This is a genomic window from Nonomuraea sp. NPDC050783, from assembly GCF_040802095.1.
Classification (GTDB): Bacteria; Actinomycetota; Actinomycetes; order Streptosporangiales; family Streptosporangiaceae; genus Nonomuraea.
Genome location: NZ_JBFAHK010000001.1, coordinates 110,243 through 167,190, shown reverse-complemented (window position 1 = coordinate 167,190; position 56,948 = coordinate 110,243). Strand labels below are relative to the sequence as shown.

At 73.1% G+C, this 56,948-nt stretch carries 49 protein-coding genes (2 of these 49 running past the window's edge); 29 read left to right on the top strand and 20 right to left on the bottom strand.

Annotated features, from left to right (window positions below; genetic code table 11):
• A protein-coding gene (locus AB0H75_RS00820) for an FHA domain-containing protein (protein ID WP_242378990.1) crosses the window boundary here: on the top strand, positions 1-279 show its end. Its footprint begins 369 nt before the window's first position; only the last 279 of its 648 coding nucleotides appear in the window; the start codon falls outside the window, past its left edge; its stop codon occupies positions 277-279.
• A gap of 433 nt (positions 280-712) precedes the next feature.
• On the opposite strand, the gene AB0H75_RS00815 is transcribed toward AB0H75_RS00820, so the two are convergent.
• Entirely contained in the window at positions 713-2,251 is a 1,539-nt protein-coding gene (locus AB0H75_RS00815) for a glycoside hydrolase family 10 protein (protein ID WP_367787899.1), read from the bottom strand.
• 87 nt (positions 2,252-2,338) lie between these two features.
• Here AB0H75_RS00815 and AB0H75_RS00810 point away from each other — a divergent pair, with 87 nt between their 5' ends.
• The 3 genes from AB0H75_RS00810 (at position 2,339) to AB0H75_RS00800 (ending at position 6,603) form a co-directional block, all read left to right on the top strand.
• On the top strand, positions 2,339-3,772 hold the full coding sequence (locus tag AB0H75_RS00810; RefSeq protein ID WP_367787898.1) for a glycoside hydrolase family 3 protein: 1,434 nt from the start codon (positions 2,339-2,341) through the stop codon (positions 3,770-3,772).
• On the top strand, positions 3,757-4,632 hold the full coding sequence (locus AB0H75_RS00805) for a MurR/RpiR family transcriptional regulator (RefSeq protein ID WP_367787896.1): 876 nt from the start codon (positions 3,757-3,759) through the stop codon (positions 4,630-4,632). The genes AB0H75_RS00810 and AB0H75_RS00805 overlap by 16 nt, the downstream gene beginning before the upstream one ends.
• 180 nt (positions 4,633-4,812) lie before the next feature.
• Positions 4,813-6,603, top strand: a complete 1,791-nt coding sequence (locus AB0H75_RS00800; protein ID WP_367787894.1) for a thiamine pyrophosphate-dependent enzyme — start codon at positions 4,813-4,815, stop codon at positions 6,601-6,603.
• Positions 6,604-6,657: 54 nt separating this feature from the next.
• Here AB0H75_RS00800 and AB0H75_RS00795 read toward each other — a convergent pair whose 3' ends face one another.
• Positions 6,658-7,506, bottom strand: a complete 849-nt coding sequence (locus AB0H75_RS00795) for a bifunctional methylenetetrahydrofolate dehydrogenase/methenyltetrahydrofolate cyclohydrolase (RefSeq protein ID WP_367787892.1) — start codon at positions 7,504-7,506, stop codon at positions 6,658-6,660.
• A gap of 259 nt (positions 7,507-7,765) precedes the next feature.
• Here AB0H75_RS00795 and AB0H75_RS00790 point away from each other — a divergent pair, with 259 nt between their 5' ends.
• The 3 genes from AB0H75_RS00790 to AB0H75_RS00780 are packed head-to-tail and all read left to right on the top strand — an operon-like array spanning position 7,766 to position 13,640.
• Entirely contained in the window at positions 7,766-11,941 is a 4,176-nt protein-coding gene (locus AB0H75_RS00790; protein ID WP_367787890.1) for an NEW3 domain-containing protein, read from the top strand.
• Entirely contained in the window at positions 11,938-12,732 is a 795-nt protein-coding gene (locus AB0H75_RS00785; RefSeq protein ID WP_367787889.1) for a peptidylprolyl isomerase, read from the top strand. The genes AB0H75_RS00790 and AB0H75_RS00785 overlap by 4 nt, the downstream gene beginning before the upstream one ends.
• A complete protein-coding gene (locus tag AB0H75_RS00780; RefSeq protein ID WP_367787887.1) occupies positions 12,732-13,640 on the top strand; it encodes an ROK family protein in 909 nt (302 codons plus the stop codon). Before AB0H75_RS00785 ends, AB0H75_RS00780 begins: the two co-directional genes overlap by 1 nt.
• Before the next feature lie 30 nt (positions 13,641-13,670).
• Here the strand turns inward: AB0H75_RS00780 and AB0H75_RS00775 are convergent, their stop codons facing one another.
• The 3 genes from AB0H75_RS00775 to purN form a co-directional block, all read right to left on the bottom strand.
• Positions 13,671-13,838, bottom strand: coding sequence for a hypothetical protein (locus AB0H75_RS00775; protein WP_367787885.1), 168 nt, complete (start codon positions 13,836-13,838; stop codon positions 13,671-13,673).
• Between the two features lie 149 nt (positions 13,839-13,987).
• Positions 13,988-15,526 (bottom strand): bifunctional phosphoribosylaminoimidazolecarboxamide formyltransferase/IMP cyclohydrolase, encoded by a 1,539-nt coding sequence (gene purH, locus AB0H75_RS00770; RefSeq protein ID WP_367787884.1) that lies wholly within the window; start codon positions 15,524-15,526, stop codon positions 13,988-13,990.
• Positions 15,523-16,152: a phosphoribosylglycinamide formyltransferase gene (gene purN / locus AB0H75_RS00765; RefSeq protein ID WP_367787882.1), complete on the bottom strand. Its 630-nt coding sequence runs from the start codon at positions 16,150-16,152 to the stop codon at positions 15,523-15,525. The genes purH and purN overlap by 4 nt, the downstream gene beginning before the upstream one ends.
• 75 nt (positions 16,153-16,227) lie before the next feature.
• On the opposite strand from purN, the gene AB0H75_RS00760 reads away from it, so the two are divergent.
• Positions 16,228-16,647, top strand: a complete 420-nt coding sequence (locus AB0H75_RS00760; protein WP_367787880.1) for a hypothetical protein — start codon at positions 16,228-16,230, stop codon at positions 16,645-16,647.
• Positions 16,648-16,657: 10 nt separating this feature from the next.
• Here the strand turns inward: AB0H75_RS00760 and AB0H75_RS00755 are convergent, their stop codons facing one another.
• The 3 genes from AB0H75_RS00755 to sucC all read right to left on the bottom strand — a co-directional run bounded on the left by AB0H75_RS00755 (position 16,658) and on the right by sucC (position 20,650).
• Positions 16,658-18,274 (bottom strand): DUF6350 family protein, encoded by a 1,617-nt coding sequence (locus AB0H75_RS00755; RefSeq protein WP_367787879.1) that lies wholly within the window; start codon positions 18,272-18,274, stop codon positions 16,658-16,660.
• Positions 18,275-18,589: 315 nt separating this feature from the next.
• Complete coding sequence (sucD, locus tag AB0H75_RS00750; protein ID WP_367787878.1) at positions 18,590-19,465, bottom strand: succinate--CoA ligase subunit alpha; 876 nt, start codon at positions 19,463-19,465, stop codon at positions 18,590-18,592.
• 3 nt (positions 19,466-19,468) lie between these two features.
• Complete coding sequence (sucC, locus tag AB0H75_RS00745; protein WP_367787877.1) at positions 19,469-20,650, bottom strand: ADP-forming succinate--CoA ligase subunit beta; 1,182 nt, start codon at positions 20,648-20,650, stop codon at positions 19,469-19,471.
• A 290-nt stretch (positions 20,651-20,940) separates the two neighbouring features.
• Here sucC and AB0H75_RS00740 point away from each other — a divergent pair, with 290 nt between their 5' ends.
• The 7 genes from AB0H75_RS00740 to AB0H75_RS00710 all read left to right on the top strand — a co-directional run bounded on the left by AB0H75_RS00740 (position 20,941) and on the right by AB0H75_RS00710 (position 25,955).
• On the top strand, positions 20,941-21,735 hold the full coding sequence (locus AB0H75_RS00740) for a hypothetical protein (RefSeq protein ID WP_367787875.1): 795 nt from the start codon (positions 20,941-20,943) through the stop codon (positions 21,733-21,735).
• 158 nt (positions 21,736-21,893) lie between these two features.
• Positions 21,894-23,360 (top strand): glutamate--cysteine ligase, encoded by a 1,467-nt coding sequence (locus AB0H75_RS00735; RefSeq protein WP_367787873.1) that lies wholly within the window; start codon positions 21,894-21,896, stop codon positions 23,358-23,360.
• A 4-nt stretch (positions 23,361-23,364) separates the two neighbouring features.
• Entirely contained in the window at positions 23,365-24,027 is a 663-nt protein-coding gene (locus AB0H75_RS00730) for a neutral zinc metallopeptidase (RefSeq protein WP_367787871.1), read from the top strand.
• Between the two features lie 115 nt (positions 24,028-24,142).
• Positions 24,143-24,400: a WhiB family transcriptional regulator gene (locus AB0H75_RS00725; RefSeq protein WP_367787869.1), complete on the top strand. Its 258-nt coding sequence runs from the start codon at positions 24,143-24,145 to the stop codon at positions 24,398-24,400.
• Positions 24,401-24,428: 28 nt separating this feature from the next.
• The gene (locus tag AB0H75_RS00720; protein WP_367787867.1) at positions 24,429-25,112 is read left to right on the top strand and encodes a CPBP family glutamic-type intramembrane protease; all 684 of its coding nucleotides are present in this window, start codon (positions 24,429-24,431) and stop codon (positions 25,110-25,112) included.
• A 217-nt stretch (positions 25,113-25,329) separates the two neighbouring features.
• A complete protein-coding gene (locus AB0H75_RS00715; protein WP_367787865.1) occupies positions 25,330-25,530 on the top strand; it encodes a type II toxin-antitoxin system VapB family antitoxin in 201 nt (66 codons plus the stop codon).
• Entirely contained in the window at positions 25,524-25,955 is a 432-nt protein-coding gene (locus tag AB0H75_RS00710; protein WP_367787864.1) for a PIN domain nuclease, read from the top strand. The genes AB0H75_RS00715 and AB0H75_RS00710 overlap by 7 nt, the downstream gene beginning before the upstream one ends.
• A gap of 9 nt (positions 25,956-25,964) precedes the next feature.
• Here AB0H75_RS00710 and AB0H75_RS00705 read toward each other — a convergent pair whose 3' ends face one another.
• Positions 25,965-26,684 (bottom strand): PIG-L deacetylase family protein, encoded by a 720-nt coding sequence (locus tag AB0H75_RS00705; protein ID WP_367787861.1) that lies wholly within the window; start codon positions 26,682-26,684, stop codon positions 25,965-25,967.
• A gap of 129 nt (positions 26,685-26,813) precedes the next feature.
• On the opposite strand from AB0H75_RS00705, the gene pcrA reads away from it, so the two are divergent.
• On the top strand, positions 26,814-29,045 hold the full coding sequence (pcrA, locus tag AB0H75_RS00700) for a DNA helicase PcrA (RefSeq protein WP_367790446.1): 2,232 nt from the start codon (positions 26,814-26,816) through the stop codon (positions 29,043-29,045).
• A 65-nt stretch (positions 29,046-29,110) separates the two neighbouring features.
• Here the strand turns inward: pcrA and AB0H75_RS00695 are convergent, their stop codons facing one another.
• The 3 genes from AB0H75_RS00695 to AB0H75_RS00685 all read right to left on the bottom strand — a co-directional run bounded on the left by AB0H75_RS00695 (position 29,111) and on the right by AB0H75_RS00685 (position 32,060).
• On the bottom strand, positions 29,111-30,067 hold the full coding sequence (locus AB0H75_RS00695; RefSeq protein ID WP_367787857.1) for a L,D-transpeptidase: 957 nt from the start codon (positions 30,065-30,067) through the stop codon (positions 29,111-29,113).
• A 149-nt stretch (positions 30,068-30,216) separates the two neighbouring features.
• The gene (locus AB0H75_RS00690) at positions 30,217-30,849 is read right to left on the bottom strand and encodes a response regulator (RefSeq protein ID WP_367787855.1); all 633 of its coding nucleotides are present in this window, start codon (positions 30,847-30,849) and stop codon (positions 30,217-30,219) included.
• The gene (locus AB0H75_RS00685; RefSeq protein WP_367787852.1) at positions 30,846-32,060 is read right to left on the bottom strand and encodes a PspC domain-containing protein; all 1,215 of its coding nucleotides are present in this window, start codon (positions 32,058-32,060) and stop codon (positions 30,846-30,848) included. Before AB0H75_RS00685 ends, AB0H75_RS00690 begins: the two co-directional genes overlap by 4 nt.
• A 114-nt stretch (positions 32,061-32,174) precedes the next feature.
• Between AB0H75_RS00685 and AB0H75_RS00680 the strand changes: the two genes are divergently transcribed.
• The 8 genes from AB0H75_RS00680 to AB0H75_RS00645 all read left to right on the top strand — a co-directional run bounded on the left by AB0H75_RS00680 (position 32,175) and on the right by AB0H75_RS00645 (position 42,530).
• Positions 32,175-33,842, top strand: coding sequence for a PspC domain-containing protein (locus AB0H75_RS00680; protein WP_367787849.1), 1,668 nt, complete (start codon positions 32,175-32,177; stop codon positions 33,840-33,842).
• Positions 33,832-34,035, top strand: a complete 204-nt coding sequence (locus AB0H75_RS00675) for a hypothetical protein (protein ID WP_367787846.1) — start codon at positions 33,832-33,834, stop codon at positions 34,033-34,035. The genes AB0H75_RS00680 and AB0H75_RS00675 overlap by 11 nt, the downstream gene beginning before the upstream one ends.
• A 73-nt stretch (positions 34,036-34,108) precedes the next feature.
• Positions 34,109-34,591, top strand: a complete 483-nt coding sequence (locus AB0H75_RS00670; protein ID WP_367787843.1) for a (2Fe-2S)-binding protein — start codon at positions 34,109-34,111, stop codon at positions 34,589-34,591.
• Positions 34,588-36,921, top strand: a complete 2,334-nt coding sequence (locus AB0H75_RS00665; RefSeq protein WP_367787841.1) for a xanthine dehydrogenase family protein molybdopterin-binding subunit — start codon at positions 34,588-34,590, stop codon at positions 36,919-36,921. The genes AB0H75_RS00670 and AB0H75_RS00665 overlap by 4 nt, the downstream gene beginning before the upstream one ends.
• The gene (locus AB0H75_RS00660) at positions 36,918-37,772 is read left to right on the top strand and encodes a xanthine dehydrogenase family protein subunit M (protein WP_367787838.1); all 855 of its coding nucleotides are present in this window, start codon (positions 36,918-36,920) and stop codon (positions 37,770-37,772) included. The genes AB0H75_RS00665 and AB0H75_RS00660 overlap by 4 nt, the downstream gene beginning before the upstream one ends.
• A 91-nt stretch (positions 37,773-37,863) precedes the next feature.
• Positions 37,864-38,667, top strand: a complete 804-nt coding sequence (locus AB0H75_RS00655; protein WP_367787836.1) for an SRPBCC family protein — start codon at positions 37,864-37,866, stop codon at positions 38,665-38,667.
• A 93-nt stretch (positions 38,668-38,760) separates the two neighbouring features.
• Positions 38,761-41,475, top strand: a complete 2,715-nt coding sequence (locus tag AB0H75_RS00650) for a CDP-glycerol glycerophosphotransferase family protein (RefSeq protein WP_367787833.1) — start codon at positions 38,761-38,763, stop codon at positions 41,473-41,475.
• On the top strand, positions 41,472-42,530 hold the full coding sequence (locus AB0H75_RS00645; protein ID WP_367787830.1) for a glycosyltransferase: 1,059 nt from the start codon (positions 41,472-41,474) through the stop codon (positions 42,528-42,530). The genes AB0H75_RS00650 and AB0H75_RS00645 overlap by 4 nt, the downstream gene beginning before the upstream one ends.
• Before the next feature lie 91 nt (positions 42,531-42,621).
• Here AB0H75_RS00645 and AB0H75_RS00640 read toward each other — a convergent pair whose 3' ends face one another.
• From AB0H75_RS00640 to AB0H75_RS00630, 3 genes are read right to left on the bottom strand one after another with little or no spacing between them, the layout of a single operon-like run.
• Positions 42,622-43,662 carry a sulfotransferase gene (locus AB0H75_RS00640; RefSeq protein ID WP_367787828.1) on the bottom strand — a complete coding sequence of 347 codons (1,041 nt, stop codon included), beginning with the start codon at positions 43,660-43,662 and terminating at the stop codon, positions 42,622-42,624.
• 21 nt (positions 43,663-43,683) lie between these two features.
• Positions 43,684-44,511: a CDP-alcohol phosphatidyltransferase family protein gene (locus tag AB0H75_RS00635; RefSeq protein WP_367787825.1), complete on the bottom strand. Its 828-nt coding sequence runs from the start codon at positions 44,509-44,511 to the stop codon at positions 43,684-43,686.
• Between the two features lie 48 nt (positions 44,512-44,559).
• The gene (locus AB0H75_RS00630; RefSeq protein WP_367787822.1) at positions 44,560-46,005 is read right to left on the bottom strand and encodes a glycosyltransferase family 2 protein; all 1,446 of its coding nucleotides are present in this window, start codon (positions 46,003-46,005) and stop codon (positions 44,560-44,562) included.
• 135 nt (positions 46,006-46,140) lie between these two features.
• Between AB0H75_RS00630 and AB0H75_RS00625 the strand changes: the two genes are divergently transcribed.
• Positions 46,141-46,647: a GNAT family N-acetyltransferase gene (locus AB0H75_RS00625; protein WP_367787819.1), complete on the top strand. Its 507-nt coding sequence runs from the start codon at positions 46,141-46,143 to the stop codon at positions 46,645-46,647.
• Entirely contained in the window at positions 46,644-47,687 is a 1,044-nt protein-coding gene (gene pseI, locus AB0H75_RS00620) for a pseudaminic acid synthase (protein WP_367787817.1), read from the top strand. The genes AB0H75_RS00625 and pseI overlap by 4 nt, the downstream gene beginning before the upstream one ends.
• A 153-nt stretch (positions 47,688-47,840) precedes the next feature.
• On the opposite strand, the gene AB0H75_RS00615 is transcribed toward pseI, so the two are convergent.
• Positions 47,841-48,932 carry a PseG/SpsG family protein gene (locus AB0H75_RS00615; RefSeq protein WP_367787815.1) on the bottom strand — a complete coding sequence of 364 codons (1,092 nt, stop codon included), beginning with the start codon at positions 48,930-48,932 and terminating at the stop codon, positions 47,841-47,843.
• The gene (locus AB0H75_RS00610; RefSeq protein ID WP_367787811.1) at positions 48,929-49,666 is read right to left on the bottom strand and encodes an acylneuraminate cytidylyltransferase; all 738 of its coding nucleotides are present in this window, start codon (positions 49,664-49,666) and stop codon (positions 48,929-48,931) included. Before AB0H75_RS00610 ends, AB0H75_RS00615 begins: the two co-directional genes overlap by 4 nt.
• A gap of 107 nt (positions 49,667-49,773) precedes the next feature.
• On the opposite strand from AB0H75_RS00610, the gene pseB reads away from it, so the two are divergent.
• Both pseB and AB0H75_RS00600 read left to right on the top strand, forming a co-directional pair.
• Positions 49,774-50,727, top strand: a complete 954-nt coding sequence (pseB, locus tag AB0H75_RS00605; protein WP_367787809.1) for a UDP-N-acetylglucosamine 4,6-dehydratase (inverting) — start codon at positions 49,774-49,776, stop codon at positions 50,725-50,727.
• Complete coding sequence (locus AB0H75_RS00600; protein ID WP_367787807.1) at positions 50,727-51,872, top strand: DegT/DnrJ/EryC1/StrS family aminotransferase; 1,146 nt, start codon at positions 50,727-50,729, stop codon at positions 51,870-51,872. Before pseB ends, AB0H75_RS00600 begins: the two co-directional genes overlap by 1 nt.
• Before the next feature lie 16 nt (positions 51,873-51,888).
• On the opposite strand, the gene AB0H75_RS00595 is transcribed toward AB0H75_RS00600, so the two are convergent.
• The 3 genes from AB0H75_RS00595 to AB0H75_RS00585 form a co-directional block, all read right to left on the bottom strand.
• Positions 51,889-53,775: a glycosyltransferase family 2 protein gene (locus AB0H75_RS00595; protein ID WP_367787804.1), complete on the bottom strand. Its 1,887-nt coding sequence runs from the start codon at positions 53,773-53,775 to the stop codon at positions 51,889-51,891.
• Positions 53,776-53,880: 105 nt separating this feature from the next.
• Positions 53,881-55,815, bottom strand: coding sequence for a hypothetical protein (locus AB0H75_RS00590; RefSeq protein WP_367787802.1), 1,935 nt, complete (start codon positions 55,813-55,815; stop codon positions 53,881-53,883).
• Positions 55,812-56,576 carry a hypothetical protein gene (locus tag AB0H75_RS00585; protein WP_367787799.1) on the bottom strand — a complete coding sequence of 255 codons (765 nt, stop codon included), beginning with the start codon at positions 56,574-56,576 and terminating at the stop codon, positions 55,812-55,814. Before AB0H75_RS00585 ends, AB0H75_RS00590 begins: the two co-directional genes overlap by 4 nt.
• A 237-nt stretch (positions 56,577-56,813) precedes the next feature.
• Here AB0H75_RS00585 and AB0H75_RS00580 point away from each other — a divergent pair, with 237 nt between their 5' ends.
• Positions 56,814-56,948: the 5' portion of an acyl carrier protein gene (locus tag AB0H75_RS00580; RefSeq protein WP_367787797.1), read on the top strand. Its footprint extends 111 nt past the window's final position; the window shows 135 of its 246 coding nt (coding positions 1-135); the start codon lies at positions 56,814-56,816; the stop codon falls past the right edge of the window.

Genomic DNA, 56,948 nt, shown 5'->3' with positions numbered 1-56,948 from the left:
TCGCTGTGCCGGCCGGCGCTGTCGGACGAGGCGTTCGTCGCCCCGGCCACGGCGCGCGAGATCGCCGACGACCTGGTCGTCACGGAGGCCGCGGTGAAGCAGCATCTGCTGCGGCTCTACCAGAAGTTCCGGATTCCGGAGGGCACCAACCGGCGCACCCGCCTCGCCAACGAGGTCGTCGCGCTCGGGCTGGTGCGCCCCACCCCCGTGGTCCCCCCGCAGCGGTCTTCGGGAGCCCCGGCCGAGCAGCCTTCGGCGGCTGGGCGCAGGGCCTCGTAAGCACTGGATCGCGACCGGGGCTACGGCGAGGGGTTCCGGCAGCACAGCAGAGCCGGGACGACCCGGAGCCCGGACGACTCGGAGTCTCGACGACTCGGAGCCTGGACAACACCGTGCGGAACAGCGCGGGCCAGAGCAGCGGCGAGCATCGCCCGCCGGATCTCCCCGAGATCCGGAGACGGTGACCCGCCGGGCTCGTCGCAGGTCAGGGATCGGCCGGCGACGCGCGTGGGCGTAGCACGCCCACCTCACGAACGCGCCGCCGGCGCGACTCCCTGACCGCCGCGATCCCTGACCGCCGCGATCCCTGACCGGCGCGATCCCTGACCGGCGCGATCCCTGACCGGCGCGATCCCTGACCGGCGCGATCCCTGACCGGCGCGATGCGGACGGCCGCGGCTCTCCCCGCGGTTCGGCGGTTCTCCCCCGCGGGTCAGATGACCCGGAAGCCGTTGCTGGGCCGGCTGGTCCTGTTGGCCCGGTCCACCGCCACGACGTAGTAGTAGTGGCCGCGCTTGCCCTCCGGGTCGGTCCACCGGACCTGGCGGTCCCCCGGCACGACCGCGACCAGGTTGCCGGCGTCGTCGAAGGCCCCCTCGCCGGCGCGCCGGTCGAAGCGGAAGATCGCGAACAGGAACGGCTCGTCCTTGCCGGTGGCCACGGCGCGCACCTCGACGCCGCCGTGCGGGCGGCGCAGCGCGTAGGCCACCAGCGGCGGCCACGGCGCCCTGCCGCCGGCCAGCCTGGGCAGCACGGGCGCGAGCGCGGGCCGCTGGTAGTGGTCCTTGACCGCGGTCGAGATCGAGGCGATCCGGTCCACCTTGACGTCGTTGGCGTTGTACCAGATGTCGCCGCTGATCTCGGGGTGCTCCCGGTTGAGGGTCAGATGCCTGGACAGCTCGCCGGGCACCTGCCACTCGGCGGCCTGCGCGGGGTCGCCCGCCTTGTACGCGGCCTGCCCGATCCACAGCAGCGTCTTCGTGCCGCTCGCCACGTCCGACCACCACGGGACGAGCTTGGAGTAGTCGGCCGGCGGCTGCCCGATGTACCAGTAGAGCTGCGGCGCGATGTAGTCGAGCCAGCCCTTCTTGACCCAGCCGCGGGTGTCGGCGTGCAGGTTGTCGTAGGACTGTCCGCCGTTGGTCTCCGAGCCGAGCGGGTCGGCGGCCTTGTTGCGCCAGATCCCGGACGGGCTGATGCCCCAGGCGATCTCCGGCTTGGCCGCCAGGACGCGCTGCTGCATCTCCTGCACCATGAGGTCGACGTTGTTGCGCCGCCAGGCGGCCAGGTCGGGGAAGCCGGCGCCGTACTGGGCGAAGGCGGCGCTGTCGTCGAAGGCCGTGGTGTTGGTCGGGTAGAAGTAGTCGTCGAAGTGCAGGCCGTCGATGTCGTAGCGGGTGACCGCGTCCATCATCGCGTCCTGGCAGAACTTCCGGACCTCCGGCAGGCCGGGGTTGTAGTAGAGCTTGCCGCCGAAGGGCACGATCCAGTCGGGATGCTTGCGGCCGGGGTGGTCGGGGTGGAGCTTGGCCGGGTCGGCCTGCATCGACACCCGGTACGGGTTGAACCAGGCGTGGAAGGCCAGGCCGCGCTTGTGGGTCTCCGCCACCGCGAAGCCGAGGGGGTCGTAGCCCGGGTCCTGGCCCTGGGTGCCGGTGAGGTACTGCGACCACGGCTCGTACGGGGACGGCCAGAAGGCGTCGGCGGTGGGCCTGATCTGCACGAACACCGAGTTCAGCCCGCGCTGCACGGCCACGTCCAGCCAGGCCAGGTACTCGGCCTTCTGCTGGTCGGCGGTGAGGCCGGGCTTGGAGGGCCAGTTGATGTTGACGACGGACGCGATCCACATGCCGCGCATCTGGTGCAGCGGGGGGACGTAGGCCGTCTCGGTGTCGGCGAACGCGGGCAGCGGCGCCGCCGTGGCGGCGGCCGCGAGGGCGAGACCCTTCAGGAGAGTCCTTCTGCTGGGCATGGGGGGTGGCCTCTCGGATGTGGTTGTATCCAGGGCGACGATGACAGAAAATTACCTTCAGATCAACAACTGTGAAGGAAAATGCCGATGAGCCGTGACCTGTACAGACTGGCGATGGCGGTGCTGCATCCGGGGTTCGAGGGAACCTCCGCCCCCGACTGGCTGCGCCGCGCGCTGGGCGAGGGTCTCGGCGGGGTGGTGCTGTTCGCCCGCAACGCCATCGGCGCGCCCCTCGTCCGGGAGCTGCGTGCCGAGAACCCGGACGTCGTCGTCGCGATCGACGAGGAGGGCGGCACGGTGACCCGGCTGGAGGTCCGCTCCGGCAGCTCCTTCCCCGGCAACAGGGCGCTCGGCGTGATCGACGACGACGGCCTCACCGAGCGGGTGGGCCGGCAGATCGGCAGGATGCTCGCGGAGCTGGACATCACCCTCGACTACGCGCCCTCCGCCGACGTCAACGCCAACCCCGCCAACCCGGTCATCGGCGTGCGCTCCTTCGGCCCCGATCCCGAGCTGGTGGCCCGCCACACGGCCGCGTTCGTCCGGGGTGTGCAGGGAGTGGGCGTCGCCGCCTGCGCCAAGCACTTCCCCGGCCACGGCGACACCGTCACCGACTCCCACCTGGCGCTGCCCACCGTGCACGCCTCCCTCGCGGAGCTGCGCGCCCGCGACCTGCCGCCGTTCCTGGCCGCGATCGACGCCGGGGTGCGGGCCGTCATGACCGGCCACCTGCTGGTGCCCGCGCTCGACCCCGACGCGCCCGCGACGCTCAGCCGTGCCGCGCTGACCGAGCTGCTCAGGGGCGAGCTCGGCTTCGACGGCATGATCGTCACCGACGCCATCGAGATGCGGGCGGTGGCCGCGATGGCCTCCCCCGGCGAGATCGCGGTGCGGGCGCTCGCCGCCGGCGCCGACGCGATCTGCGCCGGGCTCGTCACCGAGGACGGCCTGCGCGAGCTCCGCGACGCCGTCGTGGCCGCCGTCCGGGAGGGCGTCCTGCCCGAGGAGCGGCTGGCCGAGGCCGCCGGGCGGGTGCGGGCGCTGTCCGAGTGGTACGCCGCCCGCGCCGCCCCGCGCGAGCGGGCCCGCGCCGACCTCGACCCCGGCGTCGGCCTGGCCGCCGCCCGCGCCGCGCTCACCACGACCGGGGCCGCCGTGCTCGACCGGGCACCGCTGGTCGTCGAGGTCAACACCCGCCTCAGCCAGGCGGTGGACCCGGCCACGCCCACCGGCGTCGCGGCCGCCCTGGCCGCGCGGCTGCCCAACACGGCCGTGGTGCGCATGGAGCCGGACGGCGAGCCGCCCGCCGTCGCCGTGGACCGGCCGCTGGTGCTGGTCGTCCACGACGCGGCCCGGCACGCCTGGGTGCGGGACGCGGTGGCCAAGGCGGTCGCGGCCCGGCCGGACACGATCGTCGTGGACACCGGCGTGCCGGGGCCGCCCGCCGGGGCCGCGCACGTCGCCACCCACGGCATCTCCCGCGTCTCCGCGCAGGCGGCGGCCGAATGGCTGACCCGGTGAGCGCCGTCGAGCCGGCCAACCCCGTCGCCACCGTCCGGGCCGTGCTGCCCTCGCTCACCCCGGCCGCGCAGGCCATCGCGCGCCTCATCCTCGACGATCCCGGGCTGGTCGTGCGGAGCACGATCACCGAGTTCAGCGCGGTGTCGGGCACCAGCGAGGCCACGATCGTGCGTACGGCGCGGGCGCTCGGCTTCTCCGGCTACTCCCAGATGCGCTTCGCCCTCGCCGCCGCCGTCGCCAAGGAGCCGGAACGGCTGGTGCCCGGGGACCTCGCGCCCGACGACCCGCTGACCGACGTGATCGCCAAGGTCGCGCGGGCCGAGGCGGAGGCGCTGTCCGACACCGCCGCCCAGCTCGACCCCGACCGGCTCGGCGCGGTGGTGACGGCGATCGCGGCGGCGCGGCGGGTGGACGTGTACGGGGTCGCGGCCTCGGGGCTGGTGGCCGCCGACCTGTCGCAGAAGCTGCTGCGCATCGGGCTGTCCAGCCACCCCTTCAGCGACGCCCACCTGGCGCTGACCAGCGCCGCCCTGCTGCGGGAAGGGGACGTGGTGGTGGCGATCAGTTGCAGCGGCGAGACGCCCGACGTGCTGGTGCCCGCCGGGACCGCGGCGGAGGCGGGGGCGCTGGTCGTCGGGATCACCAACAACCCGCGCTCGTCGCTCGCCGGGCTGGCCGATCACACGCTGGTGTCGGCCGGGCGCGAGACGGCCTTCCGCCCGGGGGCGCTGGCCAGCAGGATCAGCCAGCTGCTCATCGTGGACTGCATCTTCGTGGGGCTGGCGCAGCGCACGTACGACAGGGCGGACGCCGCCATCCGCGCCACCCGCGACGCCACGGACCGCTACCGGGCCCGCTGAGCGCGGCGCGACGCCCCAGCCGGAGGCGGGCGCGGGCGGGCAGGCGGCGCGGCTCGGGCGCGGGCCGGCGACCGCACGCGGCCGGCCAGGATGATCCGCTTGACAGCGGCCTGGAGAGGCGTAATTTCCGCGATACGGGATTGTTCGGTCAGAGAATACCGGTGCGCGTAGCGAACAACAGTGGACGAGCCGTTCGCGGCCGTGGACGCGCGGACCAGGGCCGACCTGGAGGACCTGATCCTGCGGCTGTGGCGCGACCTCGGCGCGACCAGCTCACCACCCGGTCGCCGGCCCGCTTCGGCGAGCTGCGCGGGCACGTCTACCGGCAGATCCAGCGGACGAGGGGGCGCGGTGACCACCGTCAGGGAGGCCACGTTCGACGTGCTCAGGCGGTACGGCCTGACCACGCTCTTCGCCAACCCCGGCTCCACCGAGGTGCCGCTGCTGACCGGGCTCCCGGACGACCTGCGGTTCGTGCTGGCCCTGCACGAGGGGTCGGTGGCCGGGATGGCGACCGGCTGGGCGCTCGGCCGCGACGCGCCCGCGCTGGCCGTGCTGCACACCACGGCCGGGCTCGGCAACGCGGTCGGGGCGCTCGCCACCGCCCGGGTCAACCGGGCGCCACTGGTGGTCCTGGTCGGTCAGCAGGACCGGCGGCACCTGGCGCTGGAGCCGTTCCTGGCGGGGCGGCTCGGCGGGCTGGCCGGCGACTACCCGGTACGGGTGGACCAGCCGGTACGCGCCCAGGACGTGCCCGGCGCCGTCGCGCGGGCCTGCCACGAGGCGGTCACCTGGCGCGGGCCCGCGCTGGTCGTGGTGCCGATGGACGACTGGGAGGCGGACTGGGCCGAGGACGTCGTGGCCGCGCCCGCGCGGATGGTGCGGCCGTCCGGCGTGGCCGACGCCGACCTGGCGCCGCTGGTGTCGTTGTTGTCCCGCGCGCGCTCGCCGGCGATCGTGGCGGGGGCCGGGGCGGATTGGGCGTCGCTGGTGGCGCTGGCGGAGCGGCTGGCGTGCCCGGTGTTCCAGGAGTCGTTCGGCGGGCGGGCCGGGTTCCCGCAGGACCATCCGCTCTACGCCGGGGTGGTGCCGGCGGACCGGGCGCGGCTGCGGGAGGCGCTGGGGGCGTACGACGTGGTGCTGGCGGTGGGGGCGCCGGTGTTCCGGCAGTACCCGTACGTGCCGGGGCCGCTGGTCCAGCCGGGGACGGCGGTCGCGGTGATCACCGACGACCCGGCGGAGGCGCACCGCAGCGCGGCCGACCTGGCGTACCTGGCGGCGCCGTCCGCCGTGTGCACCCGCCTGTCAACCCTGCTCCCGACCCGCCGTCCCCCCGCACCACCCCCTGCCGGGCCCGCCGCCCCCGCGCCCACACCCACTGGGCCCGCCGCCCCCGCGTCCCCGACCGCCGTTGGGCGGCCGTTGCGGGCCGCGCACGTGTTGCGCGAGCTGGCCGCCCGGCTGCCCGCCGACACGGTGCTCGTCGAGGAGACCCCGTCCTCCCGTCCCGACCTGCACCGGCTCGTGCCCGCCCGCAACCCCCTCGGCTTCGTGTCGGCGGCCATGGGCGGGCTCGGCTTCGCCCTGCCCGCGGCGGTCGGCCTGCGCATGGCGCTCGGCGACCGGCCCGTGGTCGCGGTCGTCGGCGACGGCTCGGCCCTGTACGGCGTGCACGCCCTGTGGAGCGCCGCGCACTACCGGGTGGGCGCGTTGTTCCTGGTGCTCGCCAACGGCCGCTACGCGGTCATGGACCGGCTGGCCGACCAGCGCGGCGGCAAGGCCCCGTGGCCACCGTTCGCCGAGGTGGACGTGGCCGCCCTGGCCAGGTCGCTCGGCTGCCCGGCGCGCAAGGTGGACGGGCACGCGGAGCTGACGGCCGCGCTGGACGAGGTGGTGCCCACGCTGGCCACCCGCGAGGAGCCCCTGCTGCTCGACGTGAGCGTGGCCGTCGATCCGGACTTCCAGCCGTGAGGGCGCTCCCGCTTCCCGATCCCCGGTCACACGGCGACCGGACGTCCGGGCTGCCTAGGACAGGCGTTCGGCGGCTTCCACGACGTTGGACAGCAGCAGCGCACGGGTCATGGGCCCGACGCCGCCCGGGTTGGGTGTGAGGAAGCCGGCGACCTCCTCGACGTCCGGCGCCACGTCACCGGCGATCTTGCCCTCGACGCGGGAGACGCCGACGTCGAGCACGGCCGCGCCCGGCTTGATCATGTCGGCCTTGATCAGCTCGGGCACCCCGGCCGCGGCCACCACGATGTCGGCCCGGCGGGTGTGGGCGGCGAGGTCGTGGGTGCCGGTGTGGCAGAGGGTCACGGTGGCGTTCTCGCTGCGGCGGGTCAGCAGCAGGCCCAGCGAGCGGCCCACGGTGATGCCACGGCCCACCACGGCGACCTCCGCGCCCTTGATCGGGACGCCGTACTCCTGGAGCAGCAGCACGATGCCGTGCGGGGTGCACGGGAGCGGGGCCTCGACCATGTGGACGAGGCGGCCGAGGTTGACCGGGTGGAGGCCGTCGGCGTCCTTGGCCGGGTCCATGCGCTCCAGCAGGGCCATCGTGTCGAGGTGCTTGGGGAGGGGGAGCTGGACGATGTAGCCGGTGCACTCGGGGGAGGCGTTGAGCTCGTCGATGGCCGACTCGACCTCGGCCTGGGTGGCGGTGGCCGGCAGGTCGACGCGCAGGGAGGCGATGCCCACCTCGGCGCAGTCGCGGTGCTTGCCCGCCACGTAGATCTGGCTGCCGGGGTCGTCGCCGACGAGGATGGTGCCGAGGCCCGGCGTGATGCCGCGTTCCCTGAGCGCGGCCACCCGGGTCGTGAGGTCTGCCTTGATCCTGGCGGCGGTCGCCTTGCCGTCGAGTTTCACTGCGCTCATGCCGCAATCCTTCCATGCCGCCGCGCCGTGCCGCGCCGCGGCCTCCGCCCGCGCCCACCCGGGCGCTCCGGCCTCCCGGCCGCGCCCGCTCCGGCGCCCGGACCTCCGCTCCCCCGCCGCACGCCGCGCGGCGGGTTATCCACAGCGCCCAGGCAGTGGGCCCAAGTTATCCACAGGCCAGCGATGACATCGTTGTCATACCTCCGCGCAGGGCCTAGTGTTACGGGCGCCGGCACCTCGCTGCACCAGGAGGTCTCCCTTGCCTTCCCCTCGCCTGCTGTCCGCCGAGTCGACCGACCTGTTCGTCGGCTCCGCGGAGGCGCCGCACCAGGTCCTGCGCCTCACCCTCGCGGCCGGGGGCGACCGCGACGAGCCGCTGGAGCTGCGCGGCGACGGGGTCGCCCTGGCCGGCGGGCCGGTCACCGTCCCCGCGTCCGCCACCGGCGTCCTGGAGGTCCCCCTGCGGGTCTCCGTCCCGCCCGGCACCGCCGTGCCCTGCGTGCTGACCCTGGGCGGCGAGGAGCCGCTGGAGGTCACGGTCACGGCCGAGGAGCCGGGCTGGACCATGCACCTGGTCTCCCACTTCCACTACGACCCCGTCTGGTGGAACACCCAGGCCGCCTACACCAGCCCGTGGGAGCTGCTCTCCGGCGACGCCTCCACCCGGCCGCTCTGGGAGCACAACGCCTTCGCGCTGGTCGAGGCGCACATCGAGCTGGCGCTGCGCGACCCCGACTACCGCTTCGTGCTGGCCGAGGTCGACTACCTCAAGCCGTTCCTCGACACCCACCCCGAGCGCCGCGCCGACCTGCGGGCCCTCATGGCCGAGGGCCGGGCCGAGCTGATGGGCGGCACCTACAACGAGCCCAACACCAACCTCACCGGCGTCGAGACCACGATCCGCAACCTCGTCCTCGGCATCGGCTACCAGCGCGACATCCTGGGCGGCGACCCGCGCACCGCCTGGCAGCTCGACGTGTTCGGCCACGACCCGCAGTTCCCCGGCCTGCTCGCGGCGGCCGGGCTGACCGGCAGCGCGTGGGCGCGCGGCCCGTTCCACCAGTGGGGCCCGATCAGCAAGAACTTCCGGGAAGCCAGGCAGGACGCGGCCCTCATGCAGTTCCCCAGCGAGTTCGAGTGGATCGCGCCGTCCGGTCGGGGCGTGCTCACCCACTACATGCCCGCCCACTACTCGGCGGGCTGGTGGATGGACTCCGCCCCCACCCTGGAGGACGCCTGCCAGGCCGTCCACGACCTCTACCGCGCGCTCAAGCCGGTGGCCGCGACCAAGAACATCCTGCTGCCGGTCGGCACCGACTACACCCCGCCCAACAAGTGGGTGACCGACGTCCACCGCGCCTGGGCCGCCCGGTACGTGTGGCCCAGGTTCGTCTGCGCCACCCCCCGCGACTTCCTCGACGCCGTCCGCGCAGAGCTGCCGCGTCCCAGCCCGCAGACCCGCGACATGAACCCCGTCTACACCGGCAAGGACGTCTCCTACATCGACACCAAGCAGGCCCAGCGCGCCGCCGAGGTGGCCGCGCTCGACGCCGAGCGGCTGTCGGCGCTCGCGGCGGCGCTCGGCCTCGGCCACTACCCGCACGCCGCCCTCGACAAGGCGTGGCGGCAGCTCGCCTACGGGGCGCACCACGACGCGATCACCGGGTCCGAGTCCGACCAGGTCTACATCGACCTGCTGACCGGGTGGCGGGAGGCGTACGACCTGGCCGCGGGGGCCAGGGACGCCGCGCTCGACGCCCTCACCGGCCGCATCGGGCTGCGGGAGCCGGGCGTCGTGGTGGCCAACACGCTGTCGTTCGCCCGCGACGGCCTGGTCCGGGTGTCCCTGCCGCCCGGCCGCACCGTGGCCGACCCGTCGGGGGCCGAGGTGCCCGCCGTCGCCGGCGACGGCACGCTGACCTTCCTGGCGCGCGAGGTGCCGTCGCTGGGCTGGCGGACGTACCAGGTGGTCGAGGGCTCGCCCGGCGGGTGGCGCCCGCTCGACGGGAGCACGATCGCGAACGACCGCTGGCGGGTGACGGCCGACCCGGCCAGGGGCGGCGCGCTGACCTCGATCGTCGACCTGTCCACCGGCCGCGAGCTGCTCACCGGCCTCGGCAACGAGCTGCGCCTCTACCGCGAGTACCCGACCCACCCCGACATGGGCGAGGGCCCCTGGCACCTCATCCCCACGGGCGAGGTCACCGGGTCGGGCGAGGCCGCCGCGTCGGGCGTGCGCGCCGAGCGGAGCCCGCTCGGCAGCCGCCTGGCCGTCACCGGCCGGGTGGGCGAGATCGCCTACGAGCAGGTCGTCACCCTGCTCGACGGCTCCGGCCGCATCGACTTCACCACCCGCGTCCTCGACCACACCGGCGCCGACCGCCTGCTCCGCGTCCGCTTCCCGGCCCGGGTGGAGGGCGCGCTGCCGGTGTCCGACGTGTCGGGCGCGGTGGTCGGGCGCGGCTTCGCGCTCCCCGACGTGGACGCCGCCGAGCACCCCTGGACGCTCGACAACCCGGCCAACACCTGGTTCGGCCTGTCCGCCACCGCCAAGGTCGATCTCGGCGCGGCGGGCGCGCGGGCGCTGGGCGTGGCCGAGGTCGTGGTGCCCGCGCCCGCCGACGCCCCGTCGGCCCGCGACCTGGTGGTGGCGCTGGCCCGCGCGGGCGTGACGGCCACCACGTCCACCGCCTCCGGCACCCGCTACGGCTGGCTGGACGTCGACTCCAACCTCCCCGACGTACGCGTCGTCCTGGGCGGCCCCGACACCAACCCGCTGGCCGCCGAGCTGCTCGCCCAGGCCGACCCGGCCTACCTCGACGCGCTCAAGTCCGGCGCGCCCCGGGTGTGGGTCCCGGCCGAGCGGCCGCTCGCCGAGGTGTGGCGGCCCAGCGCCGACCTGCGCGGCCTGCGCGCCCTGCCCGCCCTGATCGTCGCCGGGCCGGTCGAGGACCTGGTGGCCGACCTCGCCGACACCACCGTCGAGGCGGTCTGCCCGCTGGGCTCCGAGCACCTCGACGCGCGTACGGTGGCCCTGCTCACCTACGGCCTGCCCGGCTTCGCCGTCGATCCTTCGGGGGCGTTGCACCTGTCCCTCATGCGGTCGTGCACCGGGTGGCCGTCGGGCGTCTGGCTCGACCCGCCGCGCCGTACGACGCCGGACGGCTCCGGGTTCCAGCTCCAGCGGTGGACGCACGAGTTCGCGTACGCGCTGGTGGCCGGGGAGGGCGACTGGCGGGACCTGCGGCTGCCGTCCCAGGGGCAGGAGCACGTCACCCCGCTGCTGCCCCGCGTGCTGTCCCCGCAGGAGGGCCCGCTCCCCGAGACCCACTCCCTCCTGACGGTCACCCCGCCCCGCGACGTCCTGCTGAGCACCCTCAAGGCCACCGGCAACCCCCATGCCCACGGCCGCGTCCCCGACCCCGCCGCCGAGGGCGGGCTGACCCTGCGCCTGGTCGAGTCGACCGGCCTCGGGGCCCGGGCCGAGCTGCGTTCCCCGGTCCTCCCGCTCGCCGATCTCACCCACGCCGACCTGCTCGAACGTCCGGGAGCCGCCGCCCGCGACCTCACCCTGACCGGCTTCGGGATCGCCACCTACCTCACCGCCGCCCTTCCCGCGCCGCCGCCCGCGGCGCCCGAGCTGGGCGCCACCGCCGAGCCGGTCCAGCCCGTCCACAGCCGCTACTGGCTCCACAACAAGGGCCCGGCCCCTCTCGGCTACCTGCCGATCTCCGTCGCCCTCACCCCCGGGCTGGTCACCGCCGCGGCGGCGCCGTTCGAGGTGGAGGTGGTGGTCTCCTCCCACCTGACCGCCGACGCCCACGAGGGCCTGGTGAGCCTGCGGGTCCCGGACGGGTGGGCCGCCACCCCGGCCAGGCGCCCCTTCCGCCTCTCCCCCGGCGGCCACGTCCGCTTCCCGGTGACCGTCACCCCGCCCCCGTCCGCCGCGACGGGCCTGCACTTCGTCGCCGCCCGCGTCACCGCCGGCGGCCAGTCGGCCGAGGACGTCACCACCGTCGCCGTCGGCGACGCCCTTCCCGAGCTGCCCCTCCCGGGCCCGCCCCCGGCCCCGGGCGCCGCCGTCCGGGGCACCACCGCCGCCGAGGGCCGCCCCACCGGCCTGTCCGTCACCCCGGTCACCGATTCCCTGCGCCTCCGGCCCGGCGACCGCGCCGCCCTCGCCCTCCGGCTCCACAACACCACGGCCGACGAGATCCGCGGCGAGGCCCAGCTCGCCTCCCCGTGGGGCACCTGGGCGCTCCTCCCGGAGGTCATTCAGGGCTTCACGCTCGCGGCCGGCGCGACGACCGAGGTGTCGTTCCCGGTCCTGGCCCCCAAGGACGCGCTCCCCTGCCACGCCTGGGCCCTGGCCAAGGTCATGTGGTTCGGCCGCTGCCAGTACACCCCGGCGATCCGCCTGGAGGTGGCCGGATGACCTCCCGCCCGCCCGAGGCGGCGGTGATCGGCTGGGTGGACGGCCGTCCCGTTCCCCGTGCCGTTCTCGACCAGCGCGTCGCCGGCCTGCGCGGCGGCCCGTTCGGCGCGGCCCTCCCCCTGCCGGGCACGGCCGAGGCCCGGCAGCTGTCCCGGTGGCTGACCCAGGTCATCCTCACCGAGGTCCTCTGCGAGACGAGCGCCAGGGCCTCGAGGCTGGCCCCCGCCGAGGGCCCGCCGCTGGACCGCCTGGCCGCCGTCGAGCTGGGCTCGATCAACGCCGCCGCCTACCAGGGCAGCCCGTGGGTCCGGGCGGTGTTCGAGCAGGTCACCGCGGGCACCCCGATCCCGCCCGAGTGGCGCGCCCGGCCGTCCCGCCCGGAGGCCGGCCGCGCCCATCACGTCCGCCACCGGTTGTTCCCCGATCGGCCGGCCGCGGAGCGGGCCACCCCCGACGACCTCGACCCCCTCGGCCCCGTGGACCTCGCCTCGCTGCCGGCCGCCCTCGCCGACGCGCTCTCCCGCCATCCCCCTGGCGCCCTCGTCGGCCCGGTCCCCGACCCCCTGGGCTGGCACGTCGCCCTCGCCACCCCCGCGCCCCTCCCGCACTCCTCACCGGAAGGAACCACCCCGCCAGTGCCGACCCCATCGCTCCAGCAACACCGCCAGGCCGCCCGGCGGAGAGCCTTCGCCCGATGGCTCGACGAGGCGCGCGCCGAGAGGATCGTCCTCGTGCCCGGGCTCGAACACCCTGGCGACCCCCGCCAGCCCGACAACCACCACAAGCACTGATGGCTCACGTACTCGCCATCGACATCGGAGGGACCAAGCTCGCCGCCGCGCTGGTGGACGAGGACGGGTCCGTGTCGCGTTCCGGCACCCGGCCCACGCCGCGTACGGACGTCATGGCCGCCCTGGCGGCCCTGATCGCGGAGGTGACCGACGGCGGCCCGCCGGCGCTGGCGGCCGGGATCGGCTGCGCCGGCCCGCTGGACCTCGCCACCGGCACCGTGAGCCCGGTCAACATGCCGAGCTGGCGCGGCTTCCCGCTCCGCGACGAGGTACGGGAGCTGACCGGCCTGCCCACGGTGCTGGCGGGCGACGCGCAGTGCTTCGCGCTCGGCGAGCACTGGCTGGGCGCCGGGCGCGGCAGCACGTCGTTGCTCGGGATCGTCGTGTCCACGGGGATCGGCGGCGGCCTGGTGATCGATGGCGTCCCGCTCCTGGGCCCCACCGGAAACGCCGGACATGTCGGTCACATGAGCATCGACCCGTACGGCGAACGCTGCACCTGCGGCGGCCGGGGCTGCGTCGAGCGCTACGCCAGCGGCCCCAACCTGGCCCGCTGGGCGCTGGAGAACGGCTGGGCCCCCGAGGCCGGCGCGGGCCAGGCGGACGCGCGGCTGCTGGCCCGGGCGGCGGTCGCCGGGGATCCGGTGGCGGTGGCGGCGTTCGAGCGCGGCGCAAGGGCGCTGGCGGGCATGATCGCCTCCACGGCGGCCGCGGCCGAGGTCACGACCGTGGTGGTGGGGGGCGGCGTGTCGGCGGCGGGCAAGGTGTTGTTCGAGCCGCTGGAACGCGCCCTGGACGACGTGGCGGGGCTCGCCTTCGTCCGGGCGGTGCGGGTGCGGCAGAGCACGCTGGGCGTGCGCGCCTCACTGGCCGGCGCGGCCAACCTGGCCTGGCGGGCGGCCTCGTGAGCCCGGCCGGGACCCGCGGGAGGGAAGGAGTCAGTCGCGCTCGGCGAACTGGGCCTCGCGGCGCTCGATGATGCGGCGGGTGAACGGGACGACCTCCACGACGCGCATGCCGAGGTAGGCGCCGGCGAAGGCGAGCACCAGCAGGACGAAGGGGCTGGTGGCCATGCCGTTCATGGTGACGAAGGCCTGCAGCATCATGTCGAGCAAGGGTTACTCCCGAGACTCAGGGGGAAGGAGGATGGGTTCAGATTAACCGCTCATGGCTGATGCTTGCCCCCGGAATTGCCAAAGGGCGACATGATTGCCCATGTCGCCCTTTAGAGCACTAGTCATCCCACTAGGGATGATCAGTGGAAGAAGTGACGGGTTCCGGTGAAGTAGAGCGAAATGCCGGCCTTCTGCGCCGCCTCGATGACCAGGTCGTCCCGGATGGAGCCGCCGGGCTCGACGATCGCCTTCACCCCGGCCTCCACCAGCACCTCCAGCCCGTCGGGGAACGGGAAGAAGGCGTCGGAGGCGGCCACCGACCCGGCCGCCCGCTCCCCGGCGCGGGTGACGGCCAGGCGGCAGGAGTCGACCCGGTTGACCTGGCCCATGCCCACGCCCACCGTGGCCCCGTCGGAAGCCAGCAGGATCGCGTTGGACTTCACCGAGCGGCAGGCCCGCCAGGCGAACTCCAGGTCGGCCAGCACCTCGGGCGCGACGGGCTCGCCGGTCTTGAGCTCCCACCGCGACGCCGCGTCGCCGGGCGCGTCCACGCGGTCGACCGTCTGCACCAGCAGGCCGCCGTCGATGCGGCGGAACTCCGTCGGCGCCGACGGGCCCTGCGGGCAGGCCAGCAGGCGCAGGTTCTTCTTCTCGCGCAGCACGTCGAGGGCCTCGGCGTCGTAGCCGGGCGCGATGACCACCTCGGTGAAGACGTCGGCGATCTGGCGGGCCAGCTCCGCGGTGACCGGCCGGTTGACGGCGATCACGCCGCCGTACGCCGACACCGGGTCGCAGGCGTGCGCCTTGCGGTGCGCCTCGGCCACGTCGGCGCCGACCGCGATGCCGCACGGGTTCTGGTGCTTGATGATGGCCACGCACGGGTCGGAGAAGTCCCAGGCGGCCCGCCAGGCGGCGTCGGAGTCGAGGTAGTTGTTGTAGGACATCTCCTTGCCGTGGAGCTGCTCGGCGCCCGCGAGCCCGCCGGTGCCGCCGGTGTAGAGGGCGGCGCGCTGGTGCGGGTTCTCGCCGTAGCGGAGGGTGGCCTTGCGGTCGTAGGCCGCGCCGGTGAACGCCGGGAACTCCTCCCCGCCGTACGTGCGCGCGAACCATTCGGCCACCGCCACGTCGTACGAGGCCGTGTGCGCGTAGGCGACGCCGGCCAGCCGCCGCCGCTCGGTCAGCGTGAAGCCGCCCTCGTCCAGCGCTTTGGTGATCTCGCCGTAGGAGGCGGGATCGACCACGACGGCGCAGGTGCTGTGGTTCTTGGCGGCGCCGCGGATCATGGCGGGCCCGCCGATGTCGATCTGCTCGACGCACTCCTCGTCGGAGGCGCCGGAGGCCACCGTCTGCCGGAACGGGTAGAGGTTGACCACGACGAGCTGGAACGGGTCGATCTCCAGCTCGTCGAGCTGGGCGACGTGGTGGGGCTTGGTCAGGTCGGCCAGCAGCCCGGCGTGCACGCGCGGGTGCAGCGTCTTGACCCGCCCGTCCAGGCACTCGGGGAACCCGGTCAGCTGCTCGACCTTGGTCACCGGGATCCCATAGGACGAGATCGCGGCGGCCGTGCCGCCCGTCGAGACGATCTCCACCCCGGCGCCGTCGAGAGCCCTGGCCAGCTCCTCCAGGCCGGACTTGTCGTAGACGGCGATCAGCGCGCGCCGGATGGCGATGCGAGTCACGTGGTTTCCCCTCCTGATTGGTTGCCGATGCGGACGACGCGTCCGCTGACCGTCCAGCCCTCGCGGGCCATGCGGCCGACGATCTCGACGAGCAGGCGCCGCTCGACGGTCTTGATGCGCTCGTGCAGCACGGCCTCGTCGTCGTCCTGGAGCACGGGCACCGCCTCCTGGGCGACGATGGGGCCGGTGTCGACCCCCTCGTCGGCCAGCATGACCGTGCAGCCGGTGACCTTGACCCCGTGGGCCAGCGCGTCGCGCACGCCGTGGGCCCCGGGGAACGACGGCAGCAGCGCCGGATGCGTGTTGAGCACGGGGAAGGCGTCGAGCGTCGGCTTGCCGAGGATCTTCATGAAGCCCGCCGACACCACCAGGTCGGGCTCGTACGAGGCGATCCTGGCCGCGATCGCCGCGTCCCAGTCCGCCCTCGACGGATAGTCGCCCACTTTTTCGACAAAAGTCGGGACCTGTGCCCTGGTAGCTCGCGCCAGCCCTTCGATCCCCACCCTGTCGGCGCCGACCGCTACCACGCGAGCACCGTACGCCGGGTCGGCGGAAGCGTCCAGAAGGGCCTGTAGGTTGGTTCCAGAGCCGGAGACGAGGACGACGAGCCGCCCAGCCTTAGACACGCACACTCCAAGTGAGGAAACAGGGTGGGGCTGCCAGGGTATCTGTTCCTGGTCCGGCTACGCAGAGGAGGTCAGGTGTCGACACCGGTGCAGGCACCGGCAGGCCAGCAGTCCGCCGAGTCGGCGGGACGCCGCGCGATCTGGTTGTCGATCGCGGCGCTGGCGATGACGTTCATGTTGCCGCTCGCCGGCCTGGTCATGGCGCTGTTCGCGCTCGTGGCGGGGATCCGCGCGCTACCGCTGCTCAAGGGGGCGGGCAGACCCACGGGGATGGCCGTGGGCGGCATCACCGTCTCCTCCGTCGCGCTGGCGCTGTCGGCGGCGGCCACGGGCATGCAGCTCTACCTGATGGACGAATACTCCGCCTATCAGGAGTGCATGAAGGGCGCCGGCACGGTCTCGGCGCAGGGCGAGTGCTTCGCCCAGTTCAGGGACGCGGCCCAGCGCAAGCTGCCGCCCGACGTGCTGGAGCTCCTGGGCGCGATGCAGCCGTAGGAGACGGCCGTCAGTCGCGGTCCCAGGCGTACGGGTCCAGGTAGATGACGTGGCCGCCGCGGTCGTCGGACTCGTCCACGATGTCCTTGCGGGGCGGGCGGGCCGGGTCCGCGCGCGGCGCCGGCGGGCGCGGGCGGGCCTGGGCCAGGGTCTCGGCCTCGGCCGAGGCGTGCTCGTCCTGCCAGTCGTCCCTGATGACCGGGATCTCCTGGGTGTCGGCCTCGGTGGCGTCCAGCCAGTGGCCGGGCAGCGGGCGCAGGTCCGACTCGGCCAGGCCGACCTTGCTGGCCGCCTTGGCGAGCGCGGCGCCGGCCTTGCGTACGGGCACGGCCGCCTTGTCCAGCGGCGTGCGGGCCCGCTTGTTGAGCAGCAGCAAGTTGGCCACGCCCGCCGAGATGCCCGCCGCGACGCCCACCTCCAGCGCCACCGACAGCGCCACCTCCCAGGGCGAGGGGCCCACCGTGGCGAGCCGGCCGCCGCCGATCGGGCCGCCCGACAGCGCCGCCAGCACCCCGGCCACGGCCCCGGAGGACACGCCGGTGAGGAAGCCCCACAGCGGCGCGGCCTCGTACGACGGAGACGGCGAGATGCGGGCCACGAACACCCCGGCCACCGCCCCCGCCGCGAACGGCAGCGCGATCACCGCCATCATCCACACCGGCACCGGCCCGCTCTCCGGCAGCGCGCCCAGCAGCGGCAGGCTCGGCACCGTGCCGAGCTGCACCCCGGTCGGCGCGACCAGCGTGTCGGCGCCGATCGCGAACCCCGGGCCTGAGATGTAGGACGAGGCCCAGATCACCGCGTTGAGCAGGTAGAGGAGCTGGAGCAGCGCCAGCAGCACGCCGCCCACGAACCCCGGCGACAGGACGTCGGACAGCTCCTTGACCTGCCCGAAGTTGAGCACGACGGCGACCAGCACCAGCACCAGCCCGGCCACCAGCAGCAGCGCGGTGGCCACGGCGGTGCCGACGGTGAGCGCGCGCACCCGCTCGGGCAGCAGCCGCAGCATGATCCGCCACGGCCCGATCATCCGCGCGGTGGCCAGCGCGCCCGCCAGGAACGCCAGCACGAAGTGGCTGAGCAGCGCCTCGCCGATGAACGGCTGGGTGATCTCGTTGCTCGCCACGAGCGCGATGAGCCCGGCCAGCAGCGCGTACGGAGCCGCGAGCGACACCCCCGCCTGGGCCACCAGCACGAGCTGCGCCCGGCGGCGGGCCCTGGACAGCTCGCGCGGGCTGTTCTTGGGCAGCCGCGCGGGCAGGCGCAGCCGCAGGTCGGCGTCGCGGGCCATCCACCGCCCGGCCCGGTACAGCAGCACCGCGGGCAGGATCGTCAGGCCGAGCGGCAGCAGCCCGACCCGGCCGCCGGGAATGGCGAACCCGGCGTGGTGCGCGGCCAGCCAGAGCTGCGCGGCGGTGCGGAAGACCCCGGGCAGGCCCGCGCCGAGGGTGCCGCGCGGCGCGGCGATCCAGCCGAGCAGGGTGAGCGTGGTGAGGGCGGCCAGGCCGACCCCCAAGGTGCAGGCCGCGGCCAGCATTCCCGACACCGGCAGCGGGCGCCTGGTCTCGTCGTCGTCGCCCGGGACGCCGGGCAGTTTGCCGAGCATCGAGCGGGGGGCAGTCCGCAACTGGTCGAGAATCGCCGTCACAGTAGGCGATTTTCTCAATCTTTCCCGACCAACGCTTGGTTGACGCGCCGGGAAAGACGTTCCGTGAGCCGCGACGACGAGATCGCGGGCCGCTCCGGCGAAGGCGCGGAGCCGGCGCGCACGCGGCCGGGGCACGGGATCGGCCTCCGCCCCCGGCGGGAGCGGAGCCCGGCTTCCGCCCCTGCGCGCCCTCAAGGCCCGCCACGACCCGCACGGCCGTGACCCGCTTGCCCGTGACGGCGCGAGCCCCGCGCGACGGGGGGTCGTGCGGGGCTCGCGGCGTGGTGGCAGGGGTCAGCGGGACCGCATGACCTCGCGCATCAGGCGCGCCGTCTCCGACGGCGTCTTGCCGACGCGGACGCCGACCTTCTCCAGGGCCTCCTTCTTGGCCTGGGCGGTGCCGGCCGAGCCGGACACGATGGCCCCGGCGTGGCCCATCGTCTTGCCTTCGGGGGCGGTGAAGCCGGCCACGTAGGCGACCACGGGCTTGGTGACGTGCTGCTCGATGTAGGCCGCGGCCCGCTCCTCGGCGTCGCCGCCGATCTCGCCGATCATGACGATGGCGTCGGTCTCCGGGTCCTCCTGGAACGCCTGGAGCGCGTCGATGTGGGTGGTGCCGATGACCGGGTCACCGCCGATGCCGACGCAGGTGGAGAAGCCGATGTCGCGCAGCTCGTACATGAGCTGGTAGGTCAGGGTGCCGGACTTCGAGACCAGGCCGATGCGGCCGGCGGTGGTGATGTCGGCGGGGATGATGCCGGCGTTGGAGGCGCCGGGCGAGGCGATGCCGGGGCAGTTGGGGCCGATGATGCGGGTCTTGTTGCCCTTCGCGACGGCGTAGGCCCAGAACTCGGTGGAGTCGTGCACCGGGATGCCCTCGGTGATGACCACGCAGAGCGGGATCTCGGCGTCGACGGCCTCCTTGACGGCGGCCTTGGCGTGGGCCGGCGGCACGAAGACGACCGACACGTCGGCGCCGGTGCGCTCCACGGCCTCCTTGACCGTGCCGAACACCGGCAGGCCCTCGTGGGTGATGCCGGCCTTGCGGGCGTTGACGCCGCCGACGACCTTGGCACCGGAGGCGAGCATGCGGCGGGTGTGCTTGGTGCCCTCGCCGCCGGTCATGCCCTGAACGATGATCTTGCTGTTTTCCGTCAACCAGATGGCCATCAGTCACGCACCTACCGCAGCGAGCTCGGCGGCACGCTTGGCCGCTTCGTCCATCGTGTCCACCAGCTCGACGCGCGGGAGCGCGGCGTCGGCCAGAATCTGCCGCCCGAGCTGGGCGTTGTTGCCGTCGAGGCGGACCACCAGCGGGTGGGTCACGGCCTCGCCACGGCTCTCCAGCAGCTTGAACGCCGCGACGATGCCGTTGGCGACGGCGTCGCAGGCGGTGATGCCGCCGAAGACATTCACGAAGATCGACTTGACGTCGGGGTCGGAGAGGATGATCTCCAGGCCGGCGGCCATGACCTCGGCCGAGGCGCCGCCGCCGATGTCGAGGAAGTTCGCCGGGGACGGCTTGCCGGGGAACGCCTCACCGGCGTAGGCGACGACGTCGAGGGTGGACATGACCAGGCCCGCGCCGTTGCCGATGATGCCGACGTCGCCGTCGAGCTTGACGTAGTTGAGGTCCTTCTCCTTGGCCCGCGCCTCAAGGGGGTCCTCGGCGGCCTTGTCGGCCAGCGCCTCGTGGTCGGCCTGGCGGAAGGCCGCGTTGTCGTCGAGCGTGACCTTGCCGTCGAGCGCCTTCACCTGGCCGTCGGCAGACAGGATCATGGGGTTGACCTCGACGAGCGTGGCGTCCTCGTCGACGAAGCAGTGCCACAGCTTCTCGATGAGCTCGGCCGCGCCGTCGAGCGCCCGCTCCGGCAGGCCGCCGGCCTGCGCGATCTCGCGGGCCTTCGCGCGGTCGACGCCGGTCAGCGCCGAGACCGGCACCTTGGCGACCTTCTCGGGGGTGGTGTGGGCGACCTCTTCGATGTCCATGCCACCGGCGGCGGAGCAGATGGCGAGGAAGGTGCGGTTGGCGCGGTCGAGCAGGAAGGAGAAGTAGTACTCTTCCGCGATCGCGCTGGCCTCCTCGACGAGCACCTTGTGGACCGTGTGGCCCTTGATGTCCATGCCCAGGATGGCGGTGGCCTTCTCGACGGCGTCGGCGGCGTCGTCGGCCACCTTCACGCCACCGGCCTTGCCCCGGCCACCGGTCTTGACCTGGGCCTTGACGACGACGCGGCCGGTCAGCTGCGCCGCGGCCGCCCGCACCTCCTCCACGGTGTTGGCGACGATGCCGCGCGGCACCGGGATGCCGTAGTCAGCGAAGAGCTCCTTCGCCTGATGTTCGAACAGGTCCACGAGGGTCCGTCCTTGCTTGTCCGACTGATGTTCGACGGCCCGGGCAACCCCGTGCGTGCCGGGCGTTTCCGCCAGTGAAGCCTAGCCCGAAGCTTGACCTGCCCAGGTCATCGGGTCGTGGTTCTCCCATTCTGTGACGGTCATCTCACTTCCGCCGCCAGGAGGCCGGGTGGCCCACTGCACGAAATGTGCACCGAATCCTCCGCCCGGCGTGCGGAGGCCGATATATCTTCGTGATCTTCCATTGGCAGGATTCCTGGTCCCCTCAATAACCGATTCAAGGGAATCCCATGAAGAGAATTCTCGCCGGCCTGGCGATGGCCTGCGCCGCGACGCTGGTGGCCGGCGCGCCCGCCGCCCAGGCCGCCCCCGTGGAGCCGGTCAAGGCGCTGCAGAAGCAGTACGTGCCCGGTCACGGGGTGCGTTTCACCGAGGTCAGCCGCACCACGGTGAACGGGAAGACCGCCGGCACCGAGCGGACGAGCGGCCGGCTCGCCTTCGGCGCGAAGGGAATCGTCGCCAGCGACGTTTCCACCAAAGGCCGGCGCGGTTCTTCCCTGACCCCCGGCCGGATGATCGTGGTGGGCGGTCACTCCTACGCGCAGGGAGGCATTTACAGCGAGAACCTGCCCGAGGGCAAGAAGTGGGTGCGTTACCCCGACGCCATGGCCGGCACCACGCTCAACCAGCCGCTCGACATCTTCGAGCCGAAGGTGCTGAAGGCTCTGGTCTCCAAGGCCAAGAGCTTCAAGGGCGGCACGTACAAGGGTGAGATCACCTACAAGGAGATCGCCAAGCTCTACGGCAGCAAGCTCAAGGGCTCCATCAGCAAGATCAGGATCGGGTACGCCCTCGGCGTGAACAGCAAGGGCCTGGTCTCCCGGCTGCAGACCACCTGGACGCTGGACTTCGGCCTGCTCGGCAAGACCACCGGCAGCACCGAGACGCGTTACACCGGCTGGGGCTCCCGGGTCACCATCAAGGCGCCGTCCAAGAGCGTCTGGATCGACGCCAAGGACCTCGAAGAGGGCAGCGACGTGCCGGAGGAGATCCCGCAGAGCGCCTTCGACGTCTACGCGTACTGAGGTTCCCGGCGCCCGTCCTCTCCTCGTCCCCGTCGCCGGGATGTTCTCGCGGGGAGAGGGCGGCGCTATATCTTGATTTTCGGACGAATATCTGCCGCCCAGCAAAATCAGCGCGTATGGCCTGGTCTTGCGGACATTCGCATGCGACATTGCATGATATGGGCAGGGACGTTCCGGTCGTGGTGTTCAGCCGTGAGGACCGCCGCAGGTATCGCGAGAAGGTACGGCGCTGCCTCGACGTCTTCGCCCAGATGTTGCGCGAGTCCCGCTTCGAGCTCGAACGCCCCCTCGCCGGCCTGGAGATCGAGCTCAACATCGTGGACGGCCGCGGCGACGCCGCCATGTGCAACGCCGAGGTGCTGGCCGCCATCGAGCGCCCCGACTGGGCCACGGAGCTGGGCCAGTTCAACATCGAGATCAACATCGAGCCGCAGGAGCTGGGCGGCGACGGCGCGCGGCGCCTGGAGGAGGACGTACGCGCCCGGCTGAACCACGCCGAGGAGCGCGCCCGCTCCCGGGGCGGCCACCTCATGCTGGTCGGCATCCTCCCCACCCTGCGCGAGCGGGACGTCGAGGAGGGCTCGCTGTCCGCCAACCCCCGCTACCGGCTGCTCAACGAGCAGATCTTCGCCGCCCGCGGCGAGGACCTGCACCTGTGCATCGAGGGCGCGGAACGCCTCGACGTCCACGCCGACAGCATCACGCCCGAGGCCGCCTGCACGAGCGTCCAGCTCCACCTGCAGGTCAGCCCGGAGGCGTTCGCCGCGCACTGGAACGCCGCCCAGACCATCGCGGGCGCGCAGGTCGCCGTCGCGGCCAACTCCCCCTACCTGTTCGGCAAGCAGCTCCACCAGGAGACCAGGATCGCCCTGTTCGAGCAGGCCACCGACACGCGCCCGGCCGAGCTGAAGGCGCAGGGCGTGCGGCCGCGCGTGTGGTTCGGGGAGCGGTGGATCACCAGCGTCTTCGACCTGTTCGAGGAGAACGTCACCTACTACCCGGCGCTGCTGCCCCTCTGCGAGGACGAGGACCCGCGCGCCGAGCTGGAGCGGGGCCGCATCCCCCAGCTCCACGAGCTGACCCTGCACAACGGCACGATCTACCGCTGGAACCGGCCCGTGTACGCGGTCGTGGACGGCCTGCCGCACCTGCGGGTGGAGAACCGCGTCCTGCCCGCCGGGCCCACCGTCGCCGACGTCGCCGCCAACGCCGCCTTCTACTACGGCCTGATGCGCGTGCTGCCCCACGACGAGCGGCCGGTCTGGAGCCAGATGTCGTTCCACGCGGCGCAGGAGAACCTGGCCACGGCCGCCCGGCACGGCCTTGACGCGCGGCTTTACTGGCCGGGGCTGGGCGAGGTGCCCGCGTCCGAGCTGATCCTGCGCCGGCTGCTGCCGATGGCGCACGAGGGGCTGTCCCTGTGGGGCGTGGACGGCGCCGTCGCCGACCGGCTGCTGGGCATCATCGAGGCGCGCTGCCTGAGCGGGGTCACCGGCGCGGACTGGCAGGTGCGGCGGGTGCGCGCGGAGGGCGGCGGCGACCGGCACGAGGCGCTGCGGGCCATGACGCTCGACTACATCGGGCGTATGCATACGAATGAGCCCGTGCACACGTGGGAAGTGTGAGCGGGTGACTCGTGCGCTCCTCCGTCCGCTGCTGGCCCTCCTCACCCTCCTCGCCCTGTCGGCCACCGTCCTGTCCTGCGGCGTGTCCCGGGCCCCGTCGATGGACCCGCAAGGCGACGACTCCTTCGACGACGACATCCGCACGGCGCGGACGCTGACCGAGGAGTACTGGAAGCAGCAGTTCGCCCGGCTCGGCCGGACCTACCGGCCCATCACCGACTTCGTCCCCTACTCCGGCTCCGCCGGGCCGAGCTGCGGCGACCAGCCCGCCGTCCCCAACAACGCCTTCTACTGCCCCGCGGGCCACTTCATCGCCTACGACCGGAGCTGGATGGAGGGGCTGTGGACCGAGATGGGCGACGGCTCGGTGTACGTGATCATCCCGCACGAGTTCGGGCACTCGATCCAGGCCCAGCTCCGCTCCGGCTTCCAGCTCAACGTCCAGGCCGAGCTGCAGGCCGACTGCTACGCGGGTGGCACCCTGTCGGCCCTGGTGAGCTCGGGCGCGCTGCGCGCCGAGGAGGGGGACGAGGACGAGTTGCTGCTGAGCCTGGCGGCGGCCGGCGACCCCACGGACGACTGGCTGAACCCGTCCGCCCACGGCACCGCCGAGCAGCGGCAGTCGTCGTTCGCCCGGGGGTACCGGAGCGGGGTGGACGCCTGCTGAGGGCGTCCATCGACCGCGCCCGCGCGCGGGTGGCCCGCCGGTAGCCCGTGGGTGTACGCGCCGATCAACCCGCAGGATGATGTGGACGATCATGACTGGGCCGTACCGTTGGACCATGCAATCGGCGGAGATCGGCTGGCTGCGCCGGGGGGCGTGCAGGTCCAGCGACCCTGACCTCTTCTTCCCCCTGGCCCCCTCACCCCTCCAGGAGGCGCGGGCCAAAGCGGTCTGCGCGGGCTGCCAGGTGCTGCAGGAGTGCCGCTCGTACGCGCTGAGAGCCGGCGAGCCGGAGGGCATCTGGGGCGGCCTCACCCCGCAGGAGCGCCGCCGTTCCCGCTTCCCGGCCGGCTGGCGCGGCTCCGCCGCCTCCTGACCGGCGGGCGGCGGCGTAGCCTGCAAGGATGATCCTCCCATCGGTCGCCGTGCTCGCCGCCGCCAACATCATGAACAACAAGGTCGCCCCCCGCCTGGGCCCCCTGTCCTCCGCCCTCGCGACCGCCGCCCTCGTGGCGATGGCCCGCAGGTCGGGCCTGTCGTGGGAGGAGATGGGGTTCGAGCACGGGCGGCGCGGCGCGGTCACGGGCGGCGTCCTGGCGGGCGTGGTGGCCGCCGGCTACGCGGCCGGCGTCGCGCTGCCGCGCACGAGGCCGCTCTTCCACGACGAGCGCGCCCTGTCGCTCTCCCGCGCCCGCGTCCTGGAGGAGGCCCTGGTCCAGGTCCCGCTGGGCACGGTCCTGCTGGAGGAGGTCGGCTTCCGCGGCGCCCTCTACGCCATGCTGCGCCGCCGGCACGGCACGGCGGCGGCCACGGCGCTCTCCTCGGCCCTGTTCGGCCTGTGGCACATCCTGCCGGCCGTCGACATGGCCCGCGCCAACCCGGCCCTCGGCGCCCTGACCGCCGGTGAGTCGCCCGGTCACCTCGACACGGCCCGGGTGGTGGCGGGGAGCGTGGTGTCCACGGCGGCGGCCGGGGTGCTGTTCTGCGAGCTGCGCCGGCGCCGCGGCCTGCTGGCGCCGGTGATGGTGCATCTGTCCACCAACTCCCTGGGCTACCTGTTCGCGCGCATTGCCGCGAAGGCGAAGTAAGCCGGCCGCCCGCGCCTCCCGCGATCATCCGCGGGAGGGGAATCCTTACGCGACGGGTGAGGATCCTGCACTGTTCTTGGACCGTTCCAGAGGTTTCTCATGTCCATGCCTTACCGTCCTGCGAGCGTGTTCCCCCGCGGCCGGTGCCGTCGCGGGGAACGCGTATATCAAGATCATTTTTTCTGATACCCGGTGGAGGACACGGAGGTGGTGCCGCATGCGCACGGTCATCGACATCGACAAGGATCTCCTGGAAGTGGCCCGGCACGAGCTGGGCACTTCGACGACGAAGGAGACGATCGACGCGGCCCTGAGGGAGGTCGCCGGGCGGGCGAGGCGCCGCGAGGCCTTCGAGTACTGGTGTTCCCGGGACAACACGGACCTGCTGGACCCGGAGCTGATGAAGCAAGCGTGGTAGCCACGGGCGTGGTCTACCTGATCGACAAGAGCGCGCTGGCGCGCATGCCGCACCCGGCGGTGGCCCGTGCGCTCAAGCCGCTCATGCTCGACAAGATGCTGGCGGTCTGCGAGGTCACGCAACTGGAGGTGCTCTTCAGCGCCCGCGACCCGCGGGGTTACGCGCAGGACACCCGGCACCTGCGCGACGACTTCCGGCTGCTGTCCATCACGGAGAAGGAGGTGGGGGCGCGCGCCCTCGACGTCCAGGCGATGCTGGCGCGCGGGTCGCACCACCGGACCGTCGGGCCGGGAGACCTGCTCATCGCCGCCTGCGCGGAGGTCCACGGGGCGACCGTGCTGCACTACGACCGGGACTTCGACGTCATCTCCGAGGTCACCGGGCAGCCCGCGCTCTGGGTGGTGCCGCCCGGCTCCGTCCCGTGAAAGGCCCCGTCAGGCCGTGGGGACGACCTGGAACGCCTCGGCGTAGCGGTCCTCCTCGAAGCCGGCCTGCCGGGCCCAGGCGGCGAAGCGGCCCTTGACCGTCTCGGCGAACCCCTCCACGTGCGAGACCTGGCTCACGTGCGCCTGCAGGGCCGCGAGCTTGCGGTCGAGGACGCCGGTGATGTCCACGTAGTGGTCGGGTGCCGGGCCCCCGGTCAGCCAGACCTCGCGCACGGTCCACGCCTCCAGGCCCTCCTCCAGCAGCAGCTCGGGGAAGGCGTACGGGTTGCGGGCGTCGGGGTAGACGGCGTCCAGGGTGGCGCCGCCGACGGCGCGGTGGTCGGGGTGGCTCGGCGCGATGAAGCGGTAGTTGCGGTCGGGGTGGTGCGTGACCACCAGGTCGGGACGGACCTGGCGGATCACCCGGGCGATGGAGCGCCGCAGCTCCAGCGACGGCACCACCTGGCCGTCCGGGTGGCCGAGGAAGCGCACGTCCGTCACGCCCACGGCCTTGGCCGCGGCGCGCTGCTCGGCCCTGCGCAGCTCGGCCATGCCCGTGTTGTCCAGGGTGCGCTCATTGCCGCCCGCGTCGCCGTCGGTGACCAGCAGATACGTCACCTCCACGCCCCGGTCCACGAAGAGCGCCACGCTCCCCGCCGAGCCGAAGTCGGCGTCGTCGGGATGCGCGGTCACGACGAGCACCCGGTTGATCTCGGCCTCCGGCAGCATGGCTCTCCTCCCGCAATCTTTCTCCTGAGTGGAAGAACCGGCACCCGGCGGACGGCATTCCGGGCACCGTTTGTCGGCGGAGCGTCTTAACCTAGGTGGGTGCCGACCCAAGTCTCTGTTGACCACCCCTTGCTCGACGGTCTCAACCCGCAACAGCGCGAGGCCGTGCTCCATCACGGCAGTCCGCTGCTCATCGTGGCGGGAGCGGGGTCGGGGAAGACTCGGGTGCTCACCCACCGCATCGCCTACCTGCTGGCCGAGCGCGACGTGCATCCGGGCGAGATCCTGGCGATCACGTTCACCAACAAGGCCGCCAAGGAGATGAAGGAGCGCATCGACAAGCTCATCGGGCCGCGGTCGCGGGCGATGTGGGTGATGACGTTCCACAGCGCGTGCATGCGCATCCTGCGGCGCGAGGCCAAGCGGCTCGGGTTCCCCTCCAGCTTCTCGATCTACGACCAGGCCGACTCGCAGCGGCTCATGGCGATGGTCTGCCGCGAGATGGACCTCGACCCCAAGCGCTATCCGCCGCGCTCGTTCTCGGCGCAGGTCAGCAACTTCAAGAACGAGCTGATCGACTACGAGACGGCGCTCGACAAAGCGGGCTCGCACCTGGAGAAGACGCTCGCGCAGGCCTACAAGTCCTATCAGCTCAAGCTCACCGAGGCCGGGGCGATGGACTTCGACGACATCATCATGAACACGGTGACGTTGTTCCAGCTCTTCCCCGACGTCGCCGAGCACTACCGGATGCGCTTCCGCCACGTCCTGGTCGACGAATACCAGGACACCAACCACGCCCAGTACATCCTGATCAGGGAGCTGGTGGGGCACCCCGAGCTGCGCACGGCCGACGGCGAGCTGGTGCGCTCCGGCACGGGCCAGTCCGAGCTGTGCGTGGTGGGCGACGCCGACCAGTCCATCTACGCCTTCCGCGGCGCGACGATCCGCAACATCCTGGAGTTCGAGCGCGACTATCCCGACGCCCGCACGATCCTGCTGGAGCAGAACTACCGCTCCACCCAGAACATCCTGGCCGCGGCCAACGCCGTCATCTCCCGCAACGAGTCGCGCAAGCCGAAGAACCTCTGGTCCGACCAGGGCGACGGCCCCAAGATCGTCGGTTACGTCGCCGACAACGAGCACGACGAGGCCATGTTCGTGGCCCAGGAGGTCGACCGGCTGAGCGACGAGGAGGGCGTCAAGCCGAGCGAGGTGGCGGTCTTCTACCGCACCAACGCCGCCTCCCGCGTGTTCGAGGAGATCTTCATCCGCACCGGGCTGCCTTACAAGGTGGTCGGGGGCGTGCGCTTCTACGAGCGCAAGGAGGTCAAGGACCTGCTGGCCTACCTGCGGGTGCTGGCCAACCCGGGCGACGTGGTGTCGCTGCGGCGCATACTCAACGTCCCCAAGCGGGGCATCGGGGAGCGCGCCGAGGCGATGATCGAGGCGCTGGCCTCGCGCGAGCGGATCACCTACTGGGAGGCGCTGCGGCGGGCCGACGAGGCTTATGGCATGGCCACGCGCTCGCTCAACGCGGTGCGCGAGTTCGTCGCGATGATGGAGGAGCTGATCGGCAAGGCCGAGGGGGTGCCGCCGTCGGCGCTGGCCGAGGAGGTGCTGGTGGCCACCGGCTACCGCGCCGAGCTGGAGGCGTCGGAGGACCCCCAGGACGAGTCCCGCCTGGAGAACCTCAACGAGCTGATCTCGGTGGCCTCGGAGTTCGAGGAGGCCAATCCCGAGGGCACGCTGGTGGAGTTCCTGGAGCAGGTCTCGCTGGTGGCCGACGCCGACCAGATCCCCGACTCCGACGGCGGGCAGGGCGTGGTCACGCTGATGACCCTGCACACCGCCAAGGGCCTGGAGTTCCCGGTGGTGTTCCTGACGGCCATGGAGGACGGCGTCTTCCCGCACGTGCGGTCGCTGGGCGAGCCGAAGGAGCTGGAGGAGGAGCGGCGACTGGCCTACGTCGGCATCACCCGGGCACAGAAGCGGCTCTACCTGACGCGGGCGGCCGTGCGCAGCTCGTGGGGGGCGCCGTCGTTCAACCCCGCCTCGCGCTTCGTCGGCGAGGTGCCGGGCACGCTCATCGAGTGGCGCACCGACCCGGAGAAGTCGGCGTGGAGCGCCGCCACCCGCAAGGAGCCCGCGGCCCGGCCGGCGCCGGCCAGGGGCGGCGCGGGGGGCGGGCGCAAGGTGCCGTCGCTGGCGCCCGGCGACCGGGTGACGCACGACCAGTTCGGGCTGGGCACGGTGGTGTCCGTGGACGGGGTGGCCGAGCGCACCAAGGTCAAGGTCGACTTCGGCAGCGGCGGGGAGAAGACGCTGCTGCTGGCGTACGCGCCTCTCGAAAAGTTGTGAGGAAAGGGGCGCGCCGCTGGCGTCCAGGATCTGCCGGCGGCGCGCCCCTTCGTCACGGGGATCCCTTACGAGAGGGCGCTGCCCTTCTTCCACTGGCTGTAGCTGAGCTGCCAGTAGCTCCAGCCGTTGTTCCACTGGAGCTTGCGCTTGGTGCCGGTGATCTTCACGACGTCGCCGCGCTGGGCGAGGTTGTAGAACCACTTGGCGCCTTCGGGGGTGGCGCGGACGCAGCCGTGGCTCTGGTTGGAGCGGCCGAGGTACTGGTAGTAGCCGGCGCTCTGGTGGACGTACTCGCCGCTGTCGGAGATCCGCACGGCCCAGGGGATCTCCTCCTTGTAGTAGCGCGGGTCCTTCGGGTCCGTCACGCCCATCCAGGAGGAGGTCATGGTCTCCACGGCCTTCTTGCCCATGGTGAGGTGCACGCCGCTGGTGGTGAGGTAGACGTCCACACCGTTGCGGATCAGGCCGCCGCGGCCGGCGCTGATCGGGATCTTCTTGGCCAGCTTGCCGTTGCGGTAGACCTTCATCACGTGCTTCTTGGTGTCGACGAGCGAGACGTTCTGCGCGCCGACGGCGAAGCGGCGGGAGACGTCCTTGGCGCCGGTGTTGCCGGGCAGCTCGGACAGCCGCGCGGTGAACAGCACCTTCTGGTACGGCTTCCAGTACGCCTTCGTCCGGTAGATGACCTTGCGGGCCGACACCCACCGCCAGGCGCCCTCGTTGGGCTTGTCCGACTCCACCTGCAGCAGCGCCTCGACCGTCGCGCGGTCCCTGGGCTTCACGTCGCGGTCGAAGGTGACGATGATCGGGAAGCCGACGCCCACCTTCTCGGTCTTCTCCCCCATGGGAGTGATGTCCGCGATGTCGAGCTTGATCTTCCTGGTGGGCTGGGGCGTGGCGGCCGGGGTGGTGGCGGCCGCGACGGGGACGGCGATCTGGGGCCGGCTGGCGGCCTGGGAGTCGCCCGAGGGAACGGGGGCGGTCTCCGCCGCGCAGGCCGTCGCGACGACCAAGGCGACCAAAGCCGGAAATATCCGGATGACGCGCTTCAAGGGGGTTACTCCTGGACTGTGGTGCTAGCTTCTACCTCCTGTGTGACAACTGAGACGGCTGTTTCGGCGTCAGATCCGCTATAACATTCTTGTAACGGTCCAAAAAGGGCCTTTCGGCCTCAGACCAGACGGCGGGCGGTGGCCCAGCGGGACAGCTCGTGGCGGTTGGACAGCTGCAGCTTGCGCAGCACCGACGACACGTGCGTCTCCACGGTCTTGACCGAGATGAACAGCTCCTTGGCGATCTCCTTGTACGCGTACCCGCGCGCGATCAGCCGCAGCACCTCGCGCTCGCGCTGGGTCAGTGAGTCCAGCTCGGGATCGATCGAGGGCGCCTCGGTGGAGGCGAACGCGTCCAGCACGAACCCCGCCAGGCGCGGCGAGAACACCGCGTCGCCCTCGGCCACCCGGCGGATGGCGTCGGTCAGCTCCTTGCCGCTGATGTTCTTGGTGACGTAGCCGCGCGCGCCGCCCCGGATGACGCCGATGACGTCCTCGGCGGCGTCCGACACCGACAGCGCGAGGAAGCGCACCTGCGAGCCGGAGCCCAGCACGCGGCGCAGGACCTCCTGGCCGCCGCCGCCCGGCATGTGCACGTCCAGCAGGACCACGTCCGGTTCGAGCCCGGCGATGGCCTTGACCGCCGACTCGACGTCCTCGGCCTCGCCCACGACCTCGATCGAGTCGCCCAGCTCGGCGCGCACGCCGGAGCGGAACAGCCGGTGATCGTCGACGATCAGCACGCGCGTCATTCTTTCTCCACCTTCATCGTCAGGATCACTTCCGTGCCCTCTCCCGGCTCGGTGCGGAGCCGGGCCGTGCCGCCATGCCGTTCCATTCTCCCGATGATGGACTCCCTGATCCCCATCCGGTCGAGCGGCACCGCGTCGAGGTCGAAGCCCTTGCCCCGATCCTTCACGAAAACCGTGACTTCTTCACCCTCTACTTCTGCGTAGACGGATATGGAGGTGCTTTCAGAGTATTTCGCGGCGTTGACCATCGCCTGCCGGGCCGCCTTCATCATGGCCCCGAGCCGCCCGCCCGAGTCGAAGGCCACGTCACCGACGCAGACCACCTCGATCGGCACGCCGTGCGCGTCCTCCTCCTCGGCCGCGATGCGGCGCACGGCCGCCGCCACCGTCGCGTCGGCGTCCTGGGCCGGCTGGTAGAGCCAGTTGCGCAGCTCGCGTTCCTGGGAGCGGGCCAGGCGGGCCACCTCGCGCGGGTCGTGCGCGACGCGCTGGATCAGCGTCAGGGTGTGCAGCACCGAGTCGTGCACCATCGCGGCCACCTCGGCGCGCTCCTCCTGCCTGATGCGCTCGCGCCGTTCGAGCTGCAGCTCCTTCCACAGGCCGGCCAGCCAGGGCGCGGCGATCACCGCCAGGCCGCCCACCACCACGACGGTGAACAACATGCCGGGACGCGCCTGGGCCAGCTCGCCCTGCGAGTACAGGAACCCGGCCGCGCCGATCACCACCAGCACCACGCCGAGCAGCGTGCGCACGCGGTTCTTCCTGATGCTGAGCGCCGCCCCGCTCATCCAGCTCCGGCGCCGTTCAGGATCGGCCTGCTGCCACAGGATCAGCGCGCCGATGCCGCCCACCGCGAACGGCAACATCCCGATGCCGCCCGCCGAGGCGCCCGTCGCCCAGCCGAACGCGGCCAGCGCCACCCCGATCGCGGTGAACGCGGCGAGCTGGCTCCAGTCGCGCTGCGGCGGCGGGCCCTCGTAGGGCTCCCGGGGCGTGATCATCCACAGCACCGCGTAGGCCGCCATGCCGACCCCGCCCACGACGCTGAGCAGCACGAACATCAGCCGGATCACCACGGGGTCCAGCTTGAGCTGCGCCGCCAGCCCCTGGGCCACCCCGCCGGCGAGGCGGCCCTCCATCGGGCGCATCATGCGCCGGTACGACGCCTGTCCGCCGGCGCCCGGCTCGGCGAGTGTCTTCTGGTCAGCCATAACACTGCCATGGTCACACGTCGGGGGCGGGCCGGACATCAGGGAACGACCCCCAGGGTCGGGTCAGGGGTCTCCCGGATGCGGGCGGCGGGCCGGTGGGGCCACGATGGTTCCATGACAGAAGCTCCGCCCAGGGAACCGGCCGCTCCCCCCACCGTACTGCGGCGCAGCAGTGAGGGGCGCATCCTCATGGGGGTGTGCTCGGGGCTCGGGCGGCACACGGGCATCGATCCGGTGGTGTTCCGGGTGGCCTTCGCCGTGCTGCTGCTCGGCTCGGGTGTGGGGCTCTTCCTGTACATCGCGGCGTTCCTGCTGATGAAGGAGCCCACGGGCAGCCCGGGGCTCATCGAGCAGTGGACGCGGCGCGACTTCGACGCCGAGACGGTGATGGCGCTGCTGACGGCGGTGCTCGGGTTCGGGCTGGGGCTCAACCTGGCCACGGTCTGGATCGACGCGGGGACGCTCGTGGTGGGCGTGTTCCTGGCGGTGTCGCTGCTGGCCGCGCACGCCAACGGGGTCGATCTGCTGGGGCTGGCCCGGTCGATGCCGGAGCGGCTGGGCCGCCGGGCGCGGGCCGAGCGGCCCGCGCCGTCCTACACCAGCCCCCCGCCCACGCCTCCGGTCCACCCGGCCGAGGAGACCTGGCTGCACGCCGTCCCGACGCCGGTGAGCGAGCCGGTCGCGGGTGCGACGGTCGCGGGCGAGCCAGGCGCGGGCGAGCCGGTGGCGAGTGAGCCGATTGCGGATGAACCGGTCGCGAGTGAGCCGATTGCGGGTGAACCGGTCGCGAGTGAGCCGATTGCGGGTGAACCGGTCGCGAGTGAGCCAGGCGCGGGCGGGCCGGTCGCGGGTGCGACGGCGATCCAGCCGGGTCTCCCCGGCCAGCCCGCCCCGGCGCCCGCGGCCGGGCCCGGGGAGGGTTCCGAGGCAGGGCCGCGGCCGCGGGTCCCGGACGCCGTGACGGCCGAGCACCCCGTGCCGCCGTACCAGCCGCTCCGGCCCCAGCCTCAGCCCAGGACCACCGTCGCCTACGGCGAGCCGTTCGCCCCGAACGGCCCCTATCGGCCCCTGGACCCGGCCAGGCGCTCCGGCGGCGGCTACTCGCCGTACGACCCGGCCCTGTACGGCCGCCCCGTCCCGCGCCGGCCGCAACCCGAACGGCGCCCCAAGTCGTTCATCGGCAGCATCACCATCCTGCTGGCAATCATCATGGGAGGGATCGTCGTGGCGGTCCAGAGCAGATCGGCCGCCGGTGTGAGCCCGACCGTCGTCGGCGGCGCGATGCTCATCACGATCGGCGCGGGCCTGCTGGTGGCGGCCTGGTGGGGGCGCGGCGCCGGGCTGGTGGCCGCCGGCGTCACGGTGGCGCTCGCGGTGAGCGCCGGGTTCATGCTGGGCGGCGTCCCGCGCAACGTCGGCTCGTCCGAGTGGTCCCCGGTCACGCTGGCCGACCTGGGCGCGACCCCGGTCTACGACGTCGGCGTCGGCGACGGCCGGCTGGACCTGTCGGAGCTGGAGCTGGCTCCGGGCACGAGGGCGACGGTCGAGGCCAGGGTCGCGGTCGGCACGCTGGAGGTGATCGTGCCGCCCTCGGTGCGGCTGGAGGTGCACGCCGCCAACCGGGTCGGCGACATCACGATCGACCAGTCGATCAGGGGCGGTGTGGACATCCGCCTGGACCGGGTGCTGGAGCCGGAGACCAGGCCGAAGGGCGCGGTCCCCACGCTCGTGCTCAACCTGAAGGGCGGGCTCGGTGACATGGAGGTGCGGCGTGGCGCGTGAGATGGACCGGCCGCGGCGCGTGCACCGCACCGACTGGATGGCGTTGCTGAGCGGGCTGCTCTTCATCGCTCTGGGGATCATGGTGGTGATCCGGGGGATCACGGACGCGCTGGTCCTGATCGGTCTGCTGATGCTAGGGCTGGCCTTCGCGGGCCTGGTGGCGATCGTGGCGCGGGTGGTTCGCGGTAAGTAACCCTTGACCGGGCGAAACACGAGCGTAATTTCGGGGGTGTCCGCCTTTCCCCTGCTCCTGAGAGGGAGGACGTATGCCCCGCATCTCCGTCACCGTGGACGGGATCACCTACGAGGAGGACGTCGAGCCGCGGCTCCTGCTCGTCCATCTGCTACGAGAACGCCTGGGCAAGACCGGCACCCCGATCGGCTGCGACACGAGCAACTGCGGCGCCTGCACCGTCATGCTGGACGGGAAGAGCGCGAAGAGCTGCTCGGTGCTGGCCGTCCAGGCCGACGGCTGCGAGGTCGTCACCATCGAGGGCCTGGGTGCCAACGGCTCGATGCACCCGATGCAGCGGGCCTTCCACGAAGAGCACGCGCTGCAGTGCGGCTACTGCACGCCCGGCATGGTCATGGCGGCGATCGACCTCCTGCGTGACGACCCCGACCCGTCGGAGGAGACCGTCCGGCAGGGGCTGGAGGGCAACCTGTGCCGTTGCACCGGCTACTGCAACATCGTCCGGGCCGTGCGCCGGGGCGCGCAGGAGATGGGACAGGCGGTGAGCGCGCCATGACCGTCCAGGAGGTCGGGCGGCCCCGCCGGCGCAAGGAGGACCAGCGGCTGCTGACGGGGCGCACGAGGTGGACGGACAACCTGGCGCTGCCGGGCATGCTGCACGTGGTGTTCCTGCGCAGCCCGATGGCGCACGCCAGGATCACCAGGGTGGACGTGTCGGGGGCGCGCGGTCTGCCCGGGGTGGTGGCGGCCTTCAGCGGCCAGGACTTCGCCGGGGAGCAGGGCAGCCTGCCGTGCGGCTGGCCGGTGAGCGAGGACATCGTCATCCCCGACCACCCGCCGATGGCGGTCTCCGAGGTCCGGTACGTGGGCGAGGCCGTGGCCTGCGTGGTCGCGACCGACCGCTACCGGGCGGCGGACGCCGTCGAGGCCATCGAGATCGACTACGAGCCGCTCGACCCGGTGCTCGACATGAACGAGGCGCTGCGGCCGGACAGCCCCAAGGTGCACGAGGCGGGCAACCGCGCCTACACCTTCAACCTCGCCTCCGGGGACGTCGAGGCGGCCTTCAGGGACGCGCCCGTGGTCATCGACCGGACCTACGTCCAGCAGCGCCTCATCCCGAGCGCGATGGAGCCGCGGGCGGTCGCGGTCGGCACCGACGGCGACACGTACACGGTGTGGTCGTCCACGCAGATCCCGCACATCCTGCGGATCATGCTGGCCGTGATCACCGGCGTCCCGGAGCAGCGCATCCGGGTGATCGCGCCGGACGTGGGCGGCGGGTTCGGCTCCAAGCTCCAGGTCACCGCCGAGGAGGTGCTGTGCCTGCTGCTCGCCCGCAGGCTCGGCCGCCCGGTCAAGTGGACCGAGAGCCGCTCCGAGGGCAACCTGACCGTGCACCACGGCCGGGACCAGATCCAGCACGTCCGGCTGGCGGCCGACGCCGACGGGCGGCTGCGCGGCCTCCAGGTGGAGCTGCTGGCCGACATGGGCGCGTACCTGATGCTGGTGACGCCGGGCATCCCGCTGCTCGGCGCGCAGCTGTTCAACGCGATCTACAAGATGGACGCCTACGCGTTCGGCTGCACGGGCGTGTTCACCACGAAGATGCCGACCGACGCCTACCGGGGCGCGGGCCGGCCGGAGGCCACGTTCGCGATCGAGCGCACGATGGACGAGCTGGCCGCCGAGCTCGGCATGGACCCGATGGAGGTCCGGCGGCGCAACTGGATCAGGCACGAGGAGTTCCCCTACACCACGATCTCGGGGCTCACCTACGACTCGGGCAACTACGAGGCGGCCACCGACAGGGCGCTGGCGCTGTTCGGCTACGACAAGCTCCGCGCCGAGCAGGCCGACCGGCGCGACCGGGGCGACCCGGTGCAGCTCGGCATCGGTATCAGCACGTACACGGAGATGTGCGGGCTGGCCCCGTCCCGGCTGCTGGGCGAGGCCAACTACGCCGTGGGCGGCTGGGAGCACGGGTCGGTGCGGATGTTACCCACCGGCAAGGTCGAGGTGATCACCGGGTCCTCGCCGCACGGGCAGGGCCACGTGACGGCCTGGAGCCAGATCGTGGCCGACGCGCTCGGGGTGCCGTTCGAGGACGTCACCGTGCTGCACGGCGACACCGCGATCGCGCACAAGGGCATGGACACCTACGGCTCGCGCTCGCTGGTCGTGGGCGGCATCGCCGTGCTCAGGGCGTGCGAGAAGGTCAAGGACAAGGCCCGCACGCTGGCCGCGCACCTGCTGGAGTGCTCGCCCGACGACCTGGAGTTCGAGGCCGGCGCGTTCAAGGTACGAGGCACGGACGCGCAGCGCACGATCCAGGAGCTGGCCTACGCCGCGTTCACGGCCCACAGCCTGCCCGACGGGGTGGAGGCGCGGCTCGACTCCGACGCCACGTTCGACCCGGAGAACTACTCCTTCCCGCACGGCACCCACCTGTGCGCGGTGGAGGTGGACACCGAGACGGGCATGGCGCGGATCCGCTCGTACGTGGCCGTGGACGACATCGGCACGGTGGTGAACCCGCTCATCGCCGACGGCCAGGTCCACGGCGGCATCGCCCAGGGCATCGCGCAGGCCCTGTACGAGGAGGCCGTCTACGACGCCGACGGCAACCTGCTCACCACCACGATGGCCGACTACCTGCTGCCGACGGCGGCCGACCTGCCGGCGTTCCAGCTCGACAGGACCGAGACCCCGGCCACCAGCAACCCCCTCGGCGTCAAGGGCGTCGGCGAGGCCGGCACGATCGCCTCGACCCCGGCCGTGGTGAACGCGGTCGTGGACGCGCTGCGCCCGTCCGGCGTCCACGACGTCCCGATGCCGTGCACGCCGGAGCGCGTGTGGCGGGCCCTGGAAGGAGCGCGCCGATGATCCCCGCGCAGTTCGACTACGTCCGGCCCGGCTCGCTCGCCGAGGCGTCGCAGGCCCTGGCCGCGGACGAGGACGCCAAGGTGCTGGCCGGCGGCCAGTCGTTGCTGCCGCTGCTGCGGCTGCGGCTGGCGTACCCGTCACGGCTGGTGGACGTCGGGCGGCTGCCCGAGCTGCGGGGCGTGCACGACCGCGGCGACCACGTCTACATCGGCGCGATGACCACGCACGACGAGGTCGTGCGCTCGGAGGTGGTCAACGCCGGCTGCCCGCTGGTGGCGATGGCCTCGGCGCACGTGGCGGATCCGGCGATCCGGCACCGGGGCACGTTCGGCGGCTCGCTGGCGCACGCCGACCCGGCGGGCGACCTGCCGGCGGTGGTGCTGGCGCTGGACGGCGTGTTCGTGGCCAGGTCGGAGCGGGGCGAGCGGGAGATCCCCGCCGCCGCGTTCTTCGTCGACTACCTGGAGACCGCGCTCGACGCCGGGGAGATCCTGGCCGGGGTGAGGATCCCGAAGCTGGGCGCGGGCTGGGGCTTCCACTACGAGAAGTTCCACCGGACGGCGCAGTCGTGGGCGATCGTCGGCGTGGCGGCGGCGGTCAGGCGGACGGACGGCTCGGTCACCGAGGCCAGGATCGGGCTGACGAACATGGGCCCGACGCCGGTGCGGGCCCACGCGGCCGAGGCGGCGCTGCGGGGCGCGGAGCTGGGTGACCAGGTGCGGCAGGCGTGCGAGGAGGCGGCGGCCGACACCGATCCGCCGGCGGACCTGCACGGGCAGCCGGACTACCGCCGGCACCTGGCGAGGGTGCTGACCCACCGGGCGGTACGCGCGGCCGCGGGCGCGCCCTGACGACCATCGCGGGGGCGCCTCCCGCTGCGCCTCTTCCGGGGCGCCCCCGCGCCGTCGTAGTGTCGCAACCATCGGCAGAAGGAGCGGATCGATGGCGATGCGGTTCGAGCACGAGTTCACTGTCCCGGTCCCGGTCGAGCAGGCGTGGGCCGTGCTGCTCGACGTCGAGCGGGTCGCGCCGTGCCTGCCCGGGGCGACGCTCGACGTCCACGAGGGTGACACGTTCACCGGCAGGATGAAGGTCAAGGTCGGCCCCATCACCGTCACCTATCGCGGCTCGGCCAGGTTCGAGGACGTGGACAAGGACTCCTACGCGCTCACCATCCAGGCGTCGGGCAAGGAGGCCCGGGGCCCCGGCACGGCCTCGGCCACGGTCAGGGCCCGCATGGCGCCGCGCGAGGACGCCACGGCGGTGGTCGTGGAGACGACGTTCCACGTGACGGGGCGGCCCGCGCAGTTCGGGCGGGGCGTGATCTCCGAGGTGGGCGCGCGGCTGCTGGACCGGTTCGCCGGCAACCTGGCCGAGCTGCTGTCCGAGCCGAAGGAGCAGCCGCAGGAGCGGCCCGAGACGTCCGAGGCGTCCGAGGCTCCCGCGGCGTCCGAGGCTCCCGCGGCACCCGTGGCGGCGGTCGGCGAGGAGCCGGCGGCGGTCAACGGGGAGGAGGCGGCGGCCAAGGAGGAGGAGCGGCACCTGACGGCCGTGCCCTCCCCCTCCCCTGACGTCGCGCCGGCCCGCGAGCCGGGGACGGTCCGCACCTCGCGCACGCCCGACGAGGAGGCGCTGGACCTGCTGGAGATCGCCGGGCAGCCGGTGCTCAAGCGGCTGGCGCCGGTCGCGGGCGCGCTCGTGGCGCTGCTGGTCATCGTCTGGGTGATACGTCGCCTCAAGCGCTGATTTTCAGCAAATACTCCATCAAGTCCGGACACTTCGCCCAACCCGGGGGAAGGCCATCCCCGCAGGTAGTTCGACCAGCGGGGGGACTTGGGGATGCCGGACTGCAGCGTGGTCGTCATCACGTACAACGACGCCGCCCGCCTGCCCAGGGCCGTGCGCTCGGTGCTCGGCCAGTCGCTGCGCGACCTCGAAGTGATCATCGCCGACGACGCCAGCACGGACGACACCCCGCAGGTGGCCGCCGGCCTGGTCGCGGCCGACCCGCGGGTGCGCTATCTGCGCAGGAAGGCCAACAGCGGGCACTGCGGCGCGCCGCGCAACGACGGCGCCGAGGCGGCGGCGGCCCCGTACGTCATGTTCCTCGACAGCGACGACGAGCTGCCCCGGCACGCCTGCAAGAGCCTGCTCACCGAGATCGAGCGCACCGGGGCGGAGTTCGTCTCGGGGCAGATCTCCCGCCTGTACGAGGCCAGCGGCCGGCTGCGGCCGTACTACCCGTCGCTGTTCGCCCGGCGCCGGGTGCTGGCCGGCATCGCCGAGGACCCGGAGCTGTTCCTCGACTCCTTCAGCACCAACAAGCTCTACGACGTCGCCTGGCTGCGCGAGCGGGGGCTGCGCTTCCCCGAGGACGTCCATTACGAGGACCACGTCTTCGCCGCCGAGCTGTACGCCCTGGCCCGCCGCTTCGCGGTCGTCCCGTGGACGGTCTACCACTGGCACCGGGCCCGTGACGGCACCTCGATCTCGCTGAGCATCGACGACCTGGACAACGTCCGGCAGCGGGTCCTGGCCGCCCGGCTCAGCGACCAGCGGCTGCGCGCGCACGGGGCCGCGGACCTGGTGCCGCACCGGCAGCGCCGCTTCGTCCGGCAGGACCTGCGGGTCTACCTCAACCCGCTGCCCGCCCGCGACCTGGTGTGGGTCAAGGAGTTCGCCGCGATCGTCCGGCCGTACCTGGCGGAGGTCCCGGCCGAGGTGCTGGCGGCGGCCGCGCCGCTGGAGCAGGTGTGCTGCCGGCTCATCCTCGACGACCGGATCGAGGACCTGCGCGTCGCGGCCGGCTCGCTGACCGGGGAGCGGCCGGCCCCGCCCCGGGCGGCGGTGCGGCGCGGCGGGCGCACGTACTGGGGCACGACGGCCTCCCCCGGCCTGGACATCACCCGGCTGCACCTGGCCGAGCTGCCCTTCGCCGCCGCCCGGCTGCGGCACGAGGCGACGGAGATCGCCCGCGACGGCGACCGGGTACGGATGACCGTGCGGACCTACGACCCGTTCGGCGTGCTGGCGACGGACTGGACGGCGTTCCTGCGGCTGGGCGGCAGGCGCGTCCCGATCACCCCGCGGCCGTCCGGCGAGGGCGGCTACGTCAGCGAGATCGTCTTCACGCCCACCGGCAGGTGCGAGCCGCGCATCGGCTTCACCCGCGCCTCGGACCGGCACACCACCACGGACCGCATCATCGTGGACCCGCACCTGCGGCCGATCGAGCTGCCCGGCTGCCAGGTCCGGGCCGAGGGGTACGCGGCGTACCTGTCCGTGCGCCCGGCCCCGGCGCCGTCCCGCGGGCGGTGGCGGTGGCGGCGGCTGCGGCCGGCGCTCGGGCGGAGGGTGCGCCGCACGTTGTGGAAGCGGGTCAGCACGCCGCGGAACAAGCTGCGCGCCTACAAGCTGCTCATCAGGGTGACGCGCCCGCGCCCGGACCTCGCCCTGTTCGAGTCCGACGTCGGCAAGGGCTGCTGCGGCAGCCCGCGCGCCCTGTACGAGGAACTGCGCCGGCGCGACCTGCCGATCGAGGTGGTCTGGTCGCTGGCCAAGGGCCGCACGGGCGTCCCGCCCGGCGCCCGCCGGGTGCGGCGCGGGAGCTGGCGCCACCTCTGGACGATGGCCCGCGCCGGGATCTGGGTGGACAGCCACGGCTTCCCGCTGGACTACCCCAAGCCGCGCGGCACCCGCTACCTGCAGACCTGGCACGGCCAGGGCATCAAGTCCATCGGCTTCGACGCGCCCGACCTGCGCTCCGACTTCGACCGCCCGCGCGCCCAGTGGCGGGCCGCGGTGGCGCGCTGGGACGCGCTGGTGTCGCCGAGCGCCGAGTTCTCCCGCCTGTTCGTGCCGTCCAACGGCTACACCGGCAGGGTCTACCGGTACGGGACGCCCCGCTGCGACGCCCTGGTGCGCGGCGAGCCGGCCGGCGACGTACGCGAGCGGCTGGATCTCCCCCCTGACCGGCGGGTCCTGCTGTACGCGCCCACCTACCGCGACCGGGCGATGGGCAGCGGCCGGTCGGTGCGCGCGGACCTGGAGCTGATGGCGGAGGAGCTGGCCGGGGAGTGGGTGCTGGTGCTGCGCACCCATCCGGTGGAGCGCTACACCGTGCCCGGGCACCTGGGGCACTTCGTCCGCTCCGCCGCCTCGTACCCGGAGGTCAACGACCTGATGCTGGCCTCGGACGCGCTGCTGACGGACTACTCGTCGGTGATGTGCGACTACGCGATCACCGGCAGGCCCATGGTGTTCCTCATCGACGACTGGGACGACTACCGGCTCTCGGAGCGCGGCGTCTACCACGACCTGCCCGCCATCGCGCCCGGCCCGTGCGTGACGACCACCGAGGAGCTGGTGGACGTGCTCAGGCGGCTGGAGGAGGAGCACGCCGCCCACGCCGCCCGGTACGCGGCCTTCCGCGAGCTGTGGTGCGCCGACGAGCGCGGCGACGCGGCGGCCAGGATCGTGGACGACTTCTTCGGGACGGCCCCAGGAGCGGCCCGGGGGACTGCCCGAGGAGCTGCCCGAGGAGCGACGGCGTGAGCGTCGTCCTCGCCTGCATGGACGCCGACACGCTCGGCGGCGTCCAGCAGGTCACGCACACCCTGGCCCAGGGCCTGGCCGAGCGCGGCCACGAGGTGCACGTCATCGGCCTGCACCGGGCCCGCCGCCCGTTCCGCTACGTGGACCGTCCGCGCTACCACCGGCACGTGGTCAGCCGCGCCGAGCCCGCGACCCGCGCGGCCCGCGCCCTCGCCGACCGGCGGCTGCGCCGGCTGCTCGGCGAGATCGAGCCCGGTTACGCGATCATGACCTCGCCGTCGGCGGTGATCCGGGTACGCGGGCTGCTGCCCGCCGGGTGGCGGCCGATCGGGCAGTACCACGGCTCCTACGACCACGCCCGCGGCTGCTGGCACCTCGGCTCGATCAGGAAGCACTACCCCGGGCTCGACCAGGCGGTCTTCCTGTGCGAGGAGGACGCCGCGCGCTTCGCCGAGCACGCCCTGCTGCCCAACGCCTGGGCGCTGCCCAACCCGCTGGCCCGCTGGCCGGCCCGGACGGCCGCGCTGGCCGCGCCCCGGGTGCTGGGGGTGGGCCGCCTGGAGGGGGTCAAGCGGTTCGACCGGCTGATCAGCGCGTTCGCCCGCGCGGGCGTGCCGGAGCCGTGGGAGCTGCACCTGGTCGGCGACGGTTCCGAGCGGGACCGGCTGCGCGCGCACGCCGAGCGGGAGGGCGTCGCGGGCCGGGTGGTGTTCCGCGGGCCGGTCCCGGTCGCGGACCTGCCCGCCGAGTACCTGGGGGCGTCGGTCGTGGGGCTGACCAGCGAGCACGAGGGGCTGCCCGTGGTGCTGCTGGAGTCGGGGGCGCACGGGGTGCCGTCGGTGGCGTTCGACGTCTCGGGCGGCGTGCGCGCGGCCGGGCAGGTGCTGGTCCCGCCGGGGGACGTGGACGCCTTCGCCGCCGAGCTGGGCCGGCTGGCGGGCTCGGTGACGGAGCGGCGGCGGCTGGGGGCCGACGCCCGCGCACGGGCCGAGGCGTTCCGCCTCGACCACGTGCTGGACGGCTGGGAGCGGCTGTTCGCCCACATCGACCGCTAGGCGGGCCCGCCCCGCCGGGGGCCCGTACGGTGGCGGTTCAGATGCCAGGTTCGGTTCAGATGCCGGGTTCGGTTCGGACGGCGGGTTCGGTTCAGACGGCGGGTTCGGTGACCTCGGTGCGCTGGCGCGGCACGCCGGCCAGCGAGCGCTGGCGCGTGGTGAGCAGGGCGGCCACCGGGCTGGGCTCGCGCAGCCGGTTCAGGCGGTCGCGCATGTGCTTGCGCAGGCGGCTGGCCTTGCGCTTCTGCATGGTCTTCTGGGCGGCCACGACGTGCTCCTTGGCCGGCTTGGGGGCGCCGGTCAGCTCGTAGCCCATGGACTCCAGGCGGTCGCCGAGCATGTGCTCGCACAGGGCGATCTCCCAGTCGTCCAGCCGGCCGGCCCAGCTCCCGACGCGGCTGCGGATGACCTCGCCGTGCGTGTTGCTGTGCCAGACCTTGTGCTGCGGGACGGCGACGCTGGCCGCCTCGCGCGGGGAGATCATCGAGGAGGAGAAGTCCTCCTCCAGGAAGTGGCAGAGCTTCTTCAGCTCGGTCGCCGGGTCGTCGGTGAGGTCCTCGTAGCGCAGCTCGAAGTAGGTGTCCTCGGGCAGGGTGCGCTTGAGCCTGGCGCCGGCGTCGATGGCCTCGGCCCAGGTGGAGACGGCGTGGAAGGAGTCCAGGGTGTACCAGGGCATCTCCTTCAGCGAGGCGACGCAGTCGCGGCCGTCCCTGATGAGGTGGACGAACTGGGCGTCGGGGAACAGCCGCAGCAGCAGGTCGACCTGCTTGACGTAGCTGGGCCGCTTGTCGCCCCAGCGGGGCTTGTCGAAGCGGTCGGCGTACATGCGGAAGGCCGTGCCGATCACCGAGCCGAGCGAGCCGGGGCCCTCGACGGCCTGGCGGACGAACTCGTCCTTGTCGATCTTCAGCTCGCGGAACTTGGTGCTGCGGTCGGTGGCGATCCACTGCGCGAGCGCCTTGCGGCGGGACTCGGCGCGCAGGTCCCCCCACGTGCGGCGGCGGTAATAAGCGGGAACGAGGAAGCGCGTCTCCGGCGGCACCGCGATGCGCGGGTGCGAGTGCAGCATGAGCTGGAGCATCGTGGTGCCGGAGCGCGGACATCCGATGACGAAGACTGGCCTGTCGGACATTTCGTACTAACCCCCGAAAACTTAGACGAGAACGTCCTCTCGGCTCTGCCGAGAGGAGGCGACGGCGTGCCTGCGCGTGAAGCGCCACATCCGATAGACAAGAAAGACCTCGTTGGCCAGCAGCAGCGCGCCGGCCACCGCGGCGAGCGGGATCAGCGCCCACGTCCCCGCCAGGGGCGCGACCACGAACACCGCCGCGTGGAACTCGATGCCGCTGATCAGGTGCGAGCGCACCCGGTGCCGGGCCAGGAACCTGTTGAGGCGGCGGAAGAGGCCGGGCTCGCGCGGCACCCGGTGCAGCGGCTGGGTGTCCTCCTCCTCCGGCGCCGGCGGGCCCCCGAACTCCCGCGACACCGGCCCCTGGCCCTCCTCCCTGACGGCCTCGCGCACCCGCTTCATCTGCGGCGCGTTGACGTACCTGAACAGGTCCAGCACGGCCACCGCCGCGCCGAGGACCACGTAGCCCACCTCGCCGGTCAGGGTGTACTGCCCGTACGCCAGCCCCCCGGCGCACAGGACGACCCTGATCCGGTCGCCGACATAGTCGAGCCAGAGGCCGAAGGGCGTCCCCGTGCCCTTGAGCCTGGCGATTTTGCCGTCCACGCAGTCGATCATGAAGCTGAGATAGAAGACCACCGCGCCCGCTACGAGGTGGTTCATGGCGAAACAGGCCGCCGAAGCCGCGCCGAGGACCAGCGAGAGCACGGTGAGCCCGTTGGGCGTGATCCGGGTGCGGTTGGCGACGAAGATGGCGACCCGGCAGGCGACCGGGTCCACGAAATACACGGTCCACCAGGAGTCTCTCCGCTTGCGTGTCTCGTGGACGTCATCGAGCGAATAGGTCCTCATGCAGACCAGCATGAACACCGGGTGCGTCACGATGATTACTGTCTGGAACTACTGGGAGATGTCCATGCCTGTTCTTGACCAACCCGGCACGGTGAATCGCCACGCGCCGCCCGCCTCCCCGTCCCGGAACCAGCCCTTGAGCACGAGGCCGCGGGTCTCCGTACGGGCCTGCAGCCGCCAGCTCGGCCCGCCGCCCGCCAGCCGGGCCGGATCGATGGCCGCGACGATGCGGTGGCGGCCCGAGCGGCGCGCCTCCACCGGCACCTTGCGGCGGCCGTCGCTCAGCCACAGGTCCACCCGGCCGACCCGGCGGTCCACGCGGTGGATGGCGATCTCGCCGTGCACGCGGTACTCGGCGCCCGCCCACTCGCCGCCGTCCACCCGGGCGATCAGCTTCAGCTCGTCGCGGGCGTCGAAGACCTCGTCGGGGACGCGCAGCCGGCGGTCGCGGAAGAACGGGTAGTCGCCGTACCAGCCGGTCTGGCGCCAGCCGCGCGGCACCACGCGGGTGCCCGTCTCCGCGCGGGCGCGGCGGAACTCGCGTACCTGCCGCAGCTCCGCCGGCAGCCCCCTGGCCAGCAGGTGCAGCTCCAGCCGGCGCAGCGACGGCGCCGCCGCCAGCGCCTCGGCCCCCAGCTCGGCCAGCCAGGCGCGGGCCAGGTCGAGCAGCGGGCCCGGCTCCTCGCTCGCCTCCAGCGCCTGGAACAGGAAGAGGATGTCCTTCTCCAGCACCAGCGCGTCGAAGCCGCCCAGCAGCTCGGGCGCCCGCTCGTCGAGGAAGGCGCGCACCGCGCGGATCGCGGCCAGGCGCTCGTGCAGGTTGGACAGCTCGTTGCGGCGCTGGGTGATCGAGGTCTCCCCCTCCTCGCGGCGCCGCCAGTGGTAGACCACCTCGCCCAGCACGTCCACGCTGGTGGCCAGCACGTGCGCCTGCATGGCGACCGGCACGTCCTCGTAGATGCCGGCGGGGAACTCCAGGCCGGCGCGCTCCCAGAAGTCGCGCCGGTAGACCTTGTTCCACACCGTGCGGTCCCTGACCAGCACCTGCTTGTCGGTGATGTGCGTGCACAGCTCCGGCCGCCGGAACACCTTCTCGTGCAGCGTGGACTCCGCCAGCACGCCGTCCACGAGCCGCCCCACCGCCCCGCAGGCGAGGTCGGAGCCGGTCTCGGCCAGCTTGCCGATCAGGCGCTCGTACGCGACGGGCGGCACCACGTCGTCGGCGTCGGCGAAGGCCAGGTACGTCCCCCGCGCCCGCCGGATCCCCGCGTTGCGGGCCGGCCCCGGCCCCTGGTTGCGCTGGCCGATCAGCACGAAGCGCGGGTCCGCCGCGGCGAAGTCCTCGGCGATCCGCCTGCTGCCGTCGGCGGAGCCGTCGTCCACCAGGACGACCTCCAGATCGTCCAGCGTCTGGGCGGCGAGCGACCTCAGGCACTCGGTGAGGTAGGGCTCCACGTTGTGGAACGGGACGATGACGCTCAGCAGGGGGATCATGCCGATGAGGCTCCTTGCCTGGTGCAGAAGTGCGATCGAGGGCAGCATGCCGCGCGGCCCGCGTCCGCAGGCCGGGCCTGAAGAGCTCTTTACCGGGAGCGCTATCGGCTACGGTGTGCGTCAGGACGAACACCGATGGTAGGGGGCGGAATGCTGCGCGGCGTCCACGACGACGACCTCCCGGCCATGCTCCGCTGGCGCAACCATCCCCGGGTGCGCGCCGCCAGCCTCACCACCCACGAGATCGGCGCCGCCGAGCACGCCCGCTGGTGGGCGGCCGTCCGCGCCGACGCCACCCGGCGGGTGCTGATCTACGTCCACGACGGCGTGGCGGCCGGGGTGGTCGCCTACTCCGAGCTGTCGGCCGCGAGCGCCACCTGGGGCTTCTACCTCGACCTCGACGGCCTGGAGCGCTCGGGGGCGCTGCTGCGGGCGTGGGCCGGGCTGGAGCGGGCGGCCATCGGGCACGCCTTCGGCCCGCTCGGCCTGGCCGTGCTGCGCGGCGTGGTGCTGGCCGGCAACGCGCCGGTCAGGGCGCTGCACCGGCGCTTCGGCTTCACCGAGGTCGCCACCTACCGCCACGACATCGACGGGGTGGCGCACGACGTCGTGGCCATCGAGCTCAGGAGGGAACAGGCATGATCTCCATCGCGGGGCGGCCGGTCGGGCCCGGCCATCCGCCCTACATCGTGGCCGAGCTGTCCGGCAACCACAACGGCAGCCTGGAGCGGGCCCTCGCCATCGTGGACGCGGTGGCCGAGGCCGGGGCGCACGCGCTGAAGCTGCAGACCTACACGCCCGACACCCTCACCGTGGACGCCGACGGGCCGGCGTTCCGGCTGGGCGACGGGCACACGCTGTGGGGCGGGGAGCGCCTCCACCAGCTCTTCCAGCGGGCCCACACGCCGTGGGAGTGGCACGAGCCGCTGTTCGCGCGGGCCCGCGAGCGGGGGCTGGCCGCCTTCTCCTCGCCGTTCGACCCGACGGCGGTCGAGTTCCTGGAGAAGCTGGACGTGCCGGCTTACAAGATCGCCTCGTCCGAGCTGGTGGACCTGCCGCTGATCCGGCTCGCGGCGGCCACCGGCAAGCCGCTGATCCTGTCCACCGGCATGGCGACGGCGGGCGAGATCGACGCGGCCGTCACCGCCGCCAGGGAGGCGGGCTGCGCGCGGCTCGCGGTGCTGGCCTGCACGGCCTCCTACCCGGCCGCGCCGGCCGAGAGCAACCTGCGGGCGCTGCCGCTGCTGGCCGCGCTCACCGGCGAGGTGGTCGGCCTCTCCGACCACACGCCGGGCATCGGGGTGCCGCTGGCGGCCGTGGCGCTCGGCGCCTGCCTGATCGAGAAGCACGTCACCGCGGCGCGGGCCGACGGCGGCGTGGACTCCGCCTTCTCGCTGGAGCCCGCCGAGCTGGCGGCGCTGGTGGTGGAGAGCGGGCGGGCCTGGGAGGCGCTGGGCGAGCCGGTGCTCGGGCCGCGGCCGTCCGAGCGGGAGGGGCTGCGTTTCCGGCGGTCCCTGTACGTGGTACGCGACGTGCGGGCCGGAGAGGAGGTCGGCCCGGGCAACGTACGCTCGATCCGGCCCGCCGGCGGGCTGCCGCCGGACGCGGCGCGGGAGGTGACGGGGCGGCGCTTCGTCCGCGACGTGGCGAAGGGCACACCACTGACCTGGGACCTCATCTGACCACGGCCAGCACCTGATCACGACCGACACCTGACCACGGCCGGCACCTGACCACTGCCGGCACCTGGTCACGGCCGACGCCTGGTCACGGCCGACGCCTGGTCACGGCCGACGCCTGGTCACGGCCGGCACCTGATCGCGGCCGGCACCTGGTCACGGCCGGTGTTCGATCATCGCCAGCAGGGCGTCGGCCACGCGTTCGCGGCCCCGGCCGTCCACCAGGCCGGCGCCGCGGCGGCCGTGCTCCTCGCGGGCGGCCGGGTCGGACAGCAGCCAGGCCAGGACGGCGACGGCTCGCGGGCCGGGATCGCGGCCGAGCCCCGCCGCCACCCCCCTGCCCACCAGCTCGTCGTAGCCGATGCGCTGGTTGTCGGCCACCCAGCTCAGCGCGGCCGGGACGCCGAGGTGCAGCAGCTCCCAGACGGCCGACCCCGCGGCGGTGACGACGAGGTCGGCCGCGGCCATCAGCTCCGGCAGCCGGTCGGTGGGCGGGACGACCTCGATCCCCGCCCCGGCCGCGAACGGCGCGGGGCTGACCACCGTGGCCGCGAACGGCACGCCGGTCGCGCCCAGCGCCCGCGCCCAGGCGGGGGCGACCCCGGCGGCGTCGGTGCCGCCGAAGAAGCACAACACCCGGGGAACGCCGCCGCCCCCGGAGCGGCCGGCCCGGTCGCGCCGCCGCCGGGCCCGCCGCACGCTGTCGCGGAGCAGGACGTACCGGGCGCCGGCCAGCACCAGGCCGTACGGGAAGGGACGGCGCTCGGCGCCGAGGTTCTGGTCGAGGTAGAGGTCGGCCCGCTGGCCGAGGGGGTCGCCGTCCACGACGGCGAGCACGGGGAGCCCGGCGCGGCGCAGCTCGGCTCCCGTACGCGGCGGCAGATGGTAGGAGTCGAGGACCACGGCGTCCAGCCGGTGGGCGCGGGCCTCGGCGGCCAGCTCCGCCGGGGGCTCCGGGGCGGGGGCCAGCGGCAGGCCGCGCGTTTCGAGCTGCGACAGGGCCCAGGGCGAGTCGCGTACCGACCCGAGGAAGAGCACGTCGGCCCCGCGCGAGCGCAGCTCCTCGGCCAGCGCGACGCAGCGGACCAGGTGCCCGGCCCCGCTGCCGGCCCCGGCGTCGCAGCGCAGCCCGACGCGCGGGCCGGTGTGCGGGCCGGTGTGCGGGCCGGTGTGCGAGCCGACACGCGGGCCGGTGTGCGGGCCGATGTGCGGGCCGACGCGCGGGCCGGTCCCCCGGGCGCCGCTCACGCGTCCTGCAGCGCCTTCTGCCGGACGTGGGCGTTGAGCCCGCACACCTCGGGCCGCTCGCGCAGCCAGCTCACCAGCGTGCGCACCGGCACGCAGCCGTCGCCCAGCTCGCCCACCACGCGGGAGATGAGCCGCCAGTCGTCCTCGGTGTCGAGCGTCAGCCGCAGGTCGCCGCCGGCCGGGAGGTAGGAGAGCCCGAGCAGCCGCGCGCTGCCGGCGACCTCGGCGTAGATGTGCGAGGTGACGTGGGTGCGGTGGTGGGCGACGGCCTCGCGGTCGCAGCGCTCCAGCGCCGCCCGGCTGATGATCTCCACGTCGAGGCCGCGCGGCAGGGTGCGGGCCAGGCTGGTGCTGAGGTAGTCGAGCCCAGGGACGGCACGGAAGACGAGGGCCGCCTCCCTGATCACCGTGGGGTCGAGCAGCGGGCAGTCGGCGGTGAACCGCATCACGGCCTCGCCCGGCCGGCTCTCCATCGCCTGGACGAAGCGGGTCAGCACGTCGTCGACCGGCCCCCGGTGGCACTCCACGCCGAGCCTGGCGCACTCGGCGCTCACCACGTCGTCGTCGGGGAGGGTGGTGGTGGCGACCAGCAGGTCGTCGATCGCGGCGGACTCGCGCGCGGCGCGGACCACCCATCCCAGGACGGACCGGCCGCCGCCGCCGAGCTCGCGCAGCACCTTGCCCGGCAGCCGGGTGGATCCCATCCTGGCCTGAATGATGCCGACAATACGCACGAAAGCCCCATTCCCCCGTGTGACAGTGCGTCATAGGTCGATCGCGTTATGCTACCGCCCGGCACACGATTTCAGGGGGCGACGTGAGCATTCTCCATGGATCGTCGATGTTGATCACCGGGGGCACGGGGTCTTTCGGAAAGGCCTTCATCCGCCACGCACTCGACACGCTCGGGGTGCGGCGCCTGGTGGTCTTCTCCCGCGACGAGCTCAAGCAGTACGAAGTCCGCCGGCTCTTCGGCGACGACGAGCGGCTGCGCTGGTTCATCGGCGACGTCCGCGACCGCGAGCGGCTGGCCAGGGCCATGCACGGCATCGAGTACATCGTGCACGCGGCCGCGCTCAAACAGGTCGACACGGCCGAGTACAACCCGTTCGAGTACGTCCGCACCAACATCGCCGGCTCCCAGAACGTGGTGGAGGCCGCCATCGACTGCGGCGTCCGCAAGGTGGTGGCGCTGTCCACCGACAAGGCGTCCAGCCCGATCAACCTCTACGGCGCCACCAAGCTCGTCGCCGACAAGCTGTTCGTCTCCGCCAACCACTACGCCGCCGCCCACGAGACCCGCTTCTCCGTGGTGCGCTACGGCAACGTCGTGGGCAGCCGGGGCTCGGTGGTGCCGCTGTTCCTGCGCCTGGCCGAGCAGGGCGAGAGCCTGCCGATCACCGACAAGCGCATGACCCGGTTCTGGATCACCCTCGACCAGGCCGTCCGGTTCGTCGTCGACTCCTTCGAGCTGATGCGGGGCGGCGAGCTGTACGTGCCGCGCATCCCCAGCATGCGCATCACCGACCTGGCCGAGGCGCTGGCCCCGCACAGCCCCATCTACGAGATCGGCATCCGGCCGGGCGAGAAGCTGCACGAGGAGATGATCGCCCCCGACGACGGGCGCCGCACGCTGCGGCTGGCCGACCGGTTCGTGGTCCAGCCCACGATCGCCACCTGGGGCTACCTGCCGCCGCGGAGCGGCGAGCTGCTGCCCGAGGGCTTCGCCTACCGCTCCGACACCAACGACCAGTGGCTGTCGGTCGACGACCTGCGCGGCATGGTGGCCGGCTGATGCTCCCCTACGGGCGGCAGTCGATCGACGAGACCGACGTCGAGGCGGTGGCCGCCGTGCTGCGCGGCCAGTGGCTGACCACCGGGCCGGCGGTCGCCGCGTTCGAGGCCGAGCTGGCGCGCTGGACGGGCGGCGTGCCGTGCGTGTCGGTCACCTCCGGCACGGCCGCGCTGCACGTCGCCTACGTGGCGGCGGGCGTCGGGCCGGGCACGGAGGTGATCACCTCGCCGCTGACGTTCGTGGCCACGGCCGCCACGGCGGCGCTGCTCGGCGCGCGGGTGCTCTTCGCCGACGTGCAGCCCGACACCGGCAACCTCGACCCCGACGCGGTGGCCGCGCTGGCCGGCCACCGCACCGCGGCGGTCACCGCCGTCGACTACGCCGGCCACCCCGCCGACTACGACGAGCTGCGGGAGGTCGCCGCCCGGGCCGGGGCGCGGCTGGTCGGCGACGCGGCCCACTCCATCGGGGCCGCCTACAAGGACCGTCCCGTGGGCTCGCTGGCCGACCTCACGACGTTCTCGTTCTTCCCCACCAAGACCGTCACCACCGCCGAGGGCGGCGCGGTCGCCGCCGCCGACCCCGCGCTGCGCCGGCGGGCCGCCCTCTTCATGAACCACGGCCTGGTCCGCGACCCCGCCGAGCAGCGCGACCCCGGCGTGGGCGGCTGGCACCAGGAGGTGCACGCCTTCGGGCTCAACTATCGGCTGCCCGACGTGCTGTGCGCGCTCGGCCTCAGCCAGCTCCGGCGGCTGGCCCGCTTTCGCGAGCGCCGCGCGGAGCTGGTGGCCCGCTACGACGCGCTGCTGCGCGAGGTGCCCGGCCTGGCCCTGCCCGCCCGGCGGGCGTACGTGACGCCGAGCTGGCACCTCTACCCCGTGCGGGTGCGCGACGGGCGGCGGCGCGAGGTCTACGACCGCATGCGGGCGGCCGGCATCGGCGTGCAGGTCAACTACCTTCCGGCCTACTGGCACCCGGTGTTCGAGGATCTCGGCTACCGGCGCGGCATGTGCCCGCTCGCGGAGACCTACTACGCCGAGGAGCTGTCGCTGCCGCTCTTCCCCGACCTGACGGAGGCCGAGCAGGACCACGTCGTGGAGGTCCTCGCCGGGATCCTGGGCCACGGCGGCCGACCGACCGGTTAGCCGGCTGGTTAGCCGGCTAGCGCTCGGCGAGGAGCAGGCAGCCGTCCTCGCCCCGGTCCACCAGGAAACGCCGGTCGGCGACGGTCGCGACCGGGCGCTGGCGGGTGCGTACCAGCGGGCGCAGCGCCCTGCCCTGGTCGATGACGACCTCCCACCACGACTCGTGGCCGACGCTCTCGTCGATGTCGGCCAGCGGGACGCGGGCGTGGAAGTCCTGACCGGCCAGCGCCACCGGGAAGTACATCTCCTCGCCGTCGTTCCTGCGGCGCAGCCGCAGCACCGGCTCGCCGTCGCCGACGTCGGCCATCCGTCCCGAGAACACCAGGTCGCCGCCGTCCACCCGGCACTCGCCGATGATGGCCTCCGCCTTGCGCAGCCGCAGCCCCCAGGAGCCCCGCACGCTGCGCACCGGCACCACCCAGACGCCGGAGGCGCGGTGCGGGGCGGGGATCTCCGGCGGCAACCAGCGCGGCCCCGCCACCTTGCCGTCCAGCCGCAGCCCGCGGGCCCTGAGCCGCACCCGCAGGTCCCACAGGCCGCGCCGGGCGAGCTGGGCGGGCGCCAGCGCGGCCGGGTCGAAGGCGAAGGAGAACGGGAACACGTGCTGCGGCAGCGTGGTCCCGTCCTGCTCCTCGACGCTCTCCCAGACGGGCGCGGACTCCTGGTCGGACAGCTCCACGCTCTCGCCGGTGCGGCGCTCCTCCAGCCGCACCCGGACGCGGGCCCCGCGCAGCGCGCCGACGTCGAAGCTGCCGACGCCCAGCCGGCCCTCGCCCACCAGCACGCCGTCCCGCCAGTCGAGCGCCACCAGCCGGGCCGCCGGGCTCAGCTCCTCCGAGACGTCGGACAGGTTGCCCGGCAACCACGGGTGCCGGCCGTGCCAGCGCCTGCGCAGCACCCCCGCCGGGCTCACCGGGGGACGCAGGCGGCCGTCGCGGGCCTGGGCGTGCACCTCGGACAGCTCCGCCAGGCGGCGCCTGCGCAGGAGGTGGAGCTGGAGCCGGTGGGCGAACGGCACGCTCTGCCACGCCTCGCGCGACACGCCGTCCAGGTAGCGGACGATCAGGTCGATCAGCGCCGGGTCCGCCGAGGCGCCCATGACGGCCACGGCCTCGGCGGCGACGCCCATGTCGATGTCCATCGTGTCGCGGTCGAAGGCGGGCTTGAGCCGGGGGGCGTGGCGGGCCAGCAGGCCGGCGGTCTCCAGCACCGACAGCAGCCGGTCGCGCAGGTTGCCCGCCTCCAGGCTGCGCTGCGTGATCGAGGCGCCCGCCTCGTCCCGCTGGCGCCAGTGGTAGACGACCCTGGCCAGGACGTCCACCGAGCGGGCGCCGACGTGGGCGGCCATGGCGACGGGCTGGTCCTCGTACATGCGCTCGGGGAAGCGCAGGCCCAGCCGGTCCCAGAAGGAGCGGCGGTAGACCTTGTTCCACAACATGCGGTCGCGGATCAGCAGCGGGTGGCGGGTGATGTGGGTGCGCCCGAGCGGCTTGGCGAACGCCTCGCGGTGCGCCCACGACGGGACCAGCAGGTTGCGGTAGAGGCGCATGACGTTGCCGCAGGCCAGGTCCGAGCCGGTGTTCTCCAGGGAGGCGACCAGGCGCTCGAACGCCTCGCGCGGCACCGTGTCGTCGCCGTCCACGAAGGCCAGGTAGCGGCCCGTGGCCCGGGCCAGGCCGATGTTGCGGGCGTGGCCGACGCCCCGGTTGGCCTGGGTGACGAGGTCGATGCGGCGGTCCCCGGCCTGCCTGGCCCGTACGACGTCCGGGCCGTCGTCGTCGCTGCCGTCGTCCACGCAGATCACCTCCAGGTCGTCCAGCGTCTGGGCGGCTATGGAGTCCAGGCAGGGGCCGATGTACTTCTCGACGTTGTGAAACGGGACGATCACCGAGAGAACCGGCACGTGTGCTCCTCTTCGTCGCTTCGTCAGGTCGTGGTGGATCGTGGGCGGGTTCGTCGGGGCGTCTCGGGGAGCGTGGGGCGGGCTGCCTCGCCTGCGGTCCTTCCGCTAGGTGGACAGCAGGCGGAAGACCTTGCGGGCGACCCGGCGCGGGCGGGCCAGGCGGCGCGAGAGCCGGTACCCGAGCGTGCGGCGGTAGGCCGTCGCCTTGCGCTGGGTCCTGCGCAGCTTGGCCCTGGCCCGGACCAGCTCGCGCTCGCGGTAGGAGAGCTTGGTCTCCAGCCGCGCGATCCTGGCCAGAGCGGCGGTGAGCTGGTCGGCCAGCCGGTCCCGGGCGCCCAGCAGGTCCCGGTACGTGGGCGCGTGCTCGGCCAGCTCGACCGGCCGGCCCAGCTCGGCGTCCAGCTTGCGGGCGCGGTCGAGGTCCCCGGGCTCGCACGGCCGGCCCGCCATGCCGCACAGGGTCAGCGTGAGCTGGTCGGCCTCCAGCGGCCACGGCCACGGATGGTGGTGCCCGGCCGTCTGCAACCGCACCGCGAACCGCCACAGGATCCGGCACAGGACGATGTGCGGGGCGGGCGGGCTGACCGGGCCCTCGACCACGCCCATGGCGGTGAACCGGGTGCCGTCGTACACCAGGCTGTCGGTCGTCGCCCCCGCGTCACCGCCGTCCTCCAGCCAGGCGGCCAGGGCCGTGAGCAGGTCGCGGACGGCCTTGGTGTCCTCGCGGGCGCAGGCCTCGACGAGGATCTCCTCCAGGACGCGGCCCTCGGGGACGGGATGCTCGTCGCCGTCGGGGAGCCGCTTGAGGCCCGAGCGGGTGAGCTCGTACAGGGCGTTGCCCTCCTCGATGAGCCCGAGCGGCAGCTCCCCCGCCGTCCCGCCGGGCGCCTTCCGCCACTCCGGGTCCGCCGGCAGCGGCGGGCGCATCACGACGGCGAGCCACATCGGGGCCAGCTCCTCGCCCAGGCGGTGCCGGAAGGCCAGGCGGGTCAGGCGCAGCGGATCGGCCACCAGCATGCGGTCGCCGTCCCTGGCGCTCAGCGGGAACGCCAGCGCGTCCGGCAGGTCGAAGGCCAGGGCCTCGCGGGCGAGCAACGCCCGGGGGGCCTGCCGTCCCGGGTAGGCCGCGTAGCAGCGCCGCACGATCAGGCCCGCCGACTCCAGTCCTGCGTCCAGCGCGTCGGGTCCTGCGGGGTAGCTGGGGTCGAAGCCGTGCGGCTCCCACTGGTCGTCGCCGCCGTCGCGGTCGGTTGGGCGCGCCTCCAGGAAGCGGTCCACGCCGAGGTCGTTGCGTACGCCGAGGACCAGCCGCCCGCCGGGCGCGACCAGCGCGGTCAGGGCTTCGAGCGACTCGATCCAGGCCGCCGCCGGGGCCTCGGCGGAGTGCGTGCGCAGCAGGCCGTCCAGCGCCAGCACGAGGTCGTACGGCTCGTCGGCCGCGAACGCCTCCAGCCTGCCGCAGAAGACCTCCAGGCCCGGATGCCGCTCGCCGAGCACGCAGGCGTCGGGATAGGACCGCAGGAGCAGGGCCACCTCCAACGCCACCGCCTCCTCGCACCCGTCCGCGTCGGCTCCGGCGGTGCCGGGCTGGGTGCCGTCGGGTTCGGTGGTGTCGGGATGGGTGCTGTGGGGCTCGGGGGCGTCGGGTTCGGGGGCCCGCGTCTCCGTCCAGGCCCCCGGAAGACCCACCCCGGCCTCTGGGCGATCCGTTCCGGTCCCTGAGCGATCCGTTCCGGTCCCTGGGCGATCTGCCTCGGTCCCTGGGCGATCCGTTCCGGTCCCTTGGCGGCCTGTCCTGGCCTGCTGGCGGTCCATGCCGGTCCCCTGGAGGGGGGTCAGGCCGGCGAGGGCCGCGACCTCGTCCACCACTGCCTGTGGATGCGGTCCCACCAGCAGCACCTTGCCGTCCGACGGCAGCACCCGCCTGATCAGCTCAAGCGCCGCCCCCCGCCAGTCGGTGATGCCACCCATGTCGGTCATGTCCGACCACAGCAGCATCTCTCCGCCGATCAACCGGACGTTCCCGGGTGCCTCGTTCATGCGTACCGCACCCGCTTCCATCCGAACATGCGCCTTAGCTCCTCCGGTGTCGCCTGATACTCGAATCCCAGCTCGCGCCGGGCCACCTCGGCCGCCAGCTCGGGATCGACCTGCGTGCCGTGCAGCTCGGGCCAGAGCCGCAGGCGGCGCGCCGTGCCGCCGTACTCGGGGCGCTCGTCCTCGTACTGCATGGGGTCCCCGTACACGGCGACCTCGCATCCCACCGACGCGCCGTAGAACAGCGCGCTGCCGAGCCGGTTGGAGGCCACCCTGCGGTGACGTCGTAGCTGGACGAGCTGCTTGCGCAGGAAGTCGCGCCCCTTGCCCTCCCAGCGGGATCCGCGCTCGCCATGACAGATGACCCGGAACCCCCGCGATTCATACGCCTGACGAATGTCCGGATTCGCGAATTCCAGCCAATAAAGGCAGACCGTGACCGGCCCTGTCTCGACATTTCGGATTTCGTCGGCGAGCCGCGCGTGATCACCGCTGACGGAGCTCTTCTCCCAGCCGTGAAAGGGATACCAGATCGTGCCTTCACGTTTCGACGTGACGCCCAGCTCGGGCTCCAGATCGAGAAGATAGATCCACGGGGCCCCGATGAGGTAGTACCCCCTGCGCCCCATCGACCAGCCCCGGCGGCGCAGCACGTCAGACCAGATGAAACGCGGATAACCCGGACTGCACCAGTGGTCGTTCGGCGGAAATCCGTGGAGATAGTTCCATCCATGCTGAAGGAATCCCTGGATACGTTTCGGCACCTCGTCAGGTATCTCACAGTATCTGCCGAGTATGCGGGAGTGCCCGTACCAGTGATTGGATTCGTCCATCATTCCCCCTGTAGCGGTTGGCGCGCCCCATCCGACATTCCCAGCCCCGAACGTGCCTCACTCGCCGTTATACGGTTCCATTACCAGGGGTGGGGACTTGGTTTTTCTGGACCCGGAAATGCCGCTACACTCGGTCCCGGCCTGAGGACAGAGAGTAAGTGAGTGATCATGAGCCGTCTCGACCGGTTGCGGGCCGTCTTCCGCAGAGCTCTCAACCTTCCCGCCGACGCAGCCGTCGACGACCTCGAATACCGCGCCATCCCGCAGTGGGACTCACTGGCCCACATGGCGCTGGTCGCGGCG

Excerpts from the sequence above, each read along its gene's own strand:
- AB0H75_RS00815 (WP_367787899.1), bottom strand. The coding sequence starts at position 2,251 with ATGCCCAGCAGAAGGACTCTCCTGAAGGGTCTCGCCCTCGCGGCCGCC.
- AB0H75_RS00810 (WP_367787898.1), top strand. The coding sequence starts at position 2,339 with ATGAGCCGTGACCTGTACAGACTGGCGATGGCGGTGCTGCATCCGGGG.
- AB0H75_RS00805 (WP_367787896.1), top strand. The coding sequence starts at position 3,757 with ATGGCTGACCCGGTGAGCGCCGTCGAGCCGGCCAACCCCGTCGCCACC.
- AB0H75_RS00795 (WP_367787892.1), bottom strand. The coding sequence starts at position 7,506 with ATGAGCGCAGTGAAACTCGACGGCAAGGCGACCGCCGCCAGGATCAAG.
- AB0H75_RS00785 (WP_367787889.1), top strand. The coding sequence starts at position 11,938 with ATGACCTCCCGCCCGCCCGAGGCGGCGGTGATCGGCTGGGTGGACGGC.
- AB0H75_RS00780 (WP_367787887.1), top strand. The coding sequence starts at position 12,732 with ATGGCTCACGTACTCGCCATCGACATCGGAGGGACCAAGCTCGCCGCC.
- AB0H75_RS00775 (WP_367787885.1), bottom strand. The coding sequence starts at position 13,838 with ATGATGCTGCAGGCCTTCGTCACCATGAACGGCATGGCCACCAGCCCC.
- sucD (WP_367787878.1), bottom strand. The coding sequence starts at position 19,465 with ATGGCCATCTGGTTGACGGAAAACAGCAAGATCATCGTTCAGGGCATG.
- AB0H75_RS00740 (WP_367787875.1), top strand. The coding sequence starts at position 20,941 with ATGAAGAGAATTCTCGCCGGCCTGGCGATGGCCTGCGCCGCGACGCTG.
- AB0H75_RS00735 (WP_367787873.1), top strand. The coding sequence starts at position 21,894 with ATGGGCAGGGACGTTCCGGTCGTGGTGTTCAGCCGTGAGGACCGCCGC.
- AB0H75_RS00725 (WP_367787869.1), top strand. The coding sequence starts at position 24,143 with ATGCAATCGGCGGAGATCGGCTGGCTGCGCCGGGGGGCGTGCAGGTCC.
- AB0H75_RS00720 (WP_367787867.1), top strand. The coding sequence starts at position 24,429 with ATGATCCTCCCATCGGTCGCCGTGCTCGCCGCCGCCAACATCATGAAC.
- AB0H75_RS00715 (WP_367787865.1), top strand. The coding sequence starts at position 25,330 with ATGCGCACGGTCATCGACATCGACAAGGATCTCCTGGAAGTGGCCCGG.
- AB0H75_RS00705 (WP_367787861.1), bottom strand. The coding sequence starts at position 26,684 with ATGCTGCCGGAGGCCGAGATCAACCGGGTGCTCGTCGTGACCGCGCAT.
- AB0H75_RS00690 (WP_367787855.1), bottom strand. The coding sequence starts at position 30,849 with ATGACGCGCGTGCTGATCGTCGACGATCACCGGCTGTTCCGCTCCGGC.
- AB0H75_RS00685 (WP_367787852.1), bottom strand. The coding sequence starts at position 32,060 with ATGGCTGACCAGAAGACACTCGCCGAGCCGGGCGCCGGCGGACAGGCG.
- AB0H75_RS00680 (WP_367787849.1), top strand. The coding sequence starts at position 32,175 with ATGACAGAAGCTCCGCCCAGGGAACCGGCCGCTCCCCCCACCGTACTG.
- AB0H75_RS00670 (WP_367787843.1), top strand. The coding sequence starts at position 34,109 with ATGCCCCGCATCTCCGTCACCGTGGACGGGATCACCTACGAGGAGGAC.
- AB0H75_RS00665 (WP_367787841.1), top strand. The coding sequence starts at position 34,588 with ATGACCGTCCAGGAGGTCGGGCGGCCCCGCCGGCGCAAGGAGGACCAG.
- AB0H75_RS00660 (WP_367787838.1), top strand. The coding sequence starts at position 36,918 with ATGATCCCCGCGCAGTTCGACTACGTCCGGCCCGGCTCGCTCGCCGAG.
- AB0H75_RS00655 (WP_367787836.1), top strand. The coding sequence starts at position 37,864 with ATGGCGATGCGGTTCGAGCACGAGTTCACTGTCCCGGTCCCGGTCGAG.
- AB0H75_RS00650 (WP_367787833.1), top strand. The coding sequence starts at position 38,761 with ATGCCGGACTGCAGCGTGGTCGTCATCACGTACAACGACGCCGCCCGC.
- AB0H75_RS00640 (WP_367787828.1), bottom strand. The coding sequence starts at position 43,662 with ATGTCCGACAGGCCAGTCTTCGTCATCGGATGTCCGCGCTCCGGCACC.
- AB0H75_RS00635 (WP_367787825.1), bottom strand. The coding sequence starts at position 44,511 with ATGAGGACCTATTCGCTCGATGACGTCCACGAGACACGCAAGCGGAGA.
- AB0H75_RS00630 (WP_367787822.1), bottom strand. The coding sequence starts at position 46,005 with ATGATCCCCCTGCTGAGCGTCATCGTCCCGTTCCACAACGTGGAGCCC.
- AB0H75_RS00625 (WP_367787819.1), top strand. The coding sequence starts at position 46,141 with ATGGTAGGGGGCGGAATGCTGCGCGGCGTCCACGACGACGACCTCCCG.
- pseI (WP_367787817.1), top strand. The coding sequence starts at position 46,644 with ATGATCTCCATCGCGGGGCGGCCGGTCGGGCCCGGCCATCCGCCCTAC.
- pseB (WP_367787809.1), top strand. The coding sequence starts at position 49,774 with ATGTTGATCACCGGGGGCACGGGGTCTTTCGGAAAGGCCTTCATCCGC.
- AB0H75_RS00600 (WP_367787807.1), top strand. The coding sequence starts at position 50,727 with ATGCTCCCCTACGGGCGGCAGTCGATCGACGAGACCGACGTCGAGGCG.
- AB0H75_RS00590 (WP_367787802.1), bottom strand. The coding sequence starts at position 55,815 with ATGAACGAGGCACCCGGGAACGTCCGGTTGATCGGCGGAGAGATGCTG.